The sequence below is a fragment of the Pelagimonas sp. genome (genome assembly GCF_058892305.1).
Genome location: NZ_JBZXVN010000020.1, coordinates 1 through 56,685 on the forward strand (window position 1 = coordinate 1; position 56,685 = coordinate 56,685).

The 56,685-nt window shown below is 55.7% G+C and carries 44 protein-coding genes and 1 pseudogene; 24 read left to right on the forward strand and 21 right to left on the reverse strand.

Annotated elements, in window-relative coordinates:
* Together AC5EFR_RS09235 and AC5EFR_RS09240 are read right to left on the reverse strand one after the other, a co-directional pair.
* On the reverse strand, positions 1-257 hold a 257-nt coding region (locus tag AC5EFR_RS09235), incomplete at its 3' end, for a transposase (protein ID WP_493575557.1).
* Positions 258-836: 579 nt separating this feature from the next.
* A complete protein-coding gene (locus tag AC5EFR_RS09240; protein WP_493575558.1) occupies positions 837-3,674 on the reverse strand; it encodes a BspA family leucine-rich repeat surface protein in 2,838 nt (945 codons plus the stop codon).
* Between the two features lie 414 nt (positions 3,675-4,088).
* Between AC5EFR_RS09240 and AC5EFR_RS09245 the strand changes: the two genes are divergently transcribed.
* Complete coding sequence (locus AC5EFR_RS09245) at positions 4,089-5,243, forward strand: glycosyltransferase family 4 protein (RefSeq protein WP_493575559.1); 1,155 nt, start codon at positions 4,089-4,091, stop codon at positions 5,241-5,243.
* A 15-nt stretch (positions 5,244-5,258) separates the two neighbouring features.
* Here AC5EFR_RS09245 and AC5EFR_RS09250 read toward each other — a convergent pair whose 3' ends face one another.
* Together AC5EFR_RS09250 and AC5EFR_RS09255 are read right to left on the reverse strand one after the other, a co-directional pair.
* Positions 5,259-5,924, reverse strand: a complete 666-nt coding sequence (locus AC5EFR_RS09250; RefSeq protein ID WP_493575560.1) for a sulfotransferase family 2 domain-containing protein — start codon at positions 5,922-5,924, stop codon at positions 5,259-5,261.
* A gap of 3 nt (positions 5,925-5,927) precedes the next feature.
* The gene (locus AC5EFR_RS09255) at positions 5,928-6,611 is read right to left on the reverse strand and encodes a glycosyltransferase family protein (RefSeq protein WP_493575561.1); all 684 of its coding nucleotides are present in this window, start codon (positions 6,609-6,611) and stop codon (positions 5,928-5,930) included.
* A gap of 227 nt (positions 6,612-6,838) precedes the next feature.
* On the opposite strand from AC5EFR_RS09255, the gene AC5EFR_RS09260 reads away from it, so the two are divergent.
* The 5 genes from AC5EFR_RS09260 (at position 6,839) to AC5EFR_RS09280 (ending at position 16,932) form a co-directional block, all read left to right on the forward strand.
* Positions 6,839-7,519: a hypothetical protein gene (locus AC5EFR_RS09260; protein WP_493575562.1), complete on the forward strand. Its 681-nt coding sequence runs from the start codon at positions 6,839-6,841 to the stop codon at positions 7,517-7,519.
* A gap of 211 nt (positions 7,520-7,730) precedes the next feature.
* Positions 7,731-10,727, forward strand: coding sequence for a hypothetical protein (locus AC5EFR_RS09265; RefSeq protein WP_493575563.1), 2,997 nt, complete (start codon positions 7,731-7,733; stop codon positions 10,725-10,727).
* Entirely contained in the window at positions 10,727-12,376 is a 1,650-nt protein-coding gene (locus AC5EFR_RS09270) for an SWIM zinc finger family protein (RefSeq protein ID WP_493575564.1), read from the forward strand. Before AC5EFR_RS09265 ends, AC5EFR_RS09270 begins: the two co-directional genes overlap by 1 nt.
* A gap of 331 nt (positions 12,377-12,707) precedes the next feature.
* Positions 12,708-14,585 (forward strand): reverse transcriptase family protein, encoded by a 1,878-nt coding sequence (locus AC5EFR_RS09275; protein ID WP_493575565.1) that lies wholly within the window; start codon positions 12,708-12,710, stop codon positions 14,583-14,585.
* Between the two features lie 388 nt (positions 14,586-14,973).
* Complete coding sequence (locus AC5EFR_RS09280) at positions 14,974-16,932, forward strand: ATP-binding protein (protein WP_493575566.1); 1,959 nt, start codon at positions 14,974-14,976, stop codon at positions 16,930-16,932.
* 169 nt (positions 16,933-17,101) lie between these two features.
* Here AC5EFR_RS09280 and AC5EFR_RS09285 read toward each other — a convergent pair whose 3' ends face one another.
* The 5 genes and pseudogenes from AC5EFR_RS09285 to AC5EFR_RS09305 form a co-directional block, all read right to left on the reverse strand.
* Complete coding sequence (locus tag AC5EFR_RS09285) at positions 17,102-17,845, reverse strand: SDR family oxidoreductase (RefSeq protein ID WP_493575567.1); 744 nt, start codon at positions 17,843-17,845, stop codon at positions 17,102-17,104.
* Positions 17,842-18,372: a hypothetical protein gene (locus tag AC5EFR_RS09290; protein ID WP_493575568.1), complete on the reverse strand. Its 531-nt coding sequence runs from the start codon at positions 18,370-18,372 to the stop codon at positions 17,842-17,844. Before AC5EFR_RS09290 ends, AC5EFR_RS09285 begins: the two co-directional genes overlap by 4 nt.
* Positions 18,373-18,435: 63 nt before the next feature.
* Complete coding sequence (gene pepN, locus AC5EFR_RS09295; RefSeq protein ID WP_493575569.1) at positions 18,436-20,991, reverse strand: aminopeptidase N; 2,556 nt, start codon at positions 20,989-20,991, stop codon at positions 18,436-18,438.
* Positions 20,992-21,141: 150 nt separating this feature from the next.
* Complete coding sequence (locus AC5EFR_RS09300; protein WP_493575570.1) at positions 21,142-24,879, reverse strand: efflux RND transporter permease subunit; 3,738 nt, start codon at positions 24,877-24,879, stop codon at positions 21,142-21,144.
* Positions 24,876-25,493 (reverse strand): annotated as a pseudogene (locus AC5EFR_RS09305) (efflux RND transporter periplasmic adaptor subunit); the annotation flags it as partial. The pseudogene AC5EFR_RS09305 and the gene AC5EFR_RS09300, both read right to left, overlap by 4 nt.
* Positions 25,494-27,003: 1,510 nt before the next feature.
* On the opposite strand from AC5EFR_RS09305, the gene AC5EFR_RS09310 reads away from it, so the two are divergent.
* The 3 genes from AC5EFR_RS09310 (at position 27,004) to der (ending at position 30,641) form a co-directional block, all read left to right on the forward strand.
* Positions 27,004-27,660, forward strand: a complete 657-nt coding sequence (locus AC5EFR_RS09310) for a tetratricopeptide repeat protein (protein WP_493575571.1) — start codon at positions 27,004-27,006, stop codon at positions 27,658-27,660.
* A gap of 29 nt (positions 27,661-27,689) precedes the next feature.
* Complete coding sequence (locus tag AC5EFR_RS09315) at positions 27,690-29,030, forward strand: PQQ-like beta-propeller repeat protein (RefSeq protein ID WP_493575572.1); 1,341 nt, start codon at positions 27,690-27,692, stop codon at positions 29,028-29,030.
* A 150-nt stretch (positions 29,031-29,180) separates the two neighbouring features.
* Positions 29,181-30,641, forward strand: coding sequence for a ribosome biogenesis GTPase Der (der, locus tag AC5EFR_RS09320; RefSeq protein ID WP_493575573.1), 1,461 nt, complete (start codon positions 29,181-29,183; stop codon positions 30,639-30,641).
* A 99-nt stretch (positions 30,642-30,740) separates the two neighbouring features.
* Here der and AC5EFR_RS09325 read toward each other — a convergent pair whose 3' ends face one another.
* Positions 30,741-31,484, reverse strand: a complete 744-nt coding sequence (locus AC5EFR_RS09325; RefSeq protein WP_493575574.1) for an SDR family oxidoreductase — start codon at positions 31,482-31,484, stop codon at positions 30,741-30,743.
* A gap of 102 nt (positions 31,485-31,586) precedes the next feature.
* Between AC5EFR_RS09325 and AC5EFR_RS09330 the strand changes: the two genes are divergently transcribed.
* Positions 31,587-32,189, forward strand: a complete 603-nt coding sequence (locus AC5EFR_RS09330) for a TetR/AcrR family transcriptional regulator (protein ID WP_493575575.1) — start codon at positions 31,587-31,589, stop codon at positions 32,187-32,189.
* 38 nt (positions 32,190-32,227) lie between these two features.
* Here the strand turns inward: AC5EFR_RS09330 and serS are convergent, their stop codons facing one another.
* Positions 32,228-33,520: a serine--tRNA ligase gene (gene serS / locus AC5EFR_RS09335; RefSeq protein WP_493575576.1), complete on the reverse strand. Its 1,293-nt coding sequence runs from the start codon at positions 33,518-33,520 to the stop codon at positions 32,228-32,230.
* A gap of 163 nt (positions 33,521-33,683) precedes the next feature.
* Positions 33,684-34,415 carry a substrate-binding periplasmic protein gene (locus AC5EFR_RS09340; protein ID WP_493575577.1) on the reverse strand — a complete coding sequence of 244 codons (732 nt, stop codon included), beginning with the start codon at positions 34,413-34,415 and terminating at the stop codon, positions 33,684-33,686.
* A gap of 625 nt (positions 34,416-35,040) precedes the next feature.
* On the opposite strand from AC5EFR_RS09340, the gene AC5EFR_RS09345 reads away from it, so the two are divergent.
* From AC5EFR_RS09345 to AC5EFR_RS09395, 11 genes are all read left to right on the forward strand, one after another.
* Positions 35,041-36,264, forward strand: a complete 1,224-nt coding sequence (locus tag AC5EFR_RS09345) for a flagellin N-terminal helical domain-containing protein (RefSeq protein WP_493575578.1) — start codon at positions 35,041-35,043, stop codon at positions 36,262-36,264.
* A 202-nt stretch (positions 36,265-36,466) separates the two neighbouring features.
* Complete coding sequence (yajC, locus tag AC5EFR_RS09350) at positions 36,467-36,754, forward strand: preprotein translocase subunit YajC (protein WP_493575579.1); 288 nt, start codon at positions 36,467-36,469, stop codon at positions 36,752-36,754.
* A gap of 6 nt (positions 36,755-36,760) precedes the next feature.
* Entirely contained in the window at positions 36,761-38,428 is a 1,668-nt protein-coding gene (gene secD / locus AC5EFR_RS09355; RefSeq protein WP_493575580.1) for a protein translocase subunit SecD, read from the forward strand.
* Position 38,429: 1 nt separating this feature from the next.
* Positions 38,430-39,398, forward strand: coding sequence for a protein translocase subunit SecF (gene secF, locus AC5EFR_RS09360; protein WP_493575581.1), 969 nt, complete (start codon positions 38,430-38,432; stop codon positions 39,396-39,398).
* Positions 39,391-40,143: a sulfite exporter TauE/SafE family protein gene (locus AC5EFR_RS09365; RefSeq protein WP_493575582.1), complete on the forward strand. Its 753-nt coding sequence runs from the start codon at positions 39,391-39,393 to the stop codon at positions 40,141-40,143. Before secF ends, AC5EFR_RS09365 begins: the two co-directional genes overlap by 8 nt.
* A 9-nt stretch (positions 40,144-40,152) precedes the next feature.
* Positions 40,153-40,506: an Mth938-like domain-containing protein gene (locus AC5EFR_RS09370; RefSeq protein ID WP_299933233.1), complete on the forward strand. Its 354-nt coding sequence runs from the start codon at positions 40,153-40,155 to the stop codon at positions 40,504-40,506.
* A 109-nt stretch (positions 40,507-40,615) separates the two neighbouring features.
* The gene (gene ccmA, locus AC5EFR_RS09375; RefSeq protein ID WP_493575583.1) at positions 40,616-41,230 is read left to right on the forward strand and encodes a heme ABC exporter ATP-binding protein CcmA; all 615 of its coding nucleotides are present in this window, start codon (positions 40,616-40,618) and stop codon (positions 41,228-41,230) included.
* Entirely contained in the window at positions 41,227-41,883 is a 657-nt protein-coding gene (ccmB, locus tag AC5EFR_RS09380; RefSeq protein ID WP_493575584.1) for a heme exporter protein CcmB, read from the forward strand. The genes ccmA and ccmB overlap by 4 nt, the downstream gene beginning before the upstream one ends.
* Before the next feature lie 185 nt (positions 41,884-42,068).
* The gene (locus AC5EFR_RS09385; protein ID WP_493575585.1) at positions 42,069-42,797 is read left to right on the forward strand and encodes a heme ABC transporter permease; all 729 of its coding nucleotides are present in this window, start codon (positions 42,069-42,071) and stop codon (positions 42,795-42,797) included.
* Positions 42,794-42,949, forward strand: a complete 156-nt coding sequence (ccmD, locus tag AC5EFR_RS09390; RefSeq protein WP_299929053.1) for a heme exporter protein CcmD — start codon at positions 42,794-42,796, stop codon at positions 42,947-42,949. Before AC5EFR_RS09385 ends, ccmD begins: the two co-directional genes overlap by 4 nt.
* Positions 42,942-43,517: a DsbE family thiol:disulfide interchange protein gene (locus tag AC5EFR_RS09395; RefSeq protein WP_493575586.1), complete on the forward strand. Its 576-nt coding sequence runs from the start codon at positions 42,942-42,944 to the stop codon at positions 43,515-43,517. The genes ccmD and AC5EFR_RS09395 overlap by 8 nt, the downstream gene beginning before the upstream one ends.
* Here AC5EFR_RS09395 and AC5EFR_RS09400 read toward each other — a convergent pair whose 3' ends face one another.
* The 3 genes from AC5EFR_RS09400 to acnA all read right to left on the reverse strand — a co-directional run bounded on the left by AC5EFR_RS09400 (position 43,518) and on the right by acnA (position 48,022).
* Positions 43,518-43,646, reverse strand: a complete 129-nt coding sequence (locus AC5EFR_RS09400) for a hypothetical protein (protein WP_299929047.1) — start codon at positions 43,644-43,646, stop codon at positions 43,518-43,520. It abuts the gene before it with no gap.
* 146 nt (positions 43,647-43,792) lie between these two features.
* Positions 43,793-44,665: a DMT family transporter gene (locus AC5EFR_RS09405; protein ID WP_493575587.1), complete on the reverse strand. Its 873-nt coding sequence runs from the start codon at positions 44,663-44,665 to the stop codon at positions 43,793-43,795.
* Positions 44,666-45,337: 672 nt separating this feature from the next.
* A complete protein-coding gene (gene acnA, locus AC5EFR_RS09410) occupies positions 45,338-48,022 on the reverse strand; it encodes an aconitate hydratase AcnA (protein ID WP_493575588.1) in 2,685 nt (894 codons plus the stop codon).
* 224 nt (positions 48,023-48,246) lie between these two features.
* Here acnA and AC5EFR_RS09415 point away from each other — a divergent pair, with 224 nt between their 5' ends.
* Positions 48,247-48,954, forward strand: coding sequence for a DUF1223 domain-containing protein (locus AC5EFR_RS09415; protein ID WP_493575589.1), 708 nt, complete (start codon positions 48,247-48,249; stop codon positions 48,952-48,954).
* Here the strand turns inward: AC5EFR_RS09415 and AC5EFR_RS09420 are convergent.
* The 4 genes from AC5EFR_RS09420 to purB all read right to left on the reverse strand — a co-directional run bounded on the left by AC5EFR_RS09420 (position 48,918) and on the right by purB (position 52,602).
* On the reverse strand, positions 48,918-49,856 hold the full coding sequence (locus tag AC5EFR_RS09420) for a lysophospholipid acyltransferase family protein (RefSeq protein WP_493575590.1): 939 nt from the start codon (positions 49,854-49,856) through the stop codon (positions 48,918-48,920). The genes AC5EFR_RS09415 and AC5EFR_RS09420 overlap by 37 nt on opposite strands.
* 67 nt (positions 49,857-49,923) lie before the next feature.
* Positions 49,924-50,973 (reverse strand): flagellar motor switch protein FliG, encoded by a 1,050-nt coding sequence (locus tag AC5EFR_RS09425; protein WP_493575591.1) that lies wholly within the window; start codon positions 50,971-50,973, stop codon positions 49,924-49,926.
* Between the two features lie 103 nt (positions 50,974-51,076).
* Complete coding sequence (locus tag AC5EFR_RS09430; protein ID WP_493575592.1) at positions 51,077-51,232, reverse strand: carbohydrate-binding module family 14 protein; 156 nt, start codon at positions 51,230-51,232, stop codon at positions 51,077-51,079.
* Between the two features lie 62 nt (positions 51,233-51,294).
* Positions 51,295-52,602, reverse strand: coding sequence for an adenylosuccinate lyase (gene purB / locus AC5EFR_RS09435; protein ID WP_299929027.1), 1,308 nt, complete (start codon positions 52,600-52,602; stop codon positions 51,295-51,297).
* 588 nt (positions 52,603-53,190) lie between these two features.
* Here purB and AC5EFR_RS09440 point away from each other — a divergent pair.
* Together AC5EFR_RS09440 and AC5EFR_RS09445 are read left to right on the forward strand one after the other, a co-directional pair.
* On the forward strand, positions 53,191-53,589 hold the full coding sequence (locus AC5EFR_RS09440; RefSeq protein ID WP_493575593.1) for a DUF6314 family protein: 399 nt from the start codon (positions 53,191-53,193) through the stop codon (positions 53,587-53,589).
* Positions 53,590-53,717: 128 nt separating this feature from the next.
* Positions 53,718-55,022, forward strand: a complete 1,305-nt coding sequence (locus AC5EFR_RS09445; RefSeq protein ID WP_493575594.1) for a DUF3422 family protein — start codon at positions 53,718-53,720, stop codon at positions 55,020-55,022.
* 130 nt (positions 55,023-55,152) lie between these two features.
* On the opposite strand, the gene AC5EFR_RS09450 is transcribed toward AC5EFR_RS09445, so the two are convergent.
* Together AC5EFR_RS09450 and AC5EFR_RS09455 are read right to left on the reverse strand one after the other, a co-directional pair.
* Positions 55,153-56,202, reverse strand: a complete 1,050-nt coding sequence (locus AC5EFR_RS09450; protein WP_493575595.1) for a YeeE/YedE family protein — start codon at positions 56,200-56,202, stop codon at positions 55,153-55,155.
* A 207-nt stretch (positions 56,203-56,409) separates the two neighbouring features.
* Positions 56,410-56,685, reverse strand: a 276-nt coding sequence (locus tag AC5EFR_RS09455; RefSeq protein ID WP_493575596.1) for a GFA family protein, incomplete at its 5' end; no start/stop codon positions are given.

Below are 56,685 nucleotides of genomic sequence, written 5' to 3' on the forward strand. Positions count from 1 at the left end.
TGACCGCCCTCACGGACCAACTCCGTCAGGATTTGGGCGAACACACCCTTGCGGCTCCAACGCAGCCATCTGTTGGAAAGCGTCTTTGGTGGGCCGTATTCCGGCGGTGCATCCCGCCACCGCAAGCCATTGCGATTGATGAAGATAATTCCGCTCAGGACGCGCCTGTCGTCCACGCGGGGTTTACCATGGGACTTTGGAAAGACAGGCTTCAATCGTGCCATCTGCTCGTCTGTCAGCCAGAAAAGATCCCTCATATCACCGCTCCGCTTTTGGAGCAGCGATTCAGATGTTCAGACCAAAATCAATGGGTCCTGAGCCTAGGGAAGTCATGGGGAAGTCATGGGTAAATAGCAAAACATGAATACGGGAAAAGACCCGAAAGTGAATGCAGGCGAAAGGGACAGCTCTTTGCTCCGCTCAAGCCATTCCTGAAAAGCACAGGCGCTCTAGGGACGGGACTCCTTAGCTAGACGTCAGCAAAGGAAATTGCGCGATATCAGTGGCTTGTTTTCCGAAGTCACGACTTTTGTCATGACTTTTTATGGCGAGGGACGCAGGCCGCTTAGGTCGTGCAGTTGCCTTTATCCTTGCTTCGCTCTGTGGCGCAAAGTTTTGCGGATTTATGACAGAAAAGACGCTTTGTAAGGCCGTGCGCGCACTGTGACCCAGCAATTGGCAACCGTCATACCGGCATGCAAAGCGTCAGAAGACCTTCTGGCCGTTTAGGATGCACTGCGTCGTGAAACGCGCCCCAAGTAAGAGGACGTTCCCATGCCTTTGAGCCGTATAACCCGGCCCATCGTCGCCACCCGCGGATCAATGGGGCAGGGGGGCTAGAGAACCAAGTCGTCCGCGCTGATCAACACTACGTCGACAATATCGATAGAGAGATCGGCCACACTGTCCCCATCAAGGTCAACATAGAGCCGACCAACCGTGCCGTTAAAACGGATTTCGCCTGCTGTTCCGGTAAAGGAGGTGCGACCGACAAAGCTGAGGTCTGGCGCGATGCCAGAAAGGTCGATCTTATCTACACCATGTTCAAAATCGACGATGATGTCCCTGTTTCCGCCATGGCGGCTATTGGATACGTCATCATAGACAAATACGTCGCTGCCGGCTCCTCCGAATAAAGTGTCTTTGCCGTTTCCGCCATTGATCTCATCGTTACCTGCGCCGCCTGAAACCACATCGGCATCGCCATTGCCATATAGGGTGTCATCGCCTGCGCCGCCATTGATCTCGTCGTTTTCGGCTCCACCAATCATATGATCGTCGCCCGAACCGCCATACATGGTGTCACGACCACTTGACCCAAACATGCTATCATCGCCGCTGCCGCCTGAGAGATAATTCGCACCGAACCCGCCGCCACGCAGAATGTCGTCGCCATCAAGCCCATACAACGTATCAGTTCCCGTGCCGCCAACAAGGCTATCGTTGCCCGCGTTGCCAACAAGCCGGTCGTTGTCATTTCCTCCGAAAATCGTGTCCGCACCGGCCCCACCGGACAGGACGTCGTGGCCGCTACCACCCGAGAGATAGTTCGCCTCGTTTCCGCCGCCCCTTAGGGTGTCATTGCCCCACTCGCCATAAAGGCGGTCATGTCCGGCATTGCCATTCAGACTGTCATTCCCATCCCCGCCATAGAGCCGATCACCATCTTCTCCGCCAAAGAGCGTGTCCGCACCGCTGCCCCCTTCCAAGAAATCTCTGCCTTGCCCCCCTGAGAGGTAAGAGGCGGTTGCCCCAATGACCTCAAGAGTGTCGTTACCAGTCAGACCATAGAGAGTATCCTGTCCGATACCGCCGATCAGGCGATCATCGCCGTCATGGCCGACAAGCCGGTCATCTCCAGCGCCGCCATTCAGAACGTCGTCCCCGTCGCCCCCCAACAAGGTGTCATTTCCATCACCACCAGAGAGATAATCGTTCCCCTCTTCGCCGTAGACTTTGTCGTCTCCGCCAACGCCATATAATCTGTCGCCGCCTTGCCCGCCCTCTAGCCAATCGGCTCCGCCGCCGCCCGAGAGCCGATCTCTGTCCTCTCCGCCAAAAAGGGTATCATCGCCACTTCCCCCCGAAAGTGTATCTCGGCCATAGTAGCCCCAAAGCACATCGTCGCCACCGTCCCCGTATACCGCGTCATCGCCGTAGTACCCGTCGAGCGTGTCATTGCCGCTGTGACCGCGAACGTTGTCATCCCCGATACCGCCATAAAGCGTGTCTTGGCCAGCACCACCAATGAGCGTGTCATCACCTTCGTCGCCCCAAAAGCGTACGTTAATATCAAGACCTGCGGCGGTTATCTGGTCATCAAATGTTGTGCCTCGAACCCGCTCGATACTAATCAGCGTATCCGTATCGCCATAGGAATCCGTGGCAATACCGGTAAAGAGATCAACCGTGACGCCGGTACCGATGTGATTGAACCAGATCTCGTATTTGTAATCCATAAAGTCCTGCGATCCGCCGCCACCGTCGATGGTGTCGTTGCCCGCGTGGCCAGCAAAGCCTTCGTAAAACTCGAAATCGCCACCGGTTATATGATCGTCATCCTGCGACCCTTCGATCCAATCGACATAGGTAAAGGTGGTGTTCACATCACCATCGCCGCTCACCACGGTGCCGGAGCCATCAGAACTCGACACAATGGTCAGACCATCAACACCGGATACCCCGCCAAAGGTGATGCCAACCCCCTCACCATCGGCCCATAGTTCGGCATGGCCAAGAACCGTATCCTCTCCGATGCCCGGCCTGATCCAATCACCCCATTTTTGGCTTTCGACATCGCCACCCGAAGCATCCAGCAGGTCGTTGCCGTCACCCCCGTCTAGGATATCCTGCCCGTTCCCTCCGATCAGAGTGTCATCGCCGCCCTCGCCATAAAGGCGGTCGTCACCCGCGCCGCCGGTAAAGCCGTTATTCGCATCGTCACCAGCGATCGTATCGTCAAACGAGGTTCCGATGATGTTTTCAACCTCGACCAACAGGTCCCCACGGGCAAAACCGCCAATTTCCCTGTTATCGCCGGAAAGATAGATCCTGATCTCTTGGTCGGATGCGGAATAATCCACCGTGTCATCACCACCCCGACCATAGAGCAGCTCTTCGTCAGCGGTCGCAACAAGTAGGTTCGCCCCGCTATCACCCACGGTGACACGATCCACCGGTACATCCGTATCAACATCGTCAAACATGTCTTCCATGTCTTTGACGTTGGATGTGTCCCATGAGAACGCATGATCGAAAGCCTCTGCGCCCTCAAACATACTATTCATGCTCAAAACACGAGATGTGTCCCAGCCGCTGATGTCCTGATTGAAGGCAGCGGCATCGGAAAACATGCTGCTCATGTCTCTTACATTTGACGTATCCCACAGTCCGATGTCGGAATTGAAATTGGCAGCTCCAGAAAACATGGCCCTCATACTGGTGACAGCTGAAAGATTGGGAGTATCACTGGCCGAGAAATAAAGAAATTCTACATTGGCAAACATGTTGGACATGCTCTGCCATTCACGATCACCCCATTGCACGATCCGAACGACCCTAGAATGGAAGCTGCCGTCTCTAAAGCTCAAAGCAGAAAAATCGCCGGATACCGAAACGTTGTATTGGCCGTTTCTTGAATAATTATAGGCAGCAAACTCACCGGTCGTTGTCATGGGGGGCGTCCCATCCCCCCAATCCACCGTAACAACCCCGGCATCCGAATTGAACCGAAGACTAAAGTCGGCGGGGTTCCAATCGGAACTGTTGCCAATCCAAGTCGTGCTTGTAACGAAAATAAAGTTGCTGGGCATAGTTGATCACTCACAATTTTGTGCAGCCACCGATTCCTAGCTGACACAAATTGTGTCTACCAGATCGCGGGCGATTTCCAAGGCAATTGCCTCTTTCGTCCACAACACAGGTCGAAACCGTCACGTCACGGCGCAATCCTATGCCCAATCGCGGAGTGAAAGGGCGGCGGTGCAGGGGCCTAAAACCAAATGGTTGTGACCTGCGCATGCGACCTTGTGTTTTCCGGCAAAATTTAGCCTATAGAGAGTGTCACAAATATATGAATTAGGCGACACATGGCCCCCACGATTTTGCTCATCACCAAAGACGCCCCAACGCCGGATCGGCGAAAAGCCGGGCTTTTTCCAGTCGCCATACGACAACATCTGAGTTTGAAGGCGAATGTGCTGCTGTTCGCTATCGAGGATGGGCTTGGTGAGGCGGCTTCAACGCTCGACGGGTTTCCCGATCTTACCTATCTCAACCAAGCCATGACCCGAACCGGGCGGTTGGTGTCAAAATCGCGTTTCTTGGCCAATGAGCTACTCTTTCGGCAATTGGCCCGTGTTGCCAAACAGCACAGGGTTGATGCGGTCGTCGGATTGCAAAGCGCGCCCAGAACCGGGTTGCTTGCCCAGCGGGTGGCCAATTCCGCCGGGTGCCCCTTTGCCTCGTGGGAGCATTTGACAAGCTATGGTCGCAAGGATGTCGCTTTGAATGACAAGGCCTTGCGGGCCTACTTCACAAGCGCGAATGCGGTTGCAGCCGTGTCTAGCCGAACTCTGCGCGCCATTGAAAAACGGTTTCAGTTGTCGCTGGACACAGGGGTGACCATCCCCAATCCGGTTCCAGATGACTTTGAGGCGCTCGATCCGCCTGCGCAAAACGCATTTGCCAGCCAGACGCAGGGGTTTTTCACGTTTGGGGCTTGGACGAATTGGCGCGATATAAAACGGTTGGATCTGCTTTTGGCGGCGTTTGAAACCGTTTCGGCGCAACGTCCAGACACAAAGTTGATTGTCGCGGGGCCCATTCCAGAAAAGATGAACAATGCACTTGATGGGCATCCTGCATCCGACCGGATTGTGCGCTTGGGCAATATTTCCCGAGAAGACATTCGTCATCTGTCCTACGCGGTGGATTGTTGTTGCTTGCCCAGCGATCATGAAACTTTTGGATTGCCGGTTGTCGAAGCGCTTGCCGCCGGAAAGCCGGTTGTCAGTACGGACACAGATGGGCCAAGCGAAATTCTGGGCGACCACTCGGGGCTTGGTCATCTGGTGCCCAAGGGGGACGTCCCAAGCTTTGCAAAGGCGATGATGGCGGTTTTGGATGATGCCGAGGCCTATGACCCTGTAAAACTGCGTAAACATGCCATTGAAACCTATGGATTTCAGGCTCAAACCGCACGATGGCGGTCGCTTTATCAGAACATGGGGCTGAGCGTTTAACTCATGCTTGGCGGGTTATAAAACGGTTCGCCCGGCGTTGACGGATTGGTAAAGAGCCACGTCTAGCTTATAGAAATCTTCGATTTGATGCCGTGACGCGTCATCAACCGGTGGCTTGGTGGCGCGGCTGGCTTTCAATTTCTGGACGGGTGCGCCTTCTTTGCCATCTGTTGTCGCGTCGATCCAGCGAAACACCGGGAACAGGCCGTTTTCGAACAGAAAGAGCCGATCGCCTTTGGCGAGAAAATCACACTGAGCGCGCATGTGATTGTCGCGCATATTTGGGTTGTCACGCGCTTCCTCTAAAGCGAGTGGAACCCATTCTGCGAAAGTGAGGGAGCGTTTCACGCCCCTGACTTTTATGCGCCGCGCTTGTAATCCGTGAAAGGGACGGGCCAGTCTTTGCAACGGATTGAGCGGATCAGAACGCCATATATATTCGCTCACCATACGCGAGACAGGGTCTCTGATGACTGCAAAACTGGAATCAAAATTCGGGAGATTTGGAATCTCCTGCACCGTTTTTCGTGCCAAATGCTGTAAATGCACCCCGTTAATCTTTGGCTCTCCGAAAAGAGAAACCGGACCTTTTTGGCGCAAATACGTTTCAACGCTTGTCCCGCCAGTTTTGGGGATATGCGCAAAGAAAATCGCTTTATCTAAATATGTGCAAACCGGCATGGTTTATAATCGGAATAACTTCAACAACGACGGTTTGGTTTTCTTCTTTTTGCCACCGCTATTAAATTCTTTGAAATGTAGAATCTTTGGCTGCGCCTCATCTTTCGCCCATGATTTTAGATATTTTGGGTACCTGATATTGTATTCAGGTGGCAAAATGAACAATCGTAGATCGCTCAACCAAACGAGTTCTCGAAGTGTGACCTGATCCTTGGCAAATCCGGCGGAGGAAAAGGATTGGGCCCAGTCTTCCAACAAGGTTTGAACCTCAGGGCATTTGCGGAACAATAGGACGCCGCCGTTCAATTGCGGAAAGGCATCGGGTATTTCGGTACGCCAAATGGCATTGGTTTGACTGCGGTTGCGGGCGTGCGCATGTGCGGCGGCAAAATCAAACTGGTCAAGTATCGCAAACAGGCTGGTCACATCTGCAACCACCCGAATGTCACTATCTAGGTAAAGGGTGCGCTCAAACCTGCTGCGCGGAAGACAATCCACTTTCGAGCGACGGTGCGGATTTTCTATCGTATGAATTTGGTCAAAAACATCGCCGGGAACATTGGATGGCGTGTCACAAAACAGATCAATTTGTAGCGTAGGGTTGGTTTCCCGCACGCTACGGGCGGCCTCGACGGCATCATGAGTAAAGCTCTCGCCGGCAGTGATGAATATAACACCTGAAGTCACAGTGTAAAAAACCCCATTAGATTAGCGGCTACGACAGGCGAAAACCTTCGTCAAAAACCTTTTGTCACCAACCATTGCCCCATATGCTTGTCAAGTAAGAAGGCCTCCAGCGGGATGCTTGAACGGATCTACATCACGCAAGGTTGCGCTTGTTCTGGATGTCAGGATGTGGTGTTGTATGGGGTCATTTTGAGTTAAAGACCATGCGACCCCAAACCTCCCCTTCCATGACCCAACGCCTTCACCGTGCCGTCGAAGCCCATGTGTATAGACAGGTTATTCGTGACGTGGCCAATAGGGTGCGCTATGGCGCGGCTGCGCCGCTTTCGGCAATGGCCATCTACCCACGCCCGCGCGACATTACGCGGGCCTACGCCCGAGGAAACGGCTACCCCAAGCTGGGACGCCAACACAGCGGCATGGTCAAGGCCGGAGATTGGGACAAGCACACCAAAACGCTTTTGGATAACACCAAATTGAGAAGTTGCCAGATGCGTTGGGTCGACGGGGCCGAATGGCAAGAGACGCCGATTTACAAGCAGATGGCGGAGCAAATTCAACAGGGGCGCGTGCCGGATGACTGTCGTTCATCAGCGGATGTTTTGGCGCGCTACACGGCGCTTGATCGGATTTTCGAAGAGACACGGGCGCGTGGGCGACTTTTGGATATGGAGGAGTTGCCGCACTATTATTACCGGCGCGCCCATGGCGCAACGCTTGTGCATGTTGGCCGTGATGGCACCTGTTTGCGCAGTGGTGGGGGCGCGCATCGTTTCGCTATTGCATATATTTTGGATTTGCCCGAGATGCCCGCTCAATTGGGCGTTATTCACCCAGACGCTATTAAAAATGGCCATCTGGAACGGTTGCGAACGTCTCGGTTAAAGGCAAGCCAAGACCGGGGCTAGGGGACGCTCTCTATTTGACTGTGGGGGGCAAACAGCTCCGTCATGGGTCGAGATAACAAGGTTTGGAGATGCGTCAGGCTGCTCCCCGTTTCGGGCCCAAGACGCGGTGCAGTCAACCCTAAATAGGCGTTGTTTTTGCCCCCGAGGTCATTTAGCGTCACCCGCAATAAAATGTGTGTTTGACGCTTTTCGCGCTATATCTGGGGTTTTTATGGCCATACTTAAGTCCGTTCGGCTGATCAAACCTGCGGGTCGCAATCTGGTTTGTGAAATTGAGTTGATAGATGCCAGGTCCGGTTTTCTGGTGAATTATCGCTATGGTTGGGCCGGCTCGTCCCAAACCGAAGGGACCCGGACCGAGGACGCTGTTCCGCTGGATCGGGCTCAGAAAATCTTTGATAGTTTGGTTCTATCCTACCAAAAACGCGGATATTTTGAAGAGGGTGCCCAGCTTGACGAGCCGCGAGGCGCGCCGGTTGTTGCAGGGCGTTTAGACCGATATTCGGCGCGGCTTTTGTCTCGGCTCGAACAATTGCCTGGTCTCAACGACCAAGATGCAGCGCGTTTGATTTGGCGTTTGTCTCAACGTCGCGTGAGTGACGCCCTGCCGCGCTTGATTGACCTTGCGCCATTGCGTGATGGCGTGGCCCGGCGGGTTTTACCTTATGCAATCTGGCGATTGGGCGAAGCCCCGTGGTCCGAGGATGCGATCGAGCAAATCCGTATTTTGACGCAAAGCCCCGACGCCCCATGTGCCGAAGCGGCGCGTTTGGTTTTGGCGGAAATGCTGGGCGATCCCAATGCCGCCGGGTTCACGGCTGATACCGACCTAAATACCTATCTCGAACACCCTGAGCCAAGTGAAGCCAGCGCTGCGGCGTTTTTGCACCAAATGCTTGGAGTGGCTCAGCGGCAAGACGCTTCTGAGCGGCTTGTAACGGCCTATGCCATGTCGCGCCACGATGATGTGGCGCGGTCGAATTTGGTGATACTCTTGCACATTGTTCCGCTTACACCGGGTCTGTTTCGGGCCATCCGGCGGATATTCAAAGCGGCAGAAGCCTTTGATGATGCAGATGTTTTTGGGGTTTTGGCCGATCGTTTCGCCACCGAAAAACAAAACTCATCCGCAGACTATGTCTATTCAAGATCAGCGCAACAACACGTTTCCTTCAAGGAGGCGGTGGCAGCGGATGGATCAGACTATGCCTTTGGTCACCGCACACGCTGGTATTTGAATACCCGAGTGAGGCGCTATTTGCGTGGCCTTGGCGGGTATAAACACGATGCGTTTACCGCGATGGGGGCCGGTGTTCTTGTGGCGGCCAGCCAGAAAACCGGCCAAGCTCTCGCCTTGAAAGAGCTGTTGGAAGACCCTCATGGGGTTGCCCCATTGTGGCAGGCCGTACCGGATCGGCTTTTGGCGGTTTTACGGCGGGCACCTTTGGACGAGGTTCAATCCTTTGCCGCGCGTATCCTCACACAGGACGACGCGTTTTGCACCAACCTGTCAGATCAGAACGTGGCGGCACTCCTTTATGACGCCAGCCTGATACGTCAAGGTTTTGCCACCCATGCTCTGAAGCTTCAGATCGAGGCTGGGCAGCTCAGTTGCGAAAAATTGCGTCTATTGGCCGGCGCATTGGGGGCCGAGCCGCAACGATTGGCGCGGTTGGCGTTTCAACTCTCACCCGAACGATGGGCTTCTGCGGTCGATGATCTGGCCGCTTTGCTGGTGGCTTTCCTCCCAGAGGCCCATGATTGGCTAGGGGATGCCTTGCCCAAAAGCCGGGCCGACGGAGCGGATGTCATCGAGGCGGTTATCGCCCGCTTGCAAGCCTTGCCAAAACGCGAAGTCGGCTCAACAGGTTCGATGGGTGGTCCGGCGGTTGGCCCGATTTTGGGGCCGGTGTTTAACATGGCCAAAGCTTCGGCATTGGCCCAAACTCTAGGCACCCTTTATAAATCCGCCGTTTTTGCTCTGGCTGCTGACGACCTCCTAGCCTTGTCTCGGCATGACAACGATGCGGTGCAGCTCTTTGCGCTGCGTTTGGCGGCGGTTCGTCCAGACGGTATTTCGCTTTTTGATGCCCAAGCTTTGGCCGGATCGGACCGGCCCGAAGTGCAAGAAACCGCTGCGGCTTTGCTGGCGGGGGCCGATGTGGTCGTGCTGCAAAACGCGGTGCCTTTGGTTGTTGAGCTCTTGGTTCATGGTGAGGCCGGGACCCGCGAACAAGCCCGCGACGCGGTGGCCCGATTGGTGCGATCCGGCGGGGATGGCGCACGCGATGTCACGCTGGCGGTTTTGCACGAAGCCTATCAAACGGATTTGGACGACGAAATTCGTGAAGAACTTGCCGTGCTGTTTGGCGCGCGCGCGCGCGTGGCCTTTGATCTTGAGCCGCAAACCAGCCGGAGCATGAGGAAAACCGTCGCGCGCCAAGGTGTTGACGTCGTCTGGAGCTTGATCCGGGCCCGGTCAGAACCAGCGCGTCGGATTGGCGCTGTCGTTTTGAATGAAATGTCGGCGCATGACTTTAGCCTGTCAAAATTGGCGCGTATTGGGGCCTGTGACCAGAAAACAGCCCGTGATTGGGCGGTTGCCGCTTTGGACAGCCGCCGCGATGATGTGGCCAGATCGCCGCGCGATATTTTCGCGCTTTTGGATTGTGAATGGGACGATAGCCGAGAAGCCGCCTATGCGATGATCCGTGCGCAGGGCACCGAGACCTGGCCGCCCGATGCGATCATTTCATTGTGTGATTGCAACTCTCTAGCTGCGCAGGGGTTCGGACGAGAGCTTATGACCCGCGCCATGTCTCCCGAAAATGCCCCGGCGTTTTTGGACGGTCTGGCCGAACATCCCGGCAAAAGTTTTCAACTGACCTTTGCGCGGTTGGTCCGCGAATATGCCGGGCAGGATGCGACCCGGTTTCGTAACCTGGAACCGGCCTTGCGCAGAATTTTGATGCGCCCCCACGCCAGCCGCCCCGCCAAGGAGCAGATGTGGCGTTATTTCGAAGAGCTGGTGGCCACGGCTCCCACAGATTTGCAGGCGCGGCTCTTTGCCTTGCTTGAAGATATCAGCGCCTCAATCACCCGAACGGATCGTGATCGTGCTGTGTTGATGTTGGTGCAGCTGCGCCGCCATGCCCCTGATTTGGTAGGGGAAACGGTTGGACGCAGCATTGTTCAGGGAGACCGTTGATGGAGGTCACACGTCAATATGCCGGTCAAAGCGGCTCTCGTGAAACGGGTATCGGGTTTGCCCCAGATCTCAATCGGGATCCCACATGGTTTGTGGGAACCTTAGGCAATACGGTTGCCTTTCGCGAAGCGATGTCGGTGCTGCACTATGTGGTCACCCATGATTTGCGCCCCAAACAACCCGATCGCAGCGCCTATTTTGCATGGCTGGAGAGCCACAAAGATCAGCTTTTGGCCGAGGCCAAGATTTCCAAGGCGACCTTACAGGACGAACGTAAACGGATTTCGGCGGAATTGGCCGAGATGCGAAAGATCGAGAGTCAGGCGCTTAAGCCGTATCGTGACGCAGAAAACCGTTATTTTAAATGGCTGTACAAGCATGATCGTGCGGCTTGGATTATTCTCGATCCGATTATTGCCGTGCATCCCGACGAGGTGTCGTTTGAATGCTTTTCGATTGATGAGGCCTGTTATGGGCGTTTGTCGGTTGATCTCGACATGTTTAACACGATCTCAGAGAGCCGGATCGGCGTCACAAATATCGACTACAGCCAGCAGCTTTATGATGGTTTCCAACAGCTGCGTAGTCGTAAGCAAACCGAGTTGAAGATTGAACCGGATGGGTTCACCGCCACCACCGAGGGCGGGCGGGAATTGCGTGAGGACAAGATTGACCTGCCCGACAGTTGGGTGCGCGGGTTGCTTCAGGTTAGTTCGGCCATGACGATGCCGCTGAAACGGGTGCATCTCCATCCCATGGACATGCACAATATTTGCGCCACGCTGCGCAAACGCACCGAAAAACAAGGGCCGCGTTCGATGCGCCTTAGGATGAAACCGGGTGCGCCTGCGGAGTTTGTGTTTGAGCCGTGGAACGAGGTTCTGCATTGCCCGCGATCGTTTTGCGAAACTGGTGAGGCCGAGGATATTCGCATTTGGGGGCGACGTAGGTTTAGGATTCTGGAACGGCTGATCCCAATTGCCAAACGCTTTGACCTTTATGTCATGGGGTCGGGCATGCCCTGTTTTGTGGTCGCCGATTTGGGGCCGATGACCTTCACCCTTGGCTTGTCTGGCTGGACAGCCAACGATTGGAGCGGGGCAGGGCGGTTTGACCTCTTGGCACCCCGTCGCCGGGTTCCCGGCGATCTAAGCCGCCGTGTGTTGGAGCACCTTAAAACCCAATGGGTTGGCAGCGCAGATGACATCGCGCGGGCCGTCGGCATGTCTTCGGAAGACGCCAGCTCGGCGCTGACTGCTTTGGCCCAGGCCGGGCGGGTTATGTTTGATCTCGATAAAGGTTTCTGGCGGCTGCGCGAGCTGTTTCAAGAGCCGCTTAAACTTGCTGATATGCGCTTTTCATCAGAGCTGGAACAGGTTGCAGATCAATGCGTTGCCGCCGGTTTGGTGGATTTGGAAAAGATGGGTCCAATCGAGTTCAAGGGCATGGTCACTGAGAACGGCCGTGAACATTCTGTTAGCGTTGGTTTGGACGGCGACGAGCGTATTGCCTCGGGGGATTGCTCCTGCTGGCACTTTCAATCCAACGCCCTGCGCAAGGGGCCATGCGCCCATATGCTGGCCCTGCGCCGTGCTGCCGAAATTCGCAAATACGACACGTCAATCGCCACTATGGAGGCGACACAGTGATGTTGAAAAAACGCTTGTCGCCTTGCAACCCCAAGGCTAGTGTCGCGCGTAAGACAAGAGGCCGGGGGCCTTGCAATCTGGGCGGTGTTTCGCCGTCCGAGCCTACTGACACCTCATGCGTCGCTGGCTCGATCTTCACGATGCACCCCCAGCCCCCGTATGACGGTTGCGGTTTGAGTTCGCAGAACTCAACACGCCATACGGGAGCGGGGGTGCGGGGAGTTGATCGATCCAGCCCTAAGCGCTGTTCGAAGGCACCGGTCCTCTTGTTCTTATCCCCAAAACCCTTGTTGTGGTCGGCTATGTCCGGCCCGAACCTGTTAGGTGTGTCATGAGTGCGAACCTGAGAGAGCGTATTCGCGAATCCTCGCTGGATGAGGTGGTGCTGGAGGAAATGATCCGGCATGGGTTCTGGGATGAACGGACTGTGAAATCCTCACTTCCAGCCGATTTCATCAAGCGCAAAGGAGAATTGCAGCGCGAAATGCGCGATTTGCTTTCCAAGGATCGCGCCTTGTCGGACCCCGAGCGCGCTTTGCAGCTCATTATGAAAGAGCGCATGCGCGAGGCGCGGTTGCGGCGGGTTGAAACCAAACGCAAAGCGATTGAAGCGAAAAACGCCCGCGGGGCGGCCTTTGATGACTGGCGTCGTCGGCATGTGACGTCGCTTGGCGATGTCTCCTCTGCGCCTTTGACGGATCGGCGCGCTGATCGGGAGCGTTTGACCACTTTGGGCCTTCCAGCGTTTGAGAGCGTCGAGGATATTGCCGAAAAGATGGGGATTTCCGTTGCCGAATTGCGGTTCTTAGCCTTTGATCGCAAGGTGTCAAAGGTTTGTCATTACCGGCACTTGGAAATTCCCAAGAAAACCGGGGGCGTACGGATGATTTCGGCCCCTATGCCGCGTTTGAAACGGGCACAATACTGGGTCTTGGACAATATCCTAAACGCTCAGGACCCGCATGATGCCGCACATGGGTTTCGAAGCGGTCGCTCTATCTTGACCAATGCTGAAAAGCATGTTGGTCAAGACGTTGTCATCAATCTCGACCTCAAGGATTTCTTTCCCACGATTACCTATAAGCGCGTCAAAGGGCTCTTTGTTTCAATGGGATATGCCGAGGCCGAGGCCGCGGTTCTTGGGCTAATCTGTACGGAGGCCGAGCGTGAAACCCTTACCGTGGATGGTGAGAAACTCTATGTTGCACAGGGGGATCGCAAGACGCCGCAAGGGGCTCCGACAAGCCCGGCCATTGCCAATTTGGTGACCAAGCGGCTGGATAGACGTCTCACGGGGTTGGCGGCGAGTTTTGGTCTGACCTACACACGTTACGCAGATGACCTGACTTTTTCGGGGGCGCAGCCCGAAGGTGACCGGATTGGGCAATTACTACGCGCTGTTGGTATGATCGTCGAGGATGAAGGGTTTGTTGTGCATCCTGACAAAACCCGGATCATGCGCAAGGGAAGTCGTCAGGAAGTTACCGGATTGGTGGTCAACGACAAAGTGTCCGTGCCGCGCAAAGATCGCCGCGCTTTTCGGGCTTGGTTACATCAAGCGCGTCAAAATGGTGGCCCAACCAAGAGTTTCCGCACGGGGAATCCGCTTGATAGTGGGCGCGGTTACGCGTCCTTCCTTCATATGGTGGGTGGCCCCGACGCACATCGTTTGGCCGAACAAGCCTGGGCGCAACTGGGGCGGGATCCAAGCTTTGTCCCCGACACGTCTGAGGCCAATTATGCCGAGAATTTTCGCCACCGAAGCGCTATAGGGGAAGCCCCGAGCGAGGATTGGAAACAGCCGCAAGAGCGCCCGGAATTTGTACCAGAAAAGCTGCCAAGCTTTGATCGCAAAGACATGTCCCACGCGGCCTCACCGACCAAGGTGCCACGGACAGGTCGCACAAGAGAGCGCCCAGGACGCCGGGAGCAAAGCCAGGATCGCAGTGCCCCCTGGTTGGCAAATGAGCAAGTTACTGCGCGGCGTAGACCCTTTTTGTGGAACGCTGTGCTGTCGTTTTTTGCGTTGTTTCTATTTCCCTTTCCGGGCTTGGGGCCGGTGTTGACCGTTGCTGCGTTTTATCTGATTTGGAAACCCCAAAGCCGACGGACCGGCGTTATGGGGTGGTTGGAAAAAGCAGGGAAGGCGGCTCTGTATGCTATTGCTGCGCTGGTTGTGTTTGGCCTTGTTGCTGGAATTATGCTGTGACGATAAAATCCAGCGAACGGCCTTGTAGGTTTAGAGGTATCTTAACGGCCTAGACGCTATCTTGTTTGCTATCTTAGCAATCAAGAGACAACCAAATTTGGCGACGAACAAGGCGGATAATTGGGCGTCGTCCCGAGAGGCCCGGAAGCGGTTGCTTTTGTCCCATGCGGATGAACGGGTCCACCGTTTTCCAATGCGCATGCTGCTCTATACTGTTGGATGCGGGCTTGGCTTTTTTGCATTGGGCCTTTTCCCGGCTTTGGTGGCCTATGTTTTGTTGTTGGCCTGTGATCTTTTGGATTGCTGGATTTTGAACAAACCGGTTCGCCGATTTATCCTTTATGACGAACTGAGACGGGCCGAACGTTTCACTGTTCTATCGGGTGCCATGCAAGGGGTGTCGCTTGGGGTCGCCACGTCCATTTACTTCTTCCTTGCTGGGGAAGAAGCAAATATTTTGTTTGTTATCGGCGGTTTGGGCATGGGGGCCGTCAATTCGGCTATCTCCATGCCGAAATTCCCGCTTGTTGGTTTGGTGCGCTTGGGTATCTACGCGGCAACGCCGGCTGTACTCTTGTTCATCAAGGCTTTTCAAATAAATAGCTTTGACGTGTTCAGCTTCACGGATGTTTCCGGCACAATGTTGTTGGTTTGCATGGTGTATATGTTTGCGGCTTTTACCAAATCGGGCGTGAACAATTTCCGAATTACCCAAGCGTTGGAAACCAAGGAGACAGAACTCAAGAAAGCCAATGCTCGGATGCTGAGCCATCAAAAGGAGCTTCGCAAGCTGTCATTGGTGGCGCGCAAGGCCAATGACAGTGTTGTGCTATCTGATCCTAGCCGGCGCATCATGTGGGTGAACGAGGCCTTTACCAGAGTGACAGGCTTCACATCAGAAGAGGCGATTGGCAACAAAATTTCATCCCTCTTGGCGGGTGACGACGTCAACCTTCAGCAGTTTATGCCAATTGATGAGGCCGTTAAGGCCGGCCGTGCGTATCACGGCGAGGTCGAAAACATCACACGCGATGGTCGTCGAATTTGGGTCGATGTCAATCTATTTCCTGTTCATGACGACGACGGCAATATTGAGTTTTTCGTTGCGATTGAACGTGATGTGACTGCGGCAAAAGCGCAGGCCACTGAGATGGCCGAGGCACGTCGCGCAGCCGAGGAGGGGGCTCGTGCCAAAGCCGAGTTTCTCGCCAATATGAGCCATGAAATTCGCACGCCTCTAACCGGTATTATCGGCATGGCTGACCTACTCACTGAAACGGAGCTAACTGACGTTCAATCGCAATATATACGCACCATAGTTGGATCATCCCAATCTTTGATGAGCGTGATTAACGATGTGCTTGATCTGTCACAATTAGATGCCGGGCGACTGGAACTTAGTGCCGTCGACTTCAATGTAAGTGCTCTTTTCAACGATACGGTTTCACTCCTGGGCTCGTCTTCCAGGAGTGAAGGCATCGAGGTTTCGCTCGAAATTGATGCTTCTTGTCCTGAAACTGTGAGAGCAGATGAAGGCCGTTTGCGTCAGGTCGTTGTGAATCTAATTGGGAATGCACTTAAATTCACGGAACAAGGGACTGTGTCGGTCCGGGTTTGGTATGAAGAAAGTCCGGCGGTTTCAAATCTTTGCTTTGAGGTCGCAGACACCGGTATCGGGATTTCAAAAGACAAGTTGGACAAGATTTTTGACCGCTTCACTCAGGCCGAGGTGGAAACAACCCGAAAATTTGGCGGGACGGGGCTGGGATTGACCATCTCAAAACACATCATTGACGTGATGGGCGGGCAGATATCTGTTACCTCTGAGCTGGGGACCGGGTCGGTGTTTCGGGTTCAGGTTCCGACAGATGCCCAGGCTGTCCCAGCCGAGAAAAAACCAGCTACCAATGGTGACCAGACATTAGAGTATTCTAGCCTAGAGGGCCTGAATGTTCTGGTCGCTGAGGATAATAAGACAAATAGGTTGTTGCTATCTAAGTATTTAGAGTCACTGCCTATCACACTTAGTTTTGCCTGTGATGGCCTTGAGGCTGTTCAACAGACCTGGGAGACCCGACCAGATTTGGTCTTCATGGATGTCTCGATGCCCAAAATGAGCGGTCTTGATGCAACTAAGGAAATCAGGAAGCTTGATATAAATCAGCCATACATCGTCGCTTTGACGGCTCATGCATTTGATGCAGAAATGCAATCTTGTCTGGACGCCGGTATGGACCATTTTTTGACCAAGCCGATCCGCAAACGTGACCTTGTCGATTGGATTGTTCAGCACAGCCAGCAGAATTCAAAACCAAGGACCGTTGCTGTCAAAAAATCAGCGAGCTAGAGGCACCATGACTTGGCGGCATTCGCCTCCTCGATCGGGTTCCCTCATGCCAAAAACGTCGTTTGAGGGTCCACAGCTTTGAGCTGAAAAGGATGCTGTCTTGTGACGAATATCCGCCAGTTTAGACTCCATATGGGGGAGCTCCTGGATCAACCCCACCCCCGACCGGTTAACGCCCGCCAGTGACATCCATGATGGTGCGAGTGACATAGCTTGCCCGATCCGAGAGCAACCACAAGATCGCTTCGGCGCATTCCTCTGGGGTGCCGGGGCGGCCCATGGGGGGCGTGTGGCCGATTTGGTCTAGCCGGTCAGGGGCACCGCCCTTGGCGTGGATTGTGGTTTCGATCAATCCGGGGCGGATGGCGTTGACGCGGATGCCTTCGGCGGCCAGTTCTTCGGCCAAGCCAATGGTCATCGTTTCGATGGCCCCTTTGGACGCCGCGTAATCGACATACATGTTGGGCGATCCCAAACGGGCCGCAGCAGAGGAGGTATTGACCATCGCCCCGCCTTTGCCCCATGCGCGCATCAGCAACAGGCATTGCCGCGCGACCTCGAACGCGCCAAAAACATTGACCTCAAACACCCGTTTGACTTTGTCCGGGGTTTGATCGGCAAAGCTCCCGGTGGGGGAGACGACCCCGGCATTGTTCACAAGCCCAATACGCCCCGGCTTTAGGTCACCAATCTTGGCGAACATCTTTTCGATGGCTTTGGGTTTGGCGACATCGGCCTGCAAAAGATAGGCCTGTGCGCCCATGCTTTCGACCATTGCGGCGGTTGCCTCGGCACCGGCCTTGTCAGTTCCGTAATGCACAACTACGCGGCTCCAACCGTTGAATCCGGCCATTTGCGCGGTGGCAGCACCAATCCCGGCGCTGGCCCCGGTGACAATTAGCAGGTCACTCATGTGACTTTGAACGCGCGGCTGATGTCATCCAGCGCCTCTTTTTGTTTCAGGCTTAACGAACCCGACCCGGCGGTTGAGACCATTTTGATCACCTCCATCACAGGGGCAAAGCCATTGGCCCCCTGTAGTTTAAAGAGCTTGCGAGACAGACGGACAATTGCCTGATCCGGACTGCCGCATTCGCCCACCATCCATCGCCCCAAGACACCCAATTCTTCGGCGTCTTGCAAGGTCATTTCACACGTCCGGGCAATGACCGCACTTAGGGCATCGCGCTGTTCGCGGGTGGGGAGGTCATCCAACTCGACAAACGCCGCGCCAATGCTGGCCAAGGCAATATCGGGGTCTTCGATGGCTTCGACCGGGTGGATATTGGTCTTGCGGGTAAAGCCAAACCGGCGTGCCGCAAGCCGGACATCGTTTGCAGCGTCCAAGACTTCGCTGGCCATATCGGCGGCCCCGCGCGCCCGGATGACAAAGAAATAAAGGGCGGCAAGGGCCCCAAGGGCGGCAATAATAAAAGGCATAAATAAAAATTCCTGAACTCTTGTGCCGCCACATTGGCGCGACGGCACAAGAAGAACAAGGGCTTAGCTGGCCAAAATCCGGCTCACCATTTCGCTGGTGTCTCGGCTTAGGTTCGGCTTGGCCATGATGCGTTCGAGCTGTGTCTTGATAAGCGCCTGACGATCGGCGTCATAACGTTTCCACGTCTGGAAAGCGCTGCACATGCGGGCGGTGGTTTGTGGGTTCTTGTCATCCAGCTTGATCAACCAATCGGTCAACAAGGCATAGCCGCGCCCAGACACATGATGGAAGGCGGCGTGATGCATGGCCAAGGCTCCGAACACCGCGCGGAACCGGTTTGGATTGGTCCAATCGAAATCTGCGTGCTGGGTAAGGGCTTCGGCCCGCTCAATCGCCGCCTCAGGTTGCGACGCACCAATTTGCAGACCGAACCATTTGTCCATGACAAGCCGGTCGTCTTTCCATTGCTCATAGAACTTGACTAGGGCCTCATCCCCTGTGCCAACGCGGATCAGGTTGGCAAGCGCAGAGAGTTGCAACGTCATGTTGTCGGCGTTGTCGAACCGCTCTTGTGCGGCGGCGCCACCATCCAACCGGCTGATCAAAGTCGCGGCGCTGGCCCCCAGCGCGCGCTTGCCAGATTGCTCTGCATCGGGTTTGTAGATGCCCTTGACCTGTGCCTCTTTTGCCAGTTGTGGCAAGAGGTCTTTCCAACCCTCAGCCCGCGCCAGAACAAGCCGCTCCCCCGCGGCCCAGATCGCCTCGGGATTGGGGGTCACGCCTTGGTCGGCCAAGATTTGCGCAATTTCCGACGCACCGGGCAGGTCGAGCATCAAAGAGCGATAGGCCGGGTCAAGTGTGCTGTCGCGCAAGACGCGCTCCAACCCATCAAGCCAGATCGAGTCCGGCTCGGCCCCATCGCGGATCATCGCCACAAGGCACTCTTTGGCCAATCCTTGGCTGGCGTCCCATCGGTTGAACGGGTCGGTATCATGGGCAAGCAAAAAGGCGCGATCGACATCATGGCTAAGCACAACAGGCGCGGAAAACCCGCGATTGACCGAGGCCACAGGGCGCGTAGACAACCCGTCAAAGCTGAAACTCTGTTCGGCTTCAGTCAGCTCAAGGATTTGTGTCTCCAGAACCTCGTCGCCATTCGGGCCGATCAAACCAACGGCAATCGGGATGACATAGGGCTCTTTGACATCCTGACCGGGGGAGGGCGGCGTGTGCTGCTTTAGCGTTAGGGTGAAAGTGCCATCTTTCCAGTCTTCGGACACGTCCACCAAGGGCGTACCAGCCTGTGAATACCAACGTTTGAATTGGGTCAGATCGCGCCCGGTGCTGTCTTCAAAGACTTTGATCCAATCCTCAATCGTCGCCGCATCGCCGTCATGACGTTCAAAATAAAGATCAACAGCCTTGGAATAGGCGACATCGCCAACCAGCGTTTTGAGCATCCCAATGACTTCTGCGCCTTTCTTGTAAACGGTGGCGGTGTAGAAGTTATTGATTTCCTGAAAGCTTTCGGGGCGCACCGGATGCGCCAGCGGCCCTTGATCTTCGGGGAACTGACGGCCCCTTAAGGTGATCACATCTTCGATCCGCTTGACCGGCGCGCTGCGCAGATCGCTGGTGAATTGACCATCACGGAAGACGGTCAATCCCTCTTTCAAACAGAGCTGAAACCAATCGCGGCAGGTGATGCGGTTGCCGGTCCAATTGTGGAAATACTCATGGGCAATGATCGCCTCAATGCGTTCGAAATTGGCGTCAGTCGAAGTTTCGGGCGAGGCCAGAACACAAGACGAGTTGAAGACATTCAGCCCCTTGTTCTCCATCGCGCCCATGTTGAAATCATCCACCGCAACGATGTTGAAAACATCAAGGTCATATTCGCGGCCATAAACCTCTTCATCCCATGTCATCGAGGCAATCAGCGCCTCCATGCCAAAGGCGCATTTGCCCTCATCACCGGGACGCACCCAGATGTTCAGTTCCACGTCTTTGCCCGACATGGTCTTGAACGCGCCGGGGTGATTGATCAGATCGCCGGCGACAAGCGCAAAGAGATAGGCCGGTTTAGGCCACGGGTCGTGCCATTCGGCCCAACCATCGCCCTTGTCCTTGAGATTGCCGTTGGAAAGCAAAACCGGCATGTCGCCCTCAACCCGCACGGTGAACACCGCCATCACATCGGGGCGGTCGGGGTAGTAGGTGATCTTGCGAAAGCCTTCGGCCTCACATTGGGTGCAATACATGCCTCCGGACATATAAAGCCCTTCGAGCGCGGTGTTGGCGTCCGGGGCGATTTCAACTTCGCACTCCCATAAAAATGGGCCCGATGGCACTTTGCAGCGCAGGCCATGCGCATCAACCTCTGGAGAGACCTCTTCACCATCAATCGCCGCGCGGATCAGGTTAAGCTGTTCCCCATGCAAGAAAAATTCCTGCTCGGGTGCATCGGGATTGGGTGCAAAGTGGATTTTTGACACCACTCGCGTCGCCCCGGGCGAAAGGTGAAAGGTCAGATGCACATCTTCGATTTGCCAACCAAAGGCGGTGTAATCTTTGAGATAGATGGTCTCTGGGGTGATTTGGGGGCTCGCGTCTTTCATGACATCCTCACGGGGCAAAACTCGTTTCGCGCGAGCCTACGCCGCCCCCCAAGACACTGCAACCAACGCCCTAACTTCACCGAGGCAAAAAAGAAGGGAGCGAGAGGATTAACCCCTCGCTCCCTGTTTCAGTATCACCCATTGATGGGCTTATTCGGCGGCGCGTAAATCCACCGGCTGAACCGTGGCTGGTTCCTCATCCCAATAGATTTCAGGAAGCTTGGACTGTTTGGCCTGACGGGCCAGTGCCCAATCGCGGGCGGCGCGGCTGCTGCGTCCTGATCCCATGCGCGCCAGAAGGCGGGCAACCCATTTGACATAGGTCCAGAACCAGACGCGCAGCGCTAACATGGATGGGGTAAAGATCAGCGTCAGAACCGTTGAGACACCCAAGCCAAAGACCACAGCCGTCGCCAAGTTTGTCCACCATAGGGCGGTGGGCGAGTTCACCGAATAACCGCCACCAAAGAAATCTAGCGATAGGCCAAACATCATCGGCGCAAGGCCCGCCATCGTGGTGATGGTGGTCAAAAGAACCGGGCGAATACGGTCTTCGGCGGTGCGAATGATCGCCTCGATCCGCGGCATGATCCGCGCGTATTCCTGATAGGTATCAATAAGAACAATGTTGTTGTTCACCACAATCCCCGCCAAGGCCACAATCCCGGTGCCTGTCATGATGATCGAAAAATATTGATCCATCACCAACATGCCAACCAACACACCCGTGGTTGACAAAACCACGGCCAAAAGAACCAGTGTGGCGTTGTAGAACGAATTGAACTGCGCCAGCAAGATAATGAACATCAACCCAAGCGCGGCGCTAAAGGCTGAGGTCAGGAAGGCTTGGCTTTCCGCTTGATCCTCTTGGTCACCTGTCCACTCAAACTCAATCCCAGCGGGCAGAGGTTTGGTGTCGAGCCATTTGGTAATATGGGCGATACGTTCGTTTGCGGTAAGAGGAACAGGTTTGGCATCGTCACCGTCCAAAGCCGACTGAACATCGGCGACCGATGCCGCTTGATCCAATGCAACCACCTCATAGTTGACGCCATCCGAACCGGTGATGGCCTCTCCACCTTGGGGCACAACATCGTCGCCAAGGGTACGCAGTGTCGCCAATAAGACGTCGGTGCCGTCTTCGGTGCTGACAATATTGACCAGACCTGATCCGACATCCGCCTTCACGTCAAAATACCGTTTCTGGTCGATCCGGTTGATCTCGGCCAGTTTCTCAACCGGCTTGCGGGTGACAAAGTTGGAGAGCGGGATCAGACCGTCGCGGGTGCGCACTTTGAGCGAATCCAAGGTGCTGAGCACCCGATCTTCTTCCGGAAGGCGCACACGAATTTCGATCTCTTCGTCCGAGCCTTCGGGAGTGTAGCTATCAAGCAAGATACCGCGCGTGACCAGTTGGACCATGCCGCCAACCGTGGCGACATCCGCGCCATAGCGACCGGCCTTTTCGACATCGACCTCAATTTCCCAATCAATACCGGGAAGGGGGCGTGTGTCTTCGATCAGGGTTAGGCCGGGGGTCGCGTCGTATTGAGCCCGTGCCATGGCTGCCGCATCTAAAAGGTCCTGCCAATTGTCGCCCTTTAGACGCAAATGAACCGGTTTTCCCGAGGCCGGGCCACGGGCCTGCGCTAGGATTTCGATCTTGATACCGGGGATTTGTTCAAGCTTGGCGGTGAGATCATCAATGATCACGTCGCCATCAAGCTTGTCATAGTCATGACCGGTTTCATCGGCATAGGCACGACGGTCTTCCCATGGAATGGTTTCAAACTGAACCTGCCCAATGGTGTCTTTGGGGGGCTGCGCACCGCCGGTGTTGTTGTCCAAACCGCCGTCACCAGCAAAGGCAAAGGCGTTGAGAATACCGGGATGGGCCAGAACGATCTTTTCAGCCCGTTCCACCAATGCGTCTTTTTCGGCCAAGGATAGGTTACCGCGAGCACGCACATAGACAATCGCTTGTTCCGGTTCACTTTCGACAAAGAATTCAACGCCGTTGTTGTTTTCGCCGAAATAGGTGAACACGTTTAGGACCACAAAGATCACCGCGCCAACGGAGACCAACGGCATAACCGGGTTTCCAGCGATGAATTTGATGAACATGCCAAAGGGCGTGCGACGGTAGGCGCTGTCGATATGGGTGCGTTTGCGACGGAATTCGGCGCTGTCCATAAAGATCGAGGTGATGATTGAGAATATCAGGAAAATGATGACGCCGGGCATGCGCGCGCCAAAGCCTGTGGCCTCGGTTTCAGAGAGGTAGGATGGGTTCAGTACCATCATTGCGCCAACAAAGACACCGAAGATGCCGACCAAAACCAACACCGCACGCACAACCCATGGCAAGCGGGCGCGCATGGCGTCACCCATAACGTGGATTTGGCGCGAGAAGCGGCCAGAGACACCGCCCATGACGGGCAGATAGATCAGCGCCACAATCAGCGAGGCCGAGAGAACAAAGATCAAGGTGACGGGCAACATGCCCATGAATTGACCCGGAACGCCGGGCCAGAACAGCATTGGCAAAAACGCACAAAGCGTCGTCGCGGTCGAGCTGACAACCGGCCAGAACATCCGTTTGGCGGCCTCAACATAGGCGTGCATCGGGCCGGTGCCTTCGGCTATGCGTTTGTCGGCATATTCCACCACAACAATCGCGCCATCAACCAACATGCCCACGGCCAAGATCAGGCCAAACATCACAATGTTAGAGATCGTTATGCCCATGAGGGCGAGCGTGAGGAAGCAGAGCAAAAACGATGTCGGAATGGCAAACCCAACCAAGAGGGCAGGGCGCAGGCCAAGCGAGGCCAAAACCACGATCATCACCAGCGCAATCGCGGTCAGAACCGAGCCCTCGAGCTGGCTTACCATACTGTCGACCTGACGGCTTTGGTCGTTGGAGGACCCAACCTTCATGATTGCGTTAAGCTCTTCGGGCCATGCCTTGCGGGCCTCTTCGATCACCGCACGAACCTCTTCCGAGGTGTCGATGATGTTGTACCCTTTGCGTTTCACAACCTGAAGCGCCACGGTGGTTTCGCCATTAAAACGGGCGGTGCCTTCGCGGTCTTCGAATGTTGGATTGATCTCGGCCAAATCCCAAAGCGTCACCGACCGGTTGCCATTGGTTTTGACCGGCAGATTAAAGACATCTTCGGCCTCGTCAAAGTTCGACGGAATTTTGACGGCAAAGGTCCCTTGATCGGTGCGCACTTCACCGGCGGCGATCAGCTGGTTGTTGTTTTGCACAACGCTGATCAACTCGGCGGCGGTGACATTATAGCTTTCGAGGCGCAGCGGGTCGATGATGACCTCAAGCATCTCATCGCGATTGCCCGCGATCCCGGCTTCGAGAACGGAATCAAGGGCTTCGACCCGGTCTTGCAGGTCTTTGGCGACCTTGTTCAACGTCCGTTCCGGCAATGGGCCGGTGAGGTTGACGATCAGGATCGGGAATTCGGAAAAGTTGATTTCGTTGATCGAATACTGCTCGGCCCCGTCGGGGAAATCGGCCTCGGCGTTTTTCATCCCGTCGCGGACATCGGCCATGATCTTGGTCTTGTTCCAGCCAAATTCGAACTCAAGCGCCAGACCGGCGTAACCTTCAGAGGCGGTGCCGGACATGCTCTTGAGGCCATCGAGATCGGCCAGCTCGGTTTCCATTGGTTTAACCAAAAGGTTTTCCGCATCGGCGGCGGAAATGCCGGGGAAAGGCACCGATACAAAGAGAGCCGGAATTTCAATATCCGGCTCGCCTTCTTTGGGCAGAGAGAGGTAGGCGTAGCCGCCCACCACAAGGGACAACACGATAAAGGCGATAACCATTCGGGCGCGTTCAGAGGCCCAGTCGATGATGCCGGTCATTGGATGACCTCCTCAAAGCTGGGCGCAACGGGCACGCCATCGGTCACGTATTCTTGGCCAACGGTGATGATATCAACCGTCTCAGGTAGGCCTGAAACCCAGACCCCGTCAATGGAATCGCGCAGTAATTTCACCGCCAAGAATCGCGCCGTACCGTCGTCGGCCACATGGCGAACGCCCAGGCGCCCATCGTTATCAAGCGTCAGCGAGGATTGAGGCAACAGATGCGCCTTGGCCCCTTCGGCTTCGATGGCCAGGTCGGCGGTCTGACCGTCGCGAATGCTCAGGTCGGGGTTGGGAAGGGTGATTTCGACACGGAAGGTACGGGTCAGCGGGTCAGCCGACCGCGAGACAAACGTGACTTTTCCCACGACAGTGCGCTCATCGACCAGACGCGCCCCGGCGTTGGCCCCCAACAGGACGCGGTTGACCTGTGCCTCTGGGACAAAGCCAACAATCTTGACCGGATCAAGCTGAATGATCGTGGCACAGGCGGCCCCCGGTTGCAGCAGCGCGCCAAGTTCGGCGGTATCGGTTTCCAGCAACCCGGCAAAGGGCGCATGAATGCCAAGACGGTCAATGCTCATCTCAGCCCCGGCAATGGCGGCTTCGGCGGTTTGGATCGACGTGCGCGCGCTTTCTTCGCCGGTCTTAGCGGCTTGCACGCCCGCTTCGGCCCCTTCAAGCTGTGAGGTGGCTAGGATCACGGCGGCCTTGGCCCCTTGAACCGCACTTATGGCGGTTTCAACGGCCGCGCGCGCGCCTTCGACCTGACTTTCGGCGGTTTGAACACCGGCTTTGGCGTTCTGAATCTGGCTCTGGGCGGCTTGGACACCGACGCGGGCAGATTCGACTTGGCTTTTGGCGGTTTGCACTCCGGCCAATGCCCCTTGAAGGCGGCTCTTGGCGCTTTCGATGCCGCTGGCGGCAGCTTTCAATCCGGCGAGGGCGCTTTGAACCCCGGCCTTGGCGGCTTCATTGGCCGCATCGGACCCGGCCAGACGGGTTTTGGCGGCAAACCCGCCTCTTTGTAGTTTTTGCGCGGCGTTCAAATTGATTTCAGCCTCGGTCACACGGGCCTTTGCTTCGATCAACCGCGCTTCGGCTTCGGGGAGCCGGGTTTCTGCCTCGGCCAGCGATGCTTTGGCTGCGGGCACGGCGGCTTCGGCTTCTGACAGGCGCGCTTCGGCTTCTGGGATGCGCGAATTGGCTTCTTCGAGACGGGCTTGCGCTTCGGGGACGCGGGCTTTGGCCTCTTCCAAACGGGCCAAAGAGGCGGGGATACCAGCGCGGGCTTCTAGAAGCCGGGCTTCGGCTGCGGGCACGGCGGCTTCGGCTTCTGAAATGCTGGCGCGCGCGGCGGGCACTTGTGCCTCGGCCTCTAGCAAGCGCGCGGCGGCTTCGGGCAAACGCGCCTTGGCCTCGGCCAAACGCGCCAAAGTTTCACGTAGGTTTATGTCGCTGGTCCCGGGATCGACCGCACAGAGCAATTGTCCTTCTTCGACCATCGTGCCCTTGCGCAATGGGTCGGTGATGATCTTGCCGCTGGTTTCGGCGCGCACTTCGATTTCACGCAGAGCAGAGGTTTCACCGCGCAGGTAAACCGCATTGTCGATTTCCTGGGCAACCGAGCGCAGCGCCATGACACGCACTGTGCCCTCGGGGATGGTCTTGGTGGACGCCTCGGCAGTGACCTCAAGAGAGGCGTCTTCGGCGGGGGCGTCATCTGATGTGACACCCGCAAACTCCAAGAGGCGATCACGTTCAAAAACAATGCCGTATAACACGGCAGCCACCACCATGGCAGTTATCAAAGAGAAAAGACGCATTGTTGACCCACTGTCCATCTATCATGTGGTGCGTTCGCACCGAATTATATATCTAAGGGCGCATGTCGAAAAACAAAGCCCCGCCGCTTTTCTAAACGGGTTAGTTCAGTTTTAGGGTGTCGCAGAGTCATCTTCAACCACAGCACCAGTGTTTTCTGTGTTTAATCCCGCTCTCAAGGCGATTTTCTGACAACATAGTGCCAAAATTGGACAGTTGTGGTCCCTTGGCACCGCCCGTGTGGCACGGTATGAGAGGCAAAAGCACAAGTTTGGCCGCAGGGGCCAAGGAGGCAATGTGAGCAATCCGGAAAGCTTCATCGAAGAAGTCACTGAAGAGGTCCGCCGCGACCGCGTTTTCAAGTTGATGAAACGCTACGGCTGGGTTGCCGTGTTGGTTGTCTTGGGCATTGTTGGTGGAACGGCATGGCGTGAGTATCAGAACGCGACCCAATCCGCCGAGGCACAGGCCTTTGGTGACGGGATTTTGACGGCGCTGGAAACCGAGGACAGCGCCGCGCGCGTGTCGGCGCTGGAAGGCCTGACGACCTCCGGCCCGGATGCCAAAGCGGTGCTCGATATGCTGATCGCAGCCGAGCAAGGCTCCGAGGGCGATGATGCCGCCGCGATTGCGCGCTTGCAGGCGGTTTCCAATGATTCCAATGTCCCTACAATCTATCGACAGATCGCGAGCTACAAAGCCTTGGCGCGTAGTGCCGAGGTCTTGTCGGTTGAGGAGCGGCGGATTGGATTTGAGGCCTTGGCCATCGCTGGTCAGCCTTTGCGCCTTTTGGCCGAGGAGCAATTGGCGCTCCTCGAAATTGAGATCGGCAACAAAGAAGCGGCATTGACCCGCCTACAAGCGTTGATTGTGGATTCCGAAGTGACCACAGGGTTGCGCCGCCGGGCAAGTCAGTTGATTGTGGCGCTGGGTGGCGCAGTCGAACAGAGCTGAGCCAAAGAGCTGGCAGGAAGGGGCAAACCATGGAGCAAAAGGCAAAAACGCTCGGTTTAATCGGGGCTGTGTTCGGGGCTGTTGTCTTGGCTGGCTGTGCCGAGAAGGAAGAGATCCTTACGGGCGAACGTATGAATGTCCGCGATGTCTTGCAAAGCCAGGCTGGCTCGGATGAAACCCTTGTCGAAGATGGATCACAGCCGGTAGCATTGCCTGCTGCTCAAACGAATGGCTTCTGGCCTCAAAGCATGGTTTCGCCACATGTGCGTGTGTCTCACGCGGCGCTGTCATCCTCTTTGAGCGAAGTTTGGGCGACGGATATCGGGGCCGGTGATAGCCGTCGGCAACGTTTGAATGTCGATCCTGTGTCCGCCGATGGTCGCATTTTCACTATGGATTCGGAACACGTTGTCAGCGCAGTTTCAACCGCCGGGCAGGTGGTGTGGAGCCACGACCTTACCCCGTTGCGTGATAAAAACATCGAGGCGCAAGGTGGCGGTCTGGCATACTCAGACGGCAAACTATATGTGGCGTCGGGTTTTGGCACGCTTTCAGCTTTGGACCCTGCTAGTGGCAAAGAACTTTGGGTGCAGCGGCTGGGCGGGACCGCAACCGGAGCGCCGACCATTCGCGATGGCGTCTTGTACATCGTGTCCGCAGATCAAGTGGGATGGGCCATCGAAGCTGATTCCGGACGCATCCGGTGGCAGATCGAGGGAACAGGCGACATCAACAATGTTGCCGGAGCGCCGGCCCCAGCGGTCAGCGACAAACATGTGATATTTTCCTTTGGGGCTGCCACCGTACAGGCAGCCTTCCGTCAAGGAGGCTTGCGCCTCTGGAATGCCGACATTTTGGGGCGGCGCAATGGCGTTGCCATTTCCGGGATTGATGACCTTACGGGGGATCCAGTGATTTCCGGCGATACGGTATATGTTGGGAACCATTCCGGGCGTATCGTTGCATTGTCTCTGCATGATGGAGAGCGGATGTGGACCACGCGCCAAGGGGCCCTGGGGCCCGCTTGGCCAGCCGGTGGATCGGTGTTTTTTGTTTCGGATCGCAATCAGTTGATCCGGCTGGATGCCACTAGTGGCGAGCAGATTTGGGCCAAAGACCTCCCCGGTTGGGTTCCTCGCAATAAACCAAACAGAAAGCGCGACAGCAGCTATGCAAACCATGGTCCGATCCTCGCGGGTGGGCGTTTGATCGTGGCGGGCTCGGATGGACAACTGCGCAGCTTTTCGCCGGTTGATGGGTCTTTGGTGTCGTCCGTTGACATCAAAGGCGGCGCGACAACCCGGCCCATCGTTGTGGGTAACACGCTTTATGTGGTGTCGGGCGACGGGGTTTTGCACGCCTTTAAATAGGCACAAGTGATCGACACGTCGCCCAAAAACGCGTGCACGCGTTTTGCAAATTCCATGCATGGAATTTGGGCGGCGCGCGTGCCGGTCTGTCAGGGCTTTCCTGTCCGAACAAAATAGGCTAAGCGGGCGGCTTGATCCGGAGTGTCACCCATGTCTTTCACCCTCGCCATCGTTGGCCGCCCCAATGTGGGTAAGTCGACCCTGTTTAACCGCCTTGTGGGCAAGCGTCTCGCGCTGGTCGATGATCAGCCCGGCGTCACACGCGATTTGCGTGAAGGCGAGGCGCGTCTGGGCGACATACGCTTCACCGTGATTGATACCGCCGGGTTGGAAAACGCCACCGACGAATCGCTGCCGGCACGGATGCGCCGATTAACTGAGCGCGCCGTTGATATGGCCGATGTCTGCTTGTTCCTTGTGGACTCGCGGGCCGGGATTTTGCCCGACGATATGGTCTTCGCCGAAATCCTACGTAAACGTGCCGACAAGGTTCTTCTGGCGGCGAACAAGGCCGAAGGGGCGGCTGCGGATGCAGGTGTCATCGAAGCCTACAGTCTGGGTCTTGGAGAGCCGATGCGCCTGTCCGCCGAACATGGCGAAGGCATGAACGAACTGTACTCCGCACTTTTGCCAATCGACGAAGAATTTCAGGCCCGCGCGCAAGCGGACGCCCCAGAGGTTGAAGTCGAAGTTGACGACGAAGACCCCGACGCACCGCGCCCAATTACAGCCGAAAAACCCTTGCAGATCGCCGTGGTTGGCCGCCCGAATGCGGGGAAATCAACGCTGATCAACCAGATCATCGGCGAAGATCGTCTGTTGACTGGCCCAGAGGCAGGAATCACCCGCGACGCCATTTCCGTTCAAAAAGAATGGAACGGTGTGCATATGAGGATTTTCGATACCGCCGGGATGCGCAAACGCGCCAAGGTTCAGAAAAAGCTTGAAAAACTTTCGGTCTCTGACGGGATCAGGGCGGTTAAATTCGCCGAGGTTGTTGTCGTCTTGCTCGATGCGGCGATTCCGTTTGAAAACCAAGATCTCAAGATCGCCGATCTGGCTGAACGCGAAGGTCGCGCCGTCGTGGTTGCGGTCAACAAATGGGACATCGAAGACGAAAAACAAGAAAAACTGCGCGATCTGAAAGAGGCGTTTGAACGTCTGCTGCCACAATTGCGCGGCGCGCCTTTGGTGACCGTTTCGGCCCGGACCGGGCGCGGCATGGAGAGATTGCATGCCGCGATCATGAAGGCCCATGACGTTTGGAACCGCCGTATTCCAACCGCTCAGCTGAACCGCTGGCTTGGTGATATGATCGAGCGTCACCCGCCGCCCGCGCCGCAAGGTCGCCGCATCAAATTGCGCTACATGACCCAAGCCAAAACCCGTCCTCCGGGCTTTGTTGTAATGTGTTCTTTGCCTGATAAATTGCCCGAAAGCTATTCGCGCTATCTGGTCAACGGCATGCGCGAGGATTTTGATATGCCTGGCACGCCTATCCGATTAACCATGCGCGGGCAGGGCGACAAAAACCCCTATAAGGGCCGCAAGAAAAAGAATGCCGGGGCGTTGAAAAAGCACCTAGGCAGTTTGCCCAAAGCCAAAGACTAATTGCGATTAGCGGCGGCGGCATAGGTCCGACCCTCTCAAAATCAAAGGGTTAGAAACGCAATCAAAGGCCTTCGCATTTCTGCGAAGGCCTTTTTCATTTTAGGCCGCTGGCAAGAACGTCGCCGTCATCGCATCCAATTCATGGCGGTCCTTGTCATGCACCGCGACAAGGTTTTGCGACATCGAGTCTGGGAAAATCTCTTCCTGTTTGGCGCTGATCCCGGCCAAAATAGCCTTGGCAACATCGGCGGGGGCGGTCTTCTCGGACTCAAATTTGGCGGCCATATCCGTATCAACAGGGCCGGGGTAAACGGTGCCGACGTAGGTCCCTTGGGCGGCCAGTTCGGCGCGAAACGCTTGCATCAGCGAATGCACAGCGGCTTTGGAGGCCGAGTAAGTGCCCAGAACAGGGAAATTCGACAGTGCGGCAATTGAGCTTAGCGACACAACCCCGCCGCCGCCATTGGCCTTGAGAACCGGGGCAAAGGCTTGGGTGACGGCTAGTGGTGCAAAATAATTCACGTCCATTTCGATCCGTGCCTGTTCAACAGCGTCACCGGACATCGAACTGGTGAAACCGGCAACACCGGCATTGTTGATCAACAAGGTTGTGTCCGAGGCCAAGGTGGCGGCGTTGGCGATCTCGTCGGTTTTAGTGACGTCTAGCTGCACAGCGATCACCCGATCTGGGTGGGCGTTGACAAGTTCGGTCAAAGAGGCGGTGTTGCGGGCCGCAGCATATAGTTTTGAAACGCCAGCTGCGAGCAGTTCCTGGGCCAAAGCGCGGCCAATGCCACGGTTGGTGCCGGTAACAAAGACAACAGAGGAGGAGAGGTCAGTCATGGTTGCTTCCTTTAAAATACCAAGTGGTACTTTATTTGAGGTGTTGAAGTGGATAGTCAAGGCGTTTAAATACCGATTGGTATAAAATTTTCGGAGACACTGATGGCACGAGGCCGGCCACGTAAGAATGACCCGGATAAAGTGTTGTCCGAGGCGCTAAGACTGTTTTGGAAACGCGGTTATGCGGGGACCTCGATGAATGACATCTCCGAGGTCACTGGCATGGCCAAACCGGGGCTATATGCAACGTTTGGTGACAAAGATGCGCTCTTTATAAAAAGCTTGGAGCGCTATGTTGAAAAATATGGTGACCCGGTGCGCATTCCGTTTGAACAAGGAACAGGCCCGTTTCGCACGGATCTGAAAACCTATCTCAACGGTTTAGCGGACGGTGTCACATTACCTGAGCAACCTCATGGTTGCATGTGTATTCTGGCCAGTTTTGATTTTGGTGACACGTCCGAGCCGGTTGGCCCGCGTTTGGCGGCGCTGAAATCCAAAGGGGTCATCGCTTTGCAAAATCGGTTGCGCCTTGCATTTTACGAGGGCGAGCTTACGCCCAACGCCGATTGTGACCGCTTGTTGATGTTTTTGAATGCCCAGATTGTCGCCATGGCGTCTTTGGCGCGCACGGGTGTAGGACGGGATCAATTGCAAGTGATTGTCGATATGGCGATGGACGCCATGCCTTGGGCCGAAGGTTAGGAAAAAAGGCGCGCCGAAGGAAGCGCGCCCATCCTAGCTTAGCTCAGCGTTCCGTCGCTGTTTAGGGTCAGTTTTCCGCCTAAATAGGGGGCCAACACCTCGGGCAAAACCACCGATCCATCTGCCTGCTGTCCGTTTTCAAGCACTGCAATCAAACAGCGACCCACGGCAAGACCTGACCCGTTCAAAGTATGGAGAAACTCGGGCTTGCCGCCATCGTCGGGGCGGAAACGCGCATTCATCCGGCGGGCCTGAAAATCACCGGTTGTCGAGACCGAACTGATCTCGCGATAGGTGTTCTGACCGGGCAACCACGCCTCGATGTCAAAGGTGCGTCGCGCGCCAAACCCGGTGTCACCGGTACAAAGTTCAACCGTACGGTAGGGGATGTTAAGCTTTTCCAAAATCCCCTGCGCACAGCCCAACATGCGTTGCTGTTCCTCATCCGATTTCGACGGATGGGTGATTGACACCATTTCGACCTTTTCGAACTGGTGCTGGCGCAACATGCCGGATGTGTCCTTGCCCGCAGAGCCTGCTTCGGAGCGGAAACATAGAGTATGCGCCGCCATGCGGATCGGCAGGGCGCTTTCCTCAACAATGTCACCCGCAACCGTATAGGTCAGTGGCACCTCGGAGGTGGGCACAAGCCACCACCCATTGGTGGTCTGATAGCTGTCTTCGCCAAATTTCGGCAATTTATCAGTGCCATACATGGCTTCATCACGTACCAATACCGGCGAATTCATCTCGGTCAGACCGTTTTCATCCACATGGGTGTCGATCATGAACTGCGCCAGCGCGCGGTGAATCCGGGCCACTGCGCCCTTGAGCATCACAAAGCGGCTGCCAGAGATCTTGGCGGCCAACTCAAAATCCATGCTGGCGGCAACACCGGCCAATTCGAAATGCTCTTTGGCCTCGAAATCCAACGCAACGGGCGTGCCCCATTTGTGGACCTCGACATTGTCGTCCTCATCCGCGCCATCGGGCACATCATCATAGGGCAGGTTCGGAATGACCGAGAGCTCATAAGTCAGCTTCTCGTCCAACTCCTTGGCTTTGGTCTGCATATCTGCGACTTCGGTCTTCTTTTGACCGACTAACGCGCGCAGCCGTTCAAATTCGGCTTCATCGCCCTTGGCTTTGGCGGCTCCGACCTCTTTTGCGGCTTTCTTTTGATCGCTCTGCGCGGTTTCGGCGGCAAGGATCGCGGCGCGTCGTTCTGCGTCTAACGCCAGAAGAGGTGATGATGCATTTTCGATCCCACGGCGCGAGAGAGCCGCATCAAAAGCAGCGGGGTTGTCACGGATGGCGCGGATGTCATGCATCACTCTGGCTCCTGAGTAGGTTGAGTCGTGACGGGCTTATGCCCCAGAATGGCATGAGAGGGTAGGGTCGAGATCGGGAATGACGCTCGAATTTGAGGTCGCCCCTCTAAAAAGCCCGTTCAGGTTTTCATCTGAACGAGCAGGCTGATTTCGAAACGGCTATTTATTGCGTGTAACTTTTGACTATGCTGGTCAATGAACCGTCTTCCAGCATTGTATTATAAGCAGCCATCAATGCTTCTGCTGTTTTAGGGTCAAAATTGTGGTTGGTTGCCAACCAATGCTTCGCCGCGATGATGCTATCACTGACTTGAAACTCTGATTGATCTAAACCAGCGGCTTCAAAGATACCAAAAATTTCCAGATCAATACAAAAGAACGCGTCGACGCGCCCCGCATTGACCAATTTGACAGCTGTTTCGCCATCCGGAACTGGGTGTAGGTTCGTGAACTTCATTTTAGTCAGGATTTTTTCCATGACGCTAGAACGAAGAACGGCAATCTTGTTCAGAGAACGTGCCTCTTCAATCGATGAGACCGTGTCGCCAGTAGAAACGAAAATCATGTTTGACGTCACAAGCTCAGAAACCCAATTGAATTGGCTTTCACGGGCAGGGGAGCGGACAGGGGGAATGATCATGACGTTTGCTTCAGTTTCGGCCCCTTTGAGCGCGCGCGGCCACGGCATGTAACTGACTGAGACCTCTATGTTGGCGCGTTTGGCCATCTCCAAAACGATTTCGTGAGTGATGCCAGGTTTTTCCGCGCCCTCGCCATTGGAAAACGGCGGAAGAACGGACGTATAGATTTGCAATGTGGAGGCTAGTGCCGAAGACCCGCCCAGCGTGAGGCAAAATACGATTGCGGACAAAAGCGATAGTACTGTGTTTTTCATACGGAATAACCTTTTTGTTGTCTGGCTTGTTACCTAGCGCAAGGCAGGGAACCAAATTTGGCTATCCCCCTTGCGACCGGACAATGAGATAAAAACCTTCCGAAATCGTGAAAAACGCGAGAGCGCATTCATTGACCGCCATGTCTTGGGGACATCTGAAATTCAGGCCCGGCAATCGGGGAGCGTAGAGGTGTCAAAGCGTGTGCAAAGGATGAAATGAACACTGGAATTTGCCCGCTGCACCCCAAGGGTGATTGGTCAAATTGTCTACAAGCGTTTGGTCAAGACTGGCCCAACAGATTAAGGTTCCTTGCAGAAAAATTTGACCCAAGGCGCAAACCTCTTGAACCCCTCCCACTTTGAGTTTTCAAATCATTTGTAGGCTTCTTGCGGTAAAGAGTGATTTTTATCAGTGCCTTCTGACGTTTTGAGCCGTGTTTTAACTGGAGGAGGGAGAGGGGAAATCCGAACTCTGTTCATTGCATGAAAAATTTTAGGTTCTTTTCCGTTGGATGGGAATGAGCTGTTAACCCTAATGAGGAATGAATGGTGCGACGGTCAGAACTGGCCGCTTTTGACGTGTTAAAAACAGGAGCCAAGGCATCAAAACGGTGCCGAGATACATATGTCCAGCATTCTTACGAACAATGGTGCCATGGTGGCACTGCAAACGCTCAAAACGGTCAATTCGAATATGGCCTCTGTGCAAAATCAGATTTCGACGGGCAAATCGGTTGCCAACGCCAAGGATAACTCGGCGATTTGGGCGATTTCGGCGGTGATGACCTCGGATGTCAAAAGCTTCAAAGGCATTTCCGACAGCCTGAACCTTGCGCAATCAACCACTGCTGTTGCCCGGCAAGCATCGGAAACCGTGACCGATCTTTTGACCGAAATCAAAGGTAAGATTGTTGCCGCGCAAGAAGAAAACGTTGACCGTGACAAGATACAAACGGACATTGTTGCCCTGCGAGATCAGATCGACGCAGTTGTTGGTGCCGCGCAGTTCAACGGTTTGAACCTGCTGCAAAACAACACGCTAACCGCCGAAAGTGTCAATGTTCTGGCGTCGCTTGATCGTTCCGGTACCGGCGTGCAAGCCTCTGAAATCACGGTTGCTCGTCAGGACCTAAGTGCCGGTGCAGCCACGGCTGGGACCACGGGCACGGATGTCGGAAGTGCAAACGCGATTGCCGATGGGGCGACGGCTGAGGCCTTTACTCTGACCGGCACACCAGAAGCGGGCATGTCCTACAAAATGGTGGCCTCAGGCGGGGTCAACTTCTCATCAGAAGTTGCCTATGTAGCGCGCAATGGTGACACGCTGCAGGACGTGACCGATGCTCTGATCGCCAAGTTGAATTTTCAAGCGAAATCAGATGGGTTGGATGTCAGTTTTGCGGAGAACGGGACCACTGCGGGTCAAGTTGACATGACAAACAATTCCGGTTCGACCATCACCGTTGCCGCGACGGACGCTGCGCAATCGGCCAATAACACCGAGAATGATGGTGCCATCGGCGGTAGCCTCGAAATGCTAAGCGATTTCGATGTGACCACCGGTGACGGTGCCGATGCCGCGTTGGAGGCGGTGGAATCCTTGCTGCAATCCGCAATCGAATCCGCTGCGAATTTCGGTTCTGTTCAGGGGCGGATTGAGACCCAATCCGACTTTATTCAGGGTCTTACTGATGCGCTGAAATCCGGAATCGGGTCTTTGGTCGATGCGGATATGGAAGAAGCATCGGCCCGGTTGCAGGCTATTCAGGTACAACAGCAGTTGGGCGTCCAAGCGTTGTCCATCGCAAACCAAGCGCCACAACAGTTGCTGTCGCTGTTCCAAGGCTAAAACAAAGCATCCAGAGACTACGGGGCGGGCCATCTGGCCCGCCTTTGGCGTTTTTCCAAGGGCATTGTAGAAAGAGTGGCCAAAACTGACGTCATAGATGGGCTTTGAGCACGACGTTGCCTTGCATCCGCTCTTTGCAAAGCATAGGTTCCGCCCGACGTTCGCGGGGGCCTACCCCCGCTTTTTTGCATAGGAGCATCCCATGGATCAGCAGACCATGTCTTCATTCGTCATGATGGGTTTGATTTTCGCCATCATGTACTTCCTTCTTATTCGCCCGCAGCAGAAAAAGATGAAGGAACACAAAGCCATGGTCGAAGCCCTGCGCCGCGGTGACCAAGTCGTCACCCAAGGCGGGCTTATCGGCAAGGTTGTTAAAGTAAAAGAAAACAACGAAGTAGACGTCGAAATTGCAGAGGGCGTCAAAGTGCGCGTTGTTCAATCGACCATCGTTCAGGTGACGTCGAAAACCGAACCAGCCGAAGGCTAACCCATTATGCTGCAGATTGATCTCTGGAAGCGGGTTCTGATCTGGGGAACGATTGTGATTGGGCTTGCGCTTGCGCTGCCCAACGCTTTTTACACCCGGGTCGAAACCGCAAATGACGCCACCGCCGCGATTGAGCTGGGGGCGGATACCACGGAAAACCGTGAAATTGCGGGGACTTGGCCCTCGTACCTGCCATCCGGATTGGTCAATCTGGGGCTCGATCTGCGCGGCGGTGCACATCTCTTGGCCGAAGTTCAGGTCCAAGATGTGTACGAAGCCCGTATGGAAGCGCTTTGGCCTGATGTGCGCGACGCTCTGCGGGGCGAACGCAATGCGATCGGCACCATTCGCTGGAATTCTGACGCCGTCAAACAAGGCGAATTGCGCGTTCGGATTTCCAAACCCGAAGGCATGGAGCATGCGCTAGGCATTGTCCGCGGTCTCGCACGCCCGGTCGTTTCCCTAACCGGGGCGGGCGCAACTGACCTACAGGTGCGCGGCGAAGGTTCTGAAATTGTTGTCACGTTGTCAGAAGCCGAACAACAAGCCACGGATGAACGTACCCTACGTCAGTCACTTGAAATCATCCGTCGTCGGATTGATGAGGTTGGCACGCGTGAACCCACAATTCAGCGTCAAGGCTTTGATCGGATCCTGATTCAGGTTCCGGGAATCGGGTCGGCACAAGAACTCAAGGAAATCATCGGCACCACCGCTCAGCTGACCTTTCAACCTGTTGTTAGCCGAGCATCTAATGCTGATGCGCAAGCCGGAGTTGGCAACGAAGTCCTGCCCTCGCTGGACGAAGAGGGCGTGTTTTACATTCTTGAGCAAACGCCCGTTGTGACCGGCGAAGAGCTTGTCGATGCACAGCCCGCTTTTGATCAAAACGGGCAACCGGCAGTGAATTTTCGCTTTAACCCGACCGGTGCGCGCAAGTTTGGCGATTATACCGCCAACAATATCGGCTCGCCTTTTGCCATTGTCCTTGATGGCGAAGTCATCAGCGCGCCGGTCATCCAAAGCCACATTCCAGGCGGATCTGGTATTATCACCGGCAACTTTGACGTCGAAGAAAGCACCAACCTTGCCGTCCTTTTGCGCGCGGGGGCCTTGCCTGCGGGGCTAGAATTCCTCGAAGAACGGACCATCGGCCCGGAACTGGGGCAGGATAGTATTGATGCCGGGAAAATAGCCACGGCCGTTGCCTTTATCGGTGTGCTGGTCTTTATGGCGCTGAGCTATGGGTTGTTTGGCGTCTTCGCCAACGTTGCCTTGATCATCAACATCATCCTGATCTTTGGGATGTTGTCGATGCTGGGTGCAACACTGACCTTGCCAGGGATCGCGGGGATCGTTTTGACGGTGGGTATGGCGGTTGACGCCAACGTGCTGGTCTTTGAACGTATCCGCGAGGAACTCAAAACGGCCAAAGGTCCGGCGCGTGCCATTGAGCTGGGCTATGAAAAAGCGCTGTCGGCGATTGTGGATGCCAATATCACCACATTCATCACGGCCGTTATTCTTTATGTCATGGGCTCTGGACCGGTGCGTGGCTTTGCCATCACCTTGGGTCTTGGCATTATGACGTCCGTTTTCACTGCGATCTTTGTCACCCGGCTTTTGATCGTTATGTGGTTCGAAAAACGCCGTCCCAAAAAGATTGAGGTGTAACATGCGACTAAGACTAGTTCCTGAAAACACCTCATGGGATTTCTTCAAACACGCGAAAATGTGGTTGGGGGTGTCGGCCTTGCTGGTGCTGGTGTCGATCGGCTCTTTTGCCTCGCTGGGCCTTAACTTTGGTATTGATTTTCGCGGGGGCACCACGATTCGGACCGAAAGCACGCAAGCGATTGTTGTGTCCGAATACCGGGATGCTTTAGCGACGTTGGATCTTGGGGATGTTGTGATTTCCGAAGTCTTCGACGTGAACTTTCGCGAAGACCAACATGTTGCGATGATCCGCATTCAGGCCCAAGATGGCCAGGAATCGGTGACGTCAGAGGTGATCGACAGCGCCAAAACCGCGCTTGCCACTGTTGCGCCAGACATCAAATTTGTTTCTGTCGAATCGGTTGGCCCCAAGGTGTCGGGCGAATTGATCTCGACGGCGGCGACGGCTGTAGCCTTGGCGATTGCGGCGGTTCTGTTCTACATCTGGCTGCGCTTTGAATGGCAGTTTGCCCTTGGGGCGGTTGCGGCCTTGGTGCACGATGTTCTGCTTACAATCGGCGTTTTTGCTGCGGTGCAGATCAAATTCGATCTCGCCATTATCGCCGCGCTTTTGACCATTGTTGGCTATTCCTTGAACGATACCGTGGTTGTCTTTGACCGGGTGCGCGAGAACCTGATCAAGTACAAGTCCAAGGATCTCAAAGAGGTTTTGAACCTGTCTATCAACGAAACCCTAAGCCGGACTTTCATGACCTCGGCCACCACATTACTGGCGCTGATTGCGCTCTTTGTGCTGGGCGGTGACGTGATCCGCGGCTTTGTTTTCGCGATGATCTGGGGCGTTGTGGTCGGGACGTATAGCTCGATCTTTGTAGCCTCTTCGATCCTCCTGCGGCTTGGTGTCAAACGTGATTGGTCCAAGCCCGTCGACACGACCGGCAACCAATTTGGCGACGTGGATGCCTGATATCCTGTCCAGCCTTGCCTCGCTTCCGGGGCTTGGCTGGATAGCCTTTGCCGCTTTCATTAGCGGCCTTGTGCGCGGCTTTACCGGCTTTGGAACCGCCTTAGTGTTCCTGCCTGTAGCGGCGCAATTCCTCCCCCCTTTTGCGGCGATCCTGACGCTGACTTTTATGGATTTGCTAAGCCCGCTACCGGTGTTGAAACCGGCGTGGCGTGATGCCGACAAGGCGGATTTGCGGCGCCTGTTGATCGGCACTGCGATCACCTTGCCAATTGGGCTGGCGGTATTGGCTTTGGTTCCACGCGACGCGTTTCGCTTTGGGGTCAGTGGGTTGGCGCTTGCGATGTTGCTCGCTCTGATCTTTGGCCTGCGCTATCGCGGTGTGATCAAATCGGCGATGGTCTATGCCATTGGCTGCGCCTCTGGGTTTCTTGGTGGGGCGGTTGGTTTGCCCGGGCCTCCGGTCATCATGTTTTACATGGCCCGCCCGTTGCCCCCGCAAGTGATCCGCGCCAACACGTTGCTCTATCTTTTTGGCTATGACCTAATGATCATGCTTGCCATCGCCGCCTTTGGCCGGATGGAGCTACAATGGGCGATTTTGGGTCTTTTGATGGGTCTTCCGGGCATGCTGGGCAACTGGCTCGGCGGCAGGCTCTTTCGTCCGGGGCTGGAAAAGGTATACAGAGCTGCGGCTTATTCAGTGATCGCCGCCTCGGCCGTGTCCGGCCTGCCATTCTGGAGCTAAGGAGCCCCCATGCAACTCAATGAAATGTCCTTCAAAGATGCGGTGCCTGTTGATGGTTATGGCCCCGGTTTTTTCCGTGTTGCCGATCAGGTTTTCGAAGGTCCATTGTTGTTAACGGCGACGGGTGTTCTGCCTTGGGGCGGATTAGACGACGACGCGGCTTTGGTCGCACTCAAGGACCAGATCGACGTTTTGTTCGTCGGTACCGGAGCCGAAATCGCCCATATCCCGGCCGATCTGCGTCGCAAGCTCGAAGAGGTTGGGCTTGGCGTCGAAAGCATGAGTTCCCCATCCGCCTGTCGCACCTTTAACGTCTTGCTTAGCGAGGGGCGGCGTGTCGCGGTGGCGGCGCTTCCGGTTTAAAAGAGGCACGTTAAACTAGGCACGGTAAACTTGGCGGGGGAAACCCTTGATCAGAGTCAAAGCGTTAACAACCTTTCCTCATTAGGCACCAAATGAACAAGGGGGCAGTATGGATTTGCAAGTGACTGAACTGGCCGTGGCGCGGGGCGGGGTTCCTGTTCTCGAAGGGCTGAACTTTGGCGTGGCCGATGGCCGTGCCTTGGTTTTGCGCGGGCCAAACGGGTCTGGCAAAACCACCTTGCTGCGCACCATCGCCGGGTTGCAACCCGCCCTCGAAGGTGAGGTCACCGGGGCAGGGGAGCGCATCGCCTATGCGGCCCATGCGGACGGGTTGAAAACCGCCCTAACCGTCACCGAGAACCTGATGTTTTGGGCAAAGGTTTTTGGCAACTCTGATATTTCTGCGGCTTTGGCCGGGTTCGACCTTTTAGACCTTGCCGATCGGCCCGCCGGGTCCTTGTCGGCCGGGCAAAAACGCCGTTTGGGTTTGGCCCGCCTGATGGTTACGGGCCGCCCGGTTTGGGTTCTGGATGAGCCGACCGTGTCGTTAGATGCCGCATCGGTGGCCCTGTTTGCCGAGGCCGTGCGCGCGCATTTGCAAGCGGGGGGATCGGCGTTGATGGCCACGCATATCGATTTGGGCCTTGATGAGGCCGACACCTTTGATGTCACCCCATGCCGTGCCAAACCGCGCGTCTCGGCACTTGATGAGGCCTTCTTATGATTGCGCTTTTGATGCGGGACCTGCGCCTTGCGGTGCGGGCGGGGGGCGGCTTTGGCCTTGGTCTGGCGTTCTTTTTGATCGTCACAGTTTTGGTCCCGCTTGGCGTCGGCCCCGAAACCGCACTTTTGTCGAAAATCGCTCCGGGGATATTGTGGATCGGGGCGTTGCTCGCCTGCTTGCTGTCGCTTGATCGGATTTTCGCTCTGGATTTTGAGGATGGCAGCATCGAGTTGCTTGCCACTGCGCCGCTCCCGATGGAGGGGATCGTCACAGTCAAAGCCTTGGCGCATTGGCTGACAACCGGCTTGCCCCTTGTCCTCGCCGCTCCGGCATTGGGCGTGCTGCTAAGCCTGCCACAAGGCGGGTATTTCTGGATCGTCGTGTCTTTGTTGGTTGGCACACCGGCGCTTTCGGTGATTGGCACCTTTGGCGCGGCGCTGACCGTCGGATTGAAACGCGGCGGGTTGTTGATGTCACTGCTGGTGCTGCCGCTCTATGTTCCAACTCTGGTGTTTGGGGCAGAGGTCGCCCGGCGCGGCGGCGAGGGTATGGTGGTGCAAACACCGTTGTTGATGCTCGCCGGGATAAGCTTTGGCGCGGTTGCGTTACTTCCCTTTGCCAGCGCGGCGGTGTTGCGCATCAACCTGCGCTGATCCGACCCACGCGAATGTGAGCGTTAGGATTGCTTTAAATCAAGGACCTCTGGCAAAAGGTGTCGCAAAAGAAACTCAATTCCGCTGACCCAACCGGTGGCGGACAAAAGTGATGAGCGGCAAACTTGCGCCTCGCCGCAATATGAGGTGTAAATTGCCGCGCGCAACAAGGACAAGTCACACCCATGTCAATCTGGGAATACGCCAATCCGGTGAAATTCATCAAAACCACCGACCGAATGATGCCCTATCTGGCCGTCGGCGCGGTGGCCTGCCTCGTTTCTGGTCTCGTCTGGGGGTTCTTCTTTACCCCCGATGATTACCGCCAAGGATCAACCGTCAAGATCATCTACCTGCATGTGCCAGCCGCTCTGATGGCGATCAACGCGTGGATGATGATGTTGGTGGCCTCACTGGTCTGGATCGTGCGCCGCCATCATGTCTCGGCCTTGGCTGCGCGGGCGGCGGCACCGATTGGGGCGGTCATGACGCTGATCGCCTTGGCGACCGGGGCGATTTGGGGGCAACCGATGTGGGGCACATGGTGGGTTTGGGATCCTCGTCTGACCTCCTTCTTGATCCTTTTCCTGTTCTATTTGGGCTACATGGCCTTGTGGGAGGCGATCGAAAACGACGATACCGCCGCGGACCTGACCTCGATCCTCTGCCTTGTTGGCTCGGTTTTTGCGGTTCTGTCGCGCTATGCTGTTCTCTTTTGGAACCAAGGCCTTCACCAAGGCGCGTCGCTGTCTTTGGACAAAGAAGAGCACGTCGCCGATGTGTTTTCTTCGCCGCTCTATGTCTGTATCGCGGGCTTTGTCTTGCTGTTCATCGCGCTGGTGTTTTTGCGCACGCAAACTGAAATCCGGGCCCGTCGCGCGCGCGCCCTTATCGCACGGGAGCGTTTGGCATGATGCCTGATCTGGGAAAATACGCCGACGCGGTTTTGTCGTCTTATGCGGTGTCGATCCTGTTGCTGGTGGTTTTGGTCGCAATGTCGATCCGCCGGTCGCGGAAAATGAAAGCCTATCTGGCCGACATTGAGGAGCGCGTGAAAAATGGCTGAACAAGATCCCAAAAAAGCTGGCATTTCGCCGCTTATGCTACTGCCGCCGCTGATCTTTTTGGGATTTGCGGTGATGGTCTATTTTGGAATGCAGCGTGGCAATACCCGCGAACTGCCCTCTACCTTTATCGGCCAACCGGCTCCGGCGCTGACTGAAACGGCGCTAGAAGGCTATGACGGCATCACCCGCGAAATGATCACCTCGGGCGAGGTGACCTTGGTGAACTTCTGGGCAAGCTGGTGCCCACCGTGCCGGGTAGAACACCCCAACCTGATGAAAATGCAGGCCGACGGCTTGCGCATAGTCGGGGTGAATTTCAAAGACAAAACCGCCCAAGCGCAACAATTTCTAAGCGGCGGCGGCAATCCCTTTATGGCGGTGGCCTTTGACCCGCCGGGCCGCACTGCGATTGATTGGGGGGTCACCGCGCCGCCCGAGACCTTCATCTTGGACGGTCAGGGCAAGGTGTTGTTCCGTTATACCGGCCCGCTCGTTGGGTCCGATTATGAGCAACGCTTTGTGCCAGCCTTGGAAAAGGCGTTGGCGGACGCGGCTAACGAAAGCTGATTAAAGCTCACAATAGGCGGTTGGTTCGGAGCCCGGACAACCGCCTTTGATGTCTTCGGACCCGGCATATGCGCCCACTACGGCCAGAACCAGCAGGGCGGCGGCTTGGATCAATGTGATGGTTTTCATGGGCTCGGGCCTTTTGTTGTCTTGACTACAACATGGGGCACCTAGCTTAAAATGGTAGGGGGGAATTCCTGACCCTTTGCTTCAAACCCTATGAATTGACTAACAAATGCGCGAGATTTCGCGTGATCCCTCAAATGCTGTGCGATTTATTGCTGGTGCTTGCCGCGCCACATGATGAAAAGCCCCGAGGCAACAACAATCGCACAACCCGCCATCGTTTGCCCGTCCAAGCTCTCACCAAATAGCACAACGCCAAGCCCAAGGCCGAACAACAAGCGTGTGTAACGAAACGGCGTGACACTGGCCACGTCACCGGTGCGCATCGCCCGCATGAGGGCGCTATAGGCCAAGACTCCAAAACCAACCGCCGACATCATCATCAGGGTTTGTTGAATACTCATACCGACAAAGCCGCGCTGTTCCCAAAGCGTATAGAGAGCGCCTGCGGCAATAATTGCGACAAATCCAAAGACGCCAAGCACGGTTGTGCTTAGGGATTTGGGCGCGGCGCGACTGGCCAAATCGCGTCCGGCAAAGCCAAGCATCCCAAGCACCGCCAAGATTGAGAGAGGGGAAAAGCTCTCTGGTGTGGGTTTGAGGATCAGCAAGACGCCGATCAGGCCAACAAAAATAGCGCTCCACCGACGCCACCCGACTTGTTCCCCAAAGAACAAGGCGGCCCCAAGAACCACCACCAAGGGCGTGGCCTGCAAGATCGCGGTGGCGGAACTTAACGGTGTCAGAGCCAGCGCGAGGACGTAAAACAACCGTCCTGAAATTTCGAAGACAACCCGGATGCGCATTGGTTTTGATAGGACGTCGCGGGTGAAGATCACGTCCCCTTGCCACAATGCCCAAAGCCCGAACACGACCATGCCCCCAAGGCCAAAGAGCACAAGAACCTGAGCCACGGGCAAGCCCTGGGCCGCGGCTTTGATGGCGGCATCCTCAAGCGCAAACCCGGCCATTGCAGCAATCATCCAAAGGCTGCCGATGAGGTTTTCGCGGTGGAGGGACATAGATGTCTTTCAGGTGTGGGGCGGTGATTTAGTTAGGAAATGACCAAGGTTCACGCTCGCGACAGGCTTTGATCGATCGTCCTTCGGTCCAAGTGACTTGGTCGTTGTCGGTTTTCCATAGAACCCAGTGATAGGTCTGGCAAGACGGTCCGCCCCCTTTGGCATATACCGCCAAAGAATAGCCGTCAGGGGCAGTTCCGTTTTGCTGTGTCTTGGGAAAACCATGCGTGTCCAGGCACTGATCGATCTTGCGTTGGGGTACGAAGCCGCGCTTTTTGGGGTGGCAAACCCAGCGCGCCAATGACGTCAAACGTCGCGTGATATCATCCGATTCTGATTGAGAAAAACCATGCCACCCTAGACGGGATATGAAGGCGTCTTGGCTGTCACTTTTCGCGGCTATCTGCACAATCCGTGCATTGAATGCGGCTTCGCCTCCGATTGTGATGAAAGGGGTAAAATGAAGGAATAGCAAAAAAGGGACACAGAACGCAACGAGCAACATTTTCAGGCGATCTTCGATTTTGGCTCGGTTTGAAAGGCCTAAAACCATCACATATTCTTTGAAAAATCGCGGCTTGAAAGGGTGGTTGGCTCGTCGTGGCGCATGAAGATAACCATTTTAAGCACCTTCATGCATTTTTTTGCATGCCGTGGGTTCAATCCAACGCCTTACGACTTGGCCAAATCGCGCAGCACGTAGTGAAGCACCCCGCCATGCTCGATGTATTCGATCTCAATCGCGGTATCGATCCGGCATTTCAGGGTGATCTCTTTGACCGTTCCGTCGCCCATGGTGATGGTGCAGGGCACGTCTTGGAGCGGTTGCACAGAATCCAATCCGGATATCGAAACGGTTTCCGCACCGGTGAGGCCAAGGGTCTTACGCGTGTCACCGCCGGTGAATTCGAAGGGGATCACCCCCATCCCGACAAGGTTGGAGCGGTGGATGCGCTCAAAACTTTCGGCGATCACCGCCTTGACCCCCAATAGGTTCGTCCCCTTGGCTGCCCAGTCGCGCGACGACCCGGCCCCGTATTGCGCACCGCCAAAGATTACCAAGGGCGTGCCCGCCTCTTGATAGGCCATAGCCGCGTCAAAGACCGAGGTCTGTTGACCATCCGGGCCTTTGGTAAAGCCACCTTCGACGCCATCAAGCATCTCGTTCTTGATGCGGATGTTGGCGAATGTGCCGCGCATCATGATCTCGTGGTTGCCTCGACGCGAGCCATAAGAGTTAAAGTCACGCGGGGCGACCTGACGCTCGGTAAGATACTGACCGGCCGGGCTTGATTGCGCAAAGGAGCCCGCAGGCGAGATATGATCGGTGGTGATCATATCGCCCAGAACCATCAAAACCTTGGCCCCGTCGATATTGCTAATGACGCCCGGCTCGGCCCCCATGTCGTGGAAATAGGGCGGGTTTTGGATATAGGTCGATTGGGCCGGCCAATCATAGGTTTCCTGATCCGGCACCGACACGCCGCGCCACTTTTCGTCGCCTTTGAACACATCTGCATATTTTTCAAGAAAGGCGTCGCGGGTCACGGTTTTCTCGACCAGCTCGGCAATTTCTTGGGTGCTGGGCCAAATGTCCTTCAAAAAGACGTCGTTACCGTCTTTGTCTTGCCCTATAGCGTCTTGGGCGAGGTTGATGTCCATGGTTCCGGCAAGCGCATAGGCGACGACCAGAGGCGGCGAGGCGAGGTAATTGGCACGCACATCCGGCGAAATGCGCCCTTCAAAGTTGCGGTTCCCCGACAGGACCGAGGTCGCCACAAGATCGCCCTCGGCAATCGCATCGCTGATTTCTTTCTGGATCGGACCGGAATTGCCGATGCAGGTTGTGCAGCCGTAACCGACCAGATTGAAACCAATCTTGTCGAGGTCCTCTTGCAATCCAGCCGCCTCAAGATAGGCGGACACCACCTGTGATCCCGGTGCCAAAGAGGTCTTGACCCAAGGTTTGCGATCAAGGCCAAGGGCGGCCGCCTTGCGCGCCACCAGCCCGGCACCAATCATCACATAGGGGTTTGAGGTGTTGGTGCACGACGTGATTGACGCGATAACAACCTTGCCCGATTCCATCGTGTACTCTTCGCCCGCAACCGCGACTTCCTTGCCCATTGGGCGTTTAAATGTGTTGGCCATCTCATCGTTAAAGGCCACGTCAGCGCCATCAAGAGCAACAAAATCCTGTGGGCGTTTGGGGCCGGAAATCGCCGGAACGATGGTGCCCATGTCCAACGTCAATGTGTCGGTGTAGATCGGCGCATAGTCCGCCCCGCGCCAAAAGCCGTTTTCCTTGGCGTAGGTTTCGACAAGCTGCACGCGCGCCTCATCCCGGCCGGTATTGCGCAGGTAACGCAGGGTTTCGCCATCAATCGGGAAGAAGCCACAGGTCGCACCGTATTCGGGGGCCATATTGGCGATGGTGGCCCGGTCCGCCAAGGGCAAGCTGTCCAACCCTTCGCCAAAGAATTCAACAAATTTGCCGACCACCCCCTTGGCGCGCAGCATTTCGACGACCTTGAGAACCAAGTCGGTGCCGGTGGTGCCTTCGACCATTGCGCCGGTGAGTTCGAACCCGATGACTTCGGGGATCAGCATCGAAATCGGCTGGCCCAGCATGGCGGCTTCGGCCTCGATCCCGCCAACACCCCAGCCCAGAACCGCGACGCCATTGACCATAGTGGTGTGGCTATCGGTGCCAACCAGAGTGTCGGGATAGGCAACTTGATCACCGTTTTGATCGGTATCGGTCCACACGGTTTGGGCGAGGTATTCAAGGTTCACCTGATGGCAAATCCCGGTGCCGGGGGGCACCACGCGGAAATTGTCAAAGGCGGTTTGACCCCATTTGAGGAAGGTATACCGCTCCATATTGCGTTCATATTCGCGATCAACATTCATCTGAAAGGCGCGCGGGTTGCCGAATTCGTCAATCATCACCGAATGGTCGATCACCAGATCGACAGGCACCAACGGGTTGATTTTGGCGGCCGAGCCTTTGAGCGCGACAATGCCATCGCGCATGGCTGCAAGGTCAACAACCGCCGGAACGCCGGTGAAGTCCTGCATCAAAACGCGCGCAGGGCGATAGGCGATTTCGCGTGGATTTTTGCCGCCGTTTTTGCCCCAGTCTGCAAAGGCTTTGATATCCTCAACGGTGACGGTCTTGCCGTCCTCAAAACGCAGCATGTTTTCCAAAACCACTTTGAGTGCAGCGGGCAGCCCGGAAAAATCACCAAGCCCCGCCTCATGTGCGGCGGGGATGGAGTAGTAGGAAACCGACTGGTCACCAACTGTGAGAGTTTTGCGCGTCTTGGCGCTGTCCTGGCCTACGGTAATGGGCATGATAACCTCCGATGGGATCGTGACGTGACATGATTTTATCTTTGCCTATTGGCACCGTCAAAAGCGGACGGTTGGCCCATTCAATATGGCGGTGCGCCGTTGATTTACCAAGGGAGTTTGCTTAAACTCGATCCGGTTTTCACGCTGCAGTCGCAAATAGGTGATTGGCACAACGGGCCGCTCTCTTTTACACCAAAGGGACAGAGTCGGAGAATATAATACCCATGCGCAAGCTCATCCCTCAGATCATTCCCATGACAGTGGCCGCCTGGACGGCGTTCTCAGGGGCGCTTTGGGCGCAGGAAAACCCAGTGGTGGTAGAGCTTTATACGTCGCAAGGCTGTTCATCTTGCCCGCCTGCTGATGCGCTTTTGCACGAGTTGGCAGGGCGCGATGATGTGATTCCCTTGGCGCTCCATGTCGATTATTGGGATTATATTGGCTGGAAAGATGTCTTTGCCAAATCGCAATTCACCAAACGCCAGCGTGGTTATGCCCGTGCGGGTGGATGGCGTACCATTTACACGCCGCAAATGGTGGTGAATGGGGCCGAAGACGTGGTTGGCTCACGTCCGATGAAGGTCACGGATTTGATCCGCAAACATGCTAAACGTGCGCCGCGCGTTGATCTGGATATCACGCGCCAAGGCGGCAAGCTTTTGATCAAAGCGACGTCATTGCAAACCGGTGAGCCTTGCGACATTCACATCGTGCGCTATGAGCCGCTTGAAAAAGTCAAAATAACCCGTGGTGAAAATGCCGGTCGTTCGCTCACCTATAGCCATATTGTCAAGGATTGGCAAAAGGTTGCGCGTTGGGACGGCCAGGGGACTTATGAGGCCAGCCTGTCGCTTAAGGGTGACGAACCAGTGGTCGTTATCCTACAGGAACCCGGTCACGGCGACATTGTTGCGGCGGCGCGCTTGCGCTGACGCCGGGCCTGGCGTTCGGGTTTCCAACGCCGATGAATCCACATCCATTGCCCCGGATGTTTTTCGATTTGTGCCTCTAACCGGCGGGTGGCTTCGCGCATCATTTCCATTGGATCTCCATGGGCAATGGGCTCTTCCAAGACGGTGTTGAAATGATAGCCGCCCTTTTGGCGCACACCGAATATCGGCACCATCAACGCATCGGTGCGCAGGGCGATTTCAGCGGCAGACATCATGGTCGGAGCGGGTTTTCCTAGGAAGTCGATCACAGGAGCCGAGCTGTCATAGATATCGAATAGCAAGACCGCCATTCCACCTTTTTTGATATGCTTGATAAAGCCAAGTGTACCTTTGCGTCCTTGTTCGAATACCGGCTCGCAAATATCCCGCATATTTTTTGCATAGTGTTCATTGAAGTAGGGGTTTGACATAGGGCGGATCAACCCACCGACTTCAAAACCACGGGCAATCAAAGAACAACGGCTTCCCTCAGCGGCACCAAAATGCCCCATGACAAACATGACAGGGCGTCCCTTTGCCCGCGCTTTTTCCACCTCAGCAAGTCCGGGGCCGCTTATGTTGGCATTTGCCCCGCGGGCAAGCAATTCGGACGTATCGTAGTTTTCGATAAAGGCGCGGGCGACGTTGTCGATGACGTCTTCGGCCAATTGTTCGCGTTTGTCCTGTGGGTAATCAGGCCAGACGTGATCAAGGTTGTCATACACCCGCTGATGCCAGCCCACCAAAGGCGACACGCATCGTCGAACAACCCAGCTGACCAGTCTGAGACGTGTTTCGACGGGAAAACGCAATGCAACCCAGATGAGCCCCCGAATGGCGCGATCTGTGATCCAGTCTTGCCAGCCGCCATGTTGGCGCTTTGCCTTTTTTGATTTTGCCAAAACGGGCCTCATTCGATGTTGAGGCTTGTTTTAAGCGCTGGCGGGGGTGGCGGCAAGCGTTGCTGGTTTATTCCTCTTCATCCGGGTTCAACAATTCGATCTCACCGACATTGACCAAGTCGCGGATTGCGGCGACCACTTCGGTCATAGCCTTCTCACCAATTTTGGGTTTCACGGCCCCTTTGGCGTCGGCCTCTTCTCGGATGTTGTCGGCCATCCGTTTTGACATGTTTTCCAACAAGAAATCACCGGCGCGCTGTTCTTGTTCATTGCCATCACTGGCCGCAGCAATCGCAGTGGCAAGCGATTCCGGTTTCACATCACGGGTGATTTTGGGCACATCAATGGCGTTCAAACGCTCAGGGATATTGCCAAAGGTAAAGATGGCTTTGCGCACCGCATTGGCAAAGGTTTCGTCCTCTTTCTCCAAATCGCCAAGCAACTCTTCTCGCACTGCGGAGTTCGAGTAGTTCAGGATGGAGCCCAGCCGTTCCTCTGGTTTGGCTTTGAAGGCTTTCGGGGGCTCGGCATCCAGCTGTGCGGCAATGGCAAGGCCAATTCGGTCAACCGCATCCGGGGTCACGCCGGTTGTCATTGAAACGGCATAAGAAATGCGGCGCGCTTTGTCACCGGGCAGTTTGGCCAAGACCTGAGCGGCTTTGCCGACGTCAATTTTTGACATCATCACAGCGGCAACTTCGGTGGCTTCAGAATTGACCAGCTCCTCAATCCGTTCAACATCTAGGGCATTGATCCGCTGCCAGGGATCACCGGTTTGACGCACGCCCGCCTCTTTGCGCAATCGCATCGCTGTGCGTGGGCTGATTTTTCCGTCCAACGCCGTCAAAGCACCGGCCATATCCCCCGGAAAAGACAAGCCAATTTGTTCGAGTTCATTTGAGAACTCTTCAATCACGTTATTGAGCGTCTCGCGATCAACATAGCGCATGTTACCCATCAAAAGGGTAAGCTCTGCCTGTTGGTCATCAGGCAGATCCGTGAGCGGAATATCCGCGTCTTCGTTCAGCAAAAACTGAACCACAATCGCGGCTTTGGTTTTGCGCGACAAGCCAGCCGGAACAGAGCCAATAGGGCCAGGAAGAGCAAGAGCTGTCATTGCGGTCCTCTTAATCGCAGGGAAGTTGCAACAAGAGGTAACGCCGATAGGTTTCTGGCGCGTTAAGCTTGTTTGCCTAAATCGCCAATTTTAAACAAATGCGTCAGCTAGAGACAGGTTTGCAGCTTTGCGACGCGGCATCAAAAACCGTGCCTTCGGCGCAGGTCATCATTTGGGCATGATTGGATGAGCATTCAGCCGATGCTAAAACCGGCGTCAGGGCCAATGCCAGAACAGAAAAAACAGTTTTGAATGTCATTTTGCGGTTCTCCTCCGGGGGATGATCCCCGGAGGATACCATAAATTCGCTATTTTGCGAAATTAGTCTTCGCCGAACACGCGGGCAAAGATCGTGTCGACGTGTTTGGTGTGGTAGGCCATGTCGAATTTTTCATTGATCCCATCGGTGCCAAGCGCCTTGACCACGTCTTCGTCGGCCAAAAGCTCTTCGCGGAAATCAGTGCGGAATTCCCAGACTTTCAACGCGTTGCGTTGAACCATGACATAGGCATCTTCGCGCGACACACCCGCCTGGGTCAGGGCCAGCAACACGCGCTGTGACATGACAAGACCGGGGAACTTGTTCATATTGTCGAGCATGTTCTCAGGGAAGATCAGCATTTTCTCGATAACGCCGGTCAAACGGGCCAGTGCGAAATCAAGCGTCACACAGGAATCAGGGCCAATCGCACGCTCAACTGAGCTATGCGAAATATCGCGCTCATGCCAAAGCGCGACGTTTTCCATCGCCGGGATCACCGACATGCGCACCAGACGTGCCAAACCGGTGAGGTTTTCGGTCAAAACTGGGTTCTTCTTGTGCGGCATCGCCGACGAACCCTTTTGACCCATCGAGAAGAACTCGGCACCTTCCAGCACTTCGGTACGCTGCATGTGACGGATTTCGATGGCGACGTTTTCGATCGAGCTGGCGATCACACCGAGGACAGCAAAGAACATCGCGTGGCGGTCACGCGGAATAACCTGGGTGCTGATTGGTTCGGGGATCAGGCCAAGCTGATCACAGACATGCTCTTCGACGGCAGGGTCGATATTGGCGAATGTGCCAACTGCACCAGAAATCGCACCGGTGGCAATTTCGGCCCGTGCATCGCGCAGGCGCGATAGGTTGCGATCCATTTCGGCGTAGAAACGCGCGAAGGTCAGACCCATGGTGGTCGGCTCGGCATGGATACCATGGCTGCGGCCAACACGAACGGTATCTTTGTGCTCAATCGCACGCTTTTTCAGCGCAGCGAGCAGCTTGTGCATATCTTCGATCAGGATATCGGCGGCGCGCACCAACTGAACATTCAGGCAGGTATCGAGCACGTCGGAGGAGGTCATGCCTTGGTGGACAAAACGTGCCTCGTCCGAACCAACATGTTCGGCCAGATGGGTCAGGAAGGCGATGACGTCATGTTTGGTGACAGCTTCGATTTCATCAATGCGGGCGACGTCAAATTCGACATCCTTGGCTTTCCAAACTGCGTCGGCATTTTCTTGTGGGATCACACCCAGCTTGGCCTGTGCGTCACAGGCATGGGCCTCGATCTCGTACCAGATGCGGAATTTGGTTTCAGGGGACCAGATGGCAACCATGTCGGGGCGGGAATAACGCGGGATCATTGGCAAACCTTATTGTGAGTTTTTGGGGCGAGCGGGGGCGTCATAAACCGACACCGCCAATGTCACAAGGGCAGGGGGCTGAGACGGATTGCCCTGATCCCATTTTATTTGCTGTCTTAGGGTCTGAAGCTTAGGCAAGATGCTGGGGAGGTGTTTTGCTTTGGTCGGGGGGGACGGCGAAACGGGCCACCTCTAAGGGGCGACCCAATCGACAAAAACCCATTCGAAAAAGCAAAGACAAGTCAAAGGTTTTGGAGAGATAGAGAGCCTTGTGCGCTTTGGATGAGTTGGTCTGAAGACAGGCTGGCAAGGAGGTGCTGTGATGTGTGAGGGGACTGCTGAACCGAGGCGGTCAGCATCCAGATCGACAGTAAAAACAGGCTGCGCGAGAGATGAGAAAACATGATTTTGATCCTAATAGACTGCTCATGGGGACCGTTTCTTTGCGGCCTGTTTCTGGTATAGACAGTCCGATTGGCACAAATGCGGAGAATTTGAGGTAATTGTGTCCAATATGTAAACGAAGTTTTAATAAAGGTGGCTTTAGCCAATGCCAAGGCAATCTGTGTTGACTAAAGGTATAAGCATTTGAGGCGGTTAAGCGACTTTCTAGGCGCTTGGCACCTGGAACGAGACATTGTGCAAGCCGATGGCGGGCGGGCTCGGTTTGAGGGCACGGCCCGTTGGGAGCCCGATGGCGAGGATGCCAATTATCTTGAAATGGGACACTTGGTGATGCCCGGCCAGGGGCGGTTTCACTCAGAGCGCCGCTATCGCTGGGGCGGTGATCTGCGGGTCTATTTTGACGATGGCCGATACTTTCATACGGTCCCCGCGCAAGGCGGCGACAGCGCACATTGGTGTGATCCCGATCAATATGATGCCTCTTATGATTTTGGCCAATGGCCGAATTGGTCGTGCCAATGGACGGTGCGTGGCCCACGAAAAGACTATGTCATGACAAGCCGTTACCGCCATGTTCCGTGAAATGGGAAAGGTACATGAAAGATGCGGTATACAATTGTATTCTTGTAAGATGTTGAAATAAAACAAATTCCTCCTTTACAAGCTGGCGCGCACTGCGCATGTTCCGGCAAACTGCAAAGGTTTCGCCCATGCCCCCGATCCAAGATCATCCGCTGCGTTTCAAATTGGCCAACGAATTGCATGCGCGGCCGTTCCCGTCGCTGAGCGCACCGTGTCGGGCGATTTATTTGGCCATCAAGCAGCCAAAAGAGGCTGCGTCGCGGGACCGCTCAGAGGATTTGACCCATTTGATTGCTTTGCTGGATCGCTATGGCGCGGCGCATCCACAACCGGGGGCGACGCATTATTCCGGGCAAATTGGCCAGCACATGTTGAAATGGGAACAGCACACTGAGTTTGTGACCTATACTGTTTTCCTGTCAGGGCTTGGTGAAAAGCCGTTTGACCCCAGTGACTTTAACGTGTTTCCAACCGATTGGTTGATGGATGCGCCCGGCGTGCGCGTGACGTCGGCGATGCTACGAATTGTGCCTCGTATGGCTGACAAGGACATTGATCGACACTTGTCAGATTGGTTTGTTCCCGAAAGCCTCGCCGTTAGTCAGGTACTTGGGGATGACGCGGTGATCGCCGGGGATTTCCGCATTGACCCGTCGGGACATCAGAGGTTTGCGGTGTTTGTGCGCGATAGCGTCGGTGAGCGTCGCGCCGGGCGTATCGCGCAACGGCTCTGTGAGATCGAAACCTACAAAGCCATGTCGATGCTTGGCTTTACCCGTGTGCGCGATATTGGGCCACGGCTCGCCGAAATGGACGGTGAGCTTATGCGGCTCATGGAGTTGATGGCCAATGATGATGGTCAAGAAGAGGCGACGTTGCGCGCGCTTTTGCAAGTGTCGACCGAATTGGAAAGCCTCTCGGCGCGCACATCGTTTCGGATGGGGGCCAGCGGGGCCTACGAAGCAATTGTCCATCAACGGATTAAGGTGCTGCGCGAAGAACGTTACAAAGGCCGTCAGACCTTTGCCGAGTTTATGATGCGCCGCTATGATCCGGCGATGCGCACTGTTAAAAGCGCCGGAGTGCGCTTGGACAGCATGGTGCAACGCGCCACCCGCGCCGCGGATTTGTTGCGCACACAGGTTGAGGTCGGGCGGTCGGCGCAGAACCAACAATTGCTACACAGCATGAACCAACGCGCCGAGTTGCAATTGCGGTTGCAAGAAACCGTCGAAGGGCTTTCGGTGGTCGCGATCAGCTACTACGCCGTGTCCTTGGCGGGCTATCTTATGTACCCCTTGGCGGGCGCGATAGGGCTTTCTAAGGGGATGATGACCGCGCTTTTGGTGCTGCCGGTTGTCGGGGCGGTGTGGTGGATGATCCGGCGCATCAAACACAAGGTAGAGGCGGGCGGCGATCAGGCCGGGCCGTAAATCTAATGGCTGTCTTTGGGGGGAGGTTTCTAGTTTAGCCGTGCCGCGAATGTTGGGGAAGGGGGCCAGCCCCCTGCGCGTCAAGGCTGGTACCCCCGGGATATTTCGGGAAAGAAGACGTTTTGGCGGGTTACTCCGCAGGGACTGCCGCTGCTTGAGACGAGCGGGACAGTGCTGCGTTTGTCGCCAAAGCACCGGCTGTGATCGCGGCAAGTGTCAACAGGGCGGCAACGGAGAGCGTTGGAATGCCAGAGAGACCGGCACCGATGGTGCACCCTCCCGCCAGCACGCCCCCGATGCCCATCAGAACCGCACCGGCCATATAGCGTAGGGTTTCCGGCGCATTTCCAAAGCTCTGCCATGCCAAGCGACGCCCGGCGGCGGCGGAGAGGAAGCTCCCCAACAACGTGCCGCCAATCAGGCCAAGGCCGAAGTTTGCCGGGATAGAGGAGGCGGCGACAGTCCAAAACAACGTGTCTGTCCAAGGTGAGGTGAAGGCAAGGCTTTCCATCGCGACTGGATCGAAGTCATCATAAAGGATGTAGCCGGTTCCAACCCAACCAAGTGGCACAAGCGCGCCAAGCAGCACAGCGAGGATCAGGGTGGTAGGACGATTGCCAGAGCGCAGGCCAATGGCCAGAGCGGCCAAGGCGATCACGCCGGACCAGACCAACGCCCCACCGGGAAGCACGGCAAGGCTAATCGCGTCGCCCATGTCATAGGTGATGCTGGTCAGAGCCGTGCGTACCGGAGCCAAGGCCCCCTTGAGCGTCGCATGGGCGATGATGGCAAAGAGGACCAAAACGCCAAAGGCACGCAGGTTGCCAGTTGCGGAGAGAACCGTCAGGCGCGAAGCACAGCCGCGAGTCAGGATCATCCCAGCGCCAAACATCGCTCCACCGATCAGGATCGCGACATAGGGGAGTTCGGATGTCATGAAACGATGCTCATCAAAGGCAATCAGCTCGGCGGCGGCGGCGGCTTGAGTGCCGATGATGGCCACGGCAAGGGCGGTCATCCAAACACCCATCGCTTGTCTGCGATCTTCACCGACCAAACCACGGCGGAAACAGAATTTGGTGCGCTCTGCCAACACGCCAAAAAGCGCCCCAAGGATCAGGGCGAAATAGACTGCAACCTGTGGTGCGGTCAGCTCTTCAAAGCCAAGCGATTCGAACATGACGGTCTCCGGGTTTGGAACAGCGTTCCGTTTGACGGTCAAATATCGCTTTGGCAAGCCTCTTCCATGCACGCATTCGCATATTTGTCGGGATGCGGTTCTGTTTTTCTGGATTTTTGCAGGGGGATGTTCTGCGGTTGAGGCGTTGGCAAGGTCAAAGGTTTCGGTCTGGACGCAAGCGTCACCGCCTGCATCCTTATTTATCGGTCACCCCGGATGATGGGTGAACTGCGGTGCGTCATCGCCAATCGCCGACCACTCGGGTTTCTCGGAGGTGAACTCATGGAATTTGACCGGCAGGGTGATCTCGTCATCCAACACATGTGCCGAGATTGGAAAACTATCGTCATCCGACAAGATCTCACCAAGGCCTGTGCCGCAGATTTTACAAAAACATCGCCTGTATGTGTAGGCTTCAGTCGGTTCAAACACTGTTATCGCCTCACGGCCTTGCAAAAGCGTCAGATCGGCCTTTTTGACAAA

Excerpts from the sequence above, each read along its gene's own strand:
- ccmD (WP_299929053.1), top strand. The coding sequence starts at position 42,794 with ATGATGCCTGATCTGGGAAAATACGCCGACGCGGTTTTGTCGTCTTAT.
- AC5EFR_RS09400 (WP_299929047.1), bottom strand. The coding sequence starts at position 43,646 with ATGAAAACCATCACATTGATCCAAGCCGCCGCCCTGCTGGTTCTGGCC.
- AC5EFR_RS09385 (WP_493575585.1), top strand. The coding sequence starts at position 42,069 with ATGTCAATCTGGGAATACGCCAATCCGGTGAAATTCATCAAAACCACC.
- acnA (WP_493575588.1), bottom strand. The coding sequence starts at position 48,022 with ATGCCCATTACCGTAGGCCAGGACAGCGCCAAGACGCGCAAAACTCTC.
- AC5EFR_RS09415 (WP_493575589.1), top strand. The coding sequence starts at position 48,247 with ATGCGCAAGCTCATCCCTCAGATCATTCCCATGACAGTGGCCGCCTGG.
- AC5EFR_RS09340 (WP_493575577.1), bottom strand. The coding sequence starts at position 34,415 with ATGAAAAACACAGTACTATCGCTTTTGTCCGCAATCGTATTTTGCCTC.
- AC5EFR_RS09265 (WP_493575563.1), top strand. The coding sequence starts at position 7,731 with ATGGCCATACTTAAGTCCGTTCGGCTGATCAAACCTGCGGGTCGCAAT.
- AC5EFR_RS09450 (WP_493575595.1), bottom strand. The coding sequence starts at position 56,202 with ATGTTCGAATCGCTTGGCTTTGAAGAGCTGACCGCACCACAGGTTGCA.
- serS (WP_493575576.1), bottom strand. The coding sequence starts at position 33,520 with ATGCATGACATCCGCGCCATCCGTGACAACCCCGCTGCTTTTGATGCG.
- AC5EFR_RS09300 (WP_493575570.1), bottom strand. The coding sequence starts at position 24,879 with ATGACCGGCATCATCGACTGGGCCTCTGAACGCGCCCGAATGGTTATC.
- AC5EFR_RS09430 (WP_493575592.1), bottom strand. The coding sequence starts at position 51,232 with ATGACATTCAAAACTGTTTTTTCTGTTCTGGCATTGGCCCTGACGCCG.
- AC5EFR_RS09240 (WP_493575558.1), bottom strand. The coding sequence starts at position 3,674 with ATGACAACGACCGGTGAGTTTGCTGCCTATAATTATTCAAGAAACGGC.
- AC5EFR_RS09395 (WP_493575586.1), top strand. The coding sequence starts at position 42,942 with ATGGCTGAACAAGATCCCAAAAAAGCTGGCATTTCGCCGCTTATGCTA.
- AC5EFR_RS09315 (WP_493575572.1), top strand. The coding sequence starts at position 27,690 with ATGGAGCAAAAGGCAAAAACGCTCGGTTTAATCGGGGCTGTGTTCGGG.
- AC5EFR_RS09285 (WP_493575567.1), bottom strand. The coding sequence starts at position 17,845 with ATGAGTGACCTGCTAATTGTCACCGGGGCCAGCGCCGGGATTGGTGCT.
- secD (WP_493575580.1), top strand. The coding sequence starts at position 36,761 with ATGCTGCAGATTGATCTCTGGAAGCGGGTTCTGATCTGGGGAACGATT.
- purB (WP_299929027.1), bottom strand. The coding sequence starts at position 52,602 with ATGATCCCGCGTTATTCCCGCCCCGACATGGTTGCCATCTGGTCCCCT.
- AC5EFR_RS09445 (WP_493575594.1), top strand. The coding sequence starts at position 53,718 with ATGCCCCCGATCCAAGATCATCCGCTGCGTTTCAAATTGGCCAACGAA.
- AC5EFR_RS09270 (WP_493575564.1), top strand. The coding sequence starts at position 10,727 with ATGGAGGTCACACGTCAATATGCCGGTCAAAGCGGCTCTCGTGAAACG.
- AC5EFR_RS09345 (WP_493575578.1), top strand. The coding sequence starts at position 35,041 with ATGTCCAGCATTCTTACGAACAATGGTGCCATGGTGGCACTGCAAACG.
- AC5EFR_RS09260 (WP_493575562.1), top strand. The coding sequence starts at position 6,839 with ATGACCCAACGCCTTCACCGTGCCGTCGAAGCCCATGTGTATAGACAG.
- ccmB (WP_493575584.1), top strand. The coding sequence starts at position 41,227 with ATGATTGCGCTTTTGATGCGGGACCTGCGCCTTGCGGTGCGGGCGGGG.
- AC5EFR_RS09325 (WP_493575574.1), bottom strand. The coding sequence starts at position 31,484 with ATGACTGACCTCTCCTCCTCTGTTGTCTTTGTTACCGGCACCAACCGT.
- AC5EFR_RS09250 (WP_493575560.1), bottom strand. The coding sequence starts at position 5,924 with ATGCCGGTTTGCACATATTTAGATAAAGCGATTTTCTTTGCGCATATC.
- AC5EFR_RS09405 (WP_493575587.1), bottom strand. The coding sequence starts at position 44,665 with ATGTCCCTCCACCGCGAAAACCTCATCGGCAGCCTTTGGATGATTGCT.
- der (WP_493575573.1), top strand. The coding sequence starts at position 29,181 with ATGTCTTTCACCCTCGCCATCGTTGGCCGCCCCAATGTGGGTAAGTCG.
- AC5EFR_RS09330 (WP_493575575.1), top strand. The coding sequence starts at position 31,587 with ATGGCACGAGGCCGGCCACGTAAGAATGACCCGGATAAAGTGTTGTCC.
- AC5EFR_RS09245 (WP_493575559.1), top strand. The coding sequence starts at position 4,089 with ATGGCCCCCACGATTTTGCTCATCACCAAAGACGCCCCAACGCCGGAT.
- AC5EFR_RS09275 (WP_493575565.1), top strand. The coding sequence starts at position 12,708 with ATGAGTGCGAACCTGAGAGAGCGTATTCGCGAATCCTCGCTGGATGAG.
- AC5EFR_RS09425 (WP_493575591.1), bottom strand. The coding sequence starts at position 50,973 with ATGACAGCTCTTGCTCTTCCTGGCCCTATTGGCTCTGTTCCGGCTGGC.
- AC5EFR_RS09365 (WP_493575582.1), top strand. The coding sequence starts at position 39,391 with ATGCCTGATATCCTGTCCAGCCTTGCCTCGCTTCCGGGGCTTGGCTGG.
- pepN (WP_493575569.1), bottom strand. The coding sequence starts at position 20,991 with ATGAAAGACGCGAGCCCCCAAATCACCCCAGAGACCATCTATCTCAAA.
- ccmA (WP_493575583.1), top strand. The coding sequence starts at position 40,616 with ATGGATTTGCAAGTGACTGAACTGGCCGTGGCGCGGGGCGGGGTTCCT.
- secF (WP_493575581.1), top strand. The coding sequence starts at position 38,430 with ATGCGACTAAGACTAGTTCCTGAAAACACCTCATGGGATTTCTTCAAA.
- AC5EFR_RS09280 (WP_493575566.1), top strand. The coding sequence starts at position 14,974 with ATGCAAGGGGTGTCGCTTGGGGTCGCCACGTCCATTTACTTCTTCCTT.
- AC5EFR_RS09370 (WP_299933233.1), top strand. The coding sequence starts at position 40,153 with ATGCAACTCAATGAAATGTCCTTCAAAGATGCGGTGCCTGTTGATGGT.
- AC5EFR_RS09290 (WP_493575568.1), bottom strand. The coding sequence starts at position 18,372 with ATGCCTTTTATTATTGCCGCCCTTGGGGCCCTTGCCGCCCTTTATTTC.
- yajC (WP_493575579.1), top strand. The coding sequence starts at position 36,467 with ATGGATCAGCAGACCATGTCTTCATTCGTCATGATGGGTTTGATTTTC.